At 70.7% G+C, this 56,249-nt stretch carries 51 protein-coding genes and 2 tRNA genes (2 of these 53 running past the window's edge); 41 read left to right on the top strand and 12 right to left on the bottom strand.

Features of this window, described 5'->3' with window-relative positions:
- The 3 genes in view from KYK13_RS21295 to KYK13_RS21285 are tightly spaced (at most 3 nt apart) and all read left to right on the top strand, a layout consistent with a single transcriptional unit that may run on beyond the window.
- Window positions 1-56, top strand: partial view of a pitrilysin family protein gene (locus KYK13_RS21295; RefSeq protein ID WP_223632175.1) — the 3' portion only. Its footprint begins 1,285 nt before the window's first position; only the last 56 of its 1,341 coding nucleotides appear in the window; the start codon falls outside the window, past its left edge; it ends in the stop codon at window positions 54-56.
- Between the two features lie 3 nt (window positions 57-59).
- Window positions 60-1,553: a pitrilysin family protein gene (locus KYK13_RS21290; protein ID WP_223632168.1), complete on the top strand. Its 1,494-nt coding sequence runs from the start codon at window positions 60-62 to the stop codon at window positions 1,551-1,553.
- Window positions 1,550-2,251, top strand: a complete 702-nt coding sequence (locus KYK13_RS21285) for an RluA family pseudouridine synthase (protein ID WP_223632166.1) — start codon at window positions 1,550-1,552, stop codon at window positions 2,249-2,251. Before KYK13_RS21290 ends, KYK13_RS21285 begins: the two co-directional genes overlap by 4 nt.
- Before the next feature lie 7 nt (window positions 2,252-2,258).
- Here the strand turns inward: KYK13_RS21285 and KYK13_RS21280 are convergent, their stop codons facing one another.
- The 3 genes from KYK13_RS21280 to KYK13_RS21270 are packed head-to-tail and all read right to left on the bottom strand — an operon-like array spanning window position 2,259 to window position 5,125.
- Entirely contained in the window at window positions 2,259-3,098 is an 840-nt protein-coding gene (locus tag KYK13_RS21280; protein ID WP_223632165.1) for a hypothetical protein, read from the bottom strand.
- Window positions 3,095-4,498 (bottom strand): hypothetical protein, encoded by a 1,404-nt coding sequence (locus tag KYK13_RS21275; RefSeq protein ID WP_223632163.1) that lies wholly within the window; start codon window positions 4,496-4,498, stop codon window positions 3,095-3,097. The genes KYK13_RS21280 and KYK13_RS21275 overlap by 4 nt, the downstream gene beginning before the upstream one ends.
- 45 nt (window positions 4,499-4,543) lie before the next feature.
- Window positions 4,544-5,125: a hypothetical protein gene (locus KYK13_RS21270; protein WP_223632161.1), complete on the bottom strand. Its 582-nt coding sequence runs from the start codon at window positions 5,123-5,125 to the stop codon at window positions 4,544-4,546.
- A 235-nt stretch (window positions 5,126-5,360) separates the two neighbouring features.
- Between KYK13_RS21270 and KYK13_RS21265 the strand changes: the two genes are divergently transcribed.
- The 17 genes from KYK13_RS21265 (at window position 5,361) to KYK13_RS21185 (ending at window position 21,115) form a co-directional block, all read left to right on the top strand.
- Window positions 5,361-6,176 carry an ABC transporter permease gene (locus KYK13_RS21265; protein WP_223632159.1) on the top strand — a complete coding sequence of 272 codons (816 nt, stop codon included), beginning with the start codon at window positions 5,361-5,363 and terminating at the stop codon, window positions 6,174-6,176.
- 50 nt (window positions 6,177-6,226) lie between these two features.
- The gene (locus KYK13_RS21260; protein ID WP_223646692.1) at window positions 6,227-6,964 is read left to right on the top strand and encodes an ABC transporter ATP-binding protein; all 738 of its coding nucleotides are present in this window, start codon (window positions 6,227-6,229) and stop codon (window positions 6,962-6,964) included.
- 119 nt (window positions 6,965-7,083) lie between these two features.
- Window positions 7,084-8,613, top strand: coding sequence for an MlaD family protein (locus KYK13_RS21255; protein WP_223632157.1), 1,530 nt, complete (start codon window positions 7,084-7,086; stop codon window positions 8,611-8,613).
- 124 nt (window positions 8,614-8,737) lie between these two features.
- Window positions 8,738-9,667: a PfkB family carbohydrate kinase gene (locus tag KYK13_RS21250; RefSeq protein WP_223632155.1), complete on the top strand. Its 930-nt coding sequence runs from the start codon at window positions 8,738-8,740 to the stop codon at window positions 9,665-9,667.
- 159 nt (window positions 9,668-9,826) lie between these two features.
- Window positions 9,827-10,168, top strand: coding sequence for a TIGR02266 family protein (locus tag KYK13_RS21245; protein ID WP_223632153.1), 342 nt, complete (start codon window positions 9,827-9,829; stop codon window positions 10,166-10,168).
- Window positions 10,169-10,175: 7 nt separating this feature from the next.
- On the top strand, window positions 10,176-10,907 hold the full coding sequence (locus tag KYK13_RS21240; protein ID WP_120526312.1) for a metallophosphoesterase: 732 nt from the start codon (window positions 10,176-10,178) through the stop codon (window positions 10,905-10,907).
- A gap of 101 nt (window positions 10,908-11,008) precedes the next feature.
- Window positions 11,009-11,683, top strand: a complete 675-nt coding sequence (locus KYK13_RS21235; protein WP_223632151.1) for a hypothetical protein — start codon at window positions 11,009-11,011, stop codon at window positions 11,681-11,683.
- A 30-nt stretch (window positions 11,684-11,713) separates the two neighbouring features.
- Window positions 11,714-12,556: an archaetidylserine decarboxylase gene (asd, locus tag KYK13_RS21230; protein WP_223632149.1), complete on the top strand. Its 843-nt coding sequence runs from the start codon at window positions 11,714-11,716 to the stop codon at window positions 12,554-12,556.
- 26 nt (window positions 12,557-12,582) lie between these two features.
- Window positions 12,583-13,845: a histidine--tRNA ligase gene (gene hisS / locus KYK13_RS21225; protein ID WP_223646691.1), complete on the top strand. Its 1,263-nt coding sequence runs from the start codon at window positions 12,583-12,585 to the stop codon at window positions 13,843-13,845.
- 172 nt (window positions 13,846-14,017) lie between these two features.
- Window positions 14,018-14,428: a S24/S26 family peptidase gene (locus tag KYK13_RS21220; RefSeq protein ID WP_223632147.1), complete on the top strand. Its 411-nt coding sequence runs from the start codon at window positions 14,018-14,020 to the stop codon at window positions 14,426-14,428.
- Entirely contained in the window at window positions 14,425-14,739 is a 315-nt protein-coding gene (locus KYK13_RS21215) for a PqqD family protein (RefSeq protein WP_223632145.1), read from the top strand. The genes KYK13_RS21220 and KYK13_RS21215 overlap by 4 nt, the downstream gene beginning before the upstream one ends.
- Window positions 14,736-15,344 (top strand): hypothetical protein, encoded by a 609-nt coding sequence (locus KYK13_RS21210; RefSeq protein WP_223632143.1) that lies wholly within the window; start codon window positions 14,736-14,738, stop codon window positions 15,342-15,344. The genes KYK13_RS21215 and KYK13_RS21210 overlap by 4 nt, the downstream gene beginning before the upstream one ends.
- Before the next feature lie 13 nt (window positions 15,345-15,357).
- Window positions 15,358-18,384 (top strand): PQQ-binding-like beta-propeller repeat protein, encoded by a 3,027-nt coding sequence (locus KYK13_RS21205; protein WP_223632141.1) that lies wholly within the window; start codon window positions 15,358-15,360, stop codon window positions 18,382-18,384.
- A 12-nt stretch (window positions 18,385-18,396) separates the two neighbouring features.
- Window positions 18,397-18,552 carry a hypothetical protein gene (locus KYK13_RS21200; RefSeq protein ID WP_223632139.1) on the top strand — a complete coding sequence of 52 codons (156 nt, stop codon included), beginning with the start codon at window positions 18,397-18,399 and terminating at the stop codon, window positions 18,550-18,552.
- Window positions 18,552-19,403 (top strand): hypothetical protein, encoded by an 852-nt coding sequence (locus tag KYK13_RS21195; protein WP_223646690.1) that lies wholly within the window; start codon window positions 18,552-18,554, stop codon window positions 19,401-19,403. The genes KYK13_RS21200 and KYK13_RS21195 overlap by 1 nt, the downstream gene beginning before the upstream one ends.
- Window positions 19,404-19,465: 62 nt before the next feature.
- On the top strand, window positions 19,466-20,356 hold the full coding sequence (gene miaA, locus KYK13_RS21190) for a tRNA (adenosine(37)-N6)-dimethylallyltransferase MiaA (RefSeq protein ID WP_223646689.1): 891 nt from the start codon (window positions 19,466-19,468) through the stop codon (window positions 20,354-20,356).
- A gap of 168 nt (window positions 20,357-20,524) precedes the next feature.
- Entirely contained in the window at window positions 20,525-21,115 is a 591-nt protein-coding gene (locus KYK13_RS21185; RefSeq protein ID WP_223632137.1) for an HdeD family acid-resistance protein, read from the top strand.
- Window positions 21,116-21,319: 204 nt separating this feature from the next.
- Here the strand turns inward: KYK13_RS21185 and KYK13_RS21180 are convergent, their stop codons facing one another.
- The 3 genes from KYK13_RS21180 to KYK13_RS21170 form a co-directional block, all read right to left on the bottom strand.
- Window positions 21,320-23,044 carry a two-component system response regulator gene (locus KYK13_RS21180; RefSeq protein ID WP_223632134.1) on the bottom strand — a complete coding sequence of 575 codons (1,725 nt, stop codon included), beginning with the start codon at window positions 23,042-23,044 and terminating at the stop codon, window positions 21,320-21,322.
- A gap of 26 nt (window positions 23,045-23,070) precedes the next feature.
- The gene (locus KYK13_RS21175) at window positions 23,071-24,027 is read right to left on the bottom strand and encodes a diguanylate cyclase (protein ID WP_223632132.1); all 957 of its coding nucleotides are present in this window, start codon (window positions 24,025-24,027) and stop codon (window positions 23,071-23,073) included.
- A gap of 563 nt (window positions 24,028-24,590) precedes the next feature.
- Entirely contained in the window at window positions 24,591-25,337 is a 747-nt protein-coding gene (locus tag KYK13_RS21170) for a lipopolysaccharide assembly protein LapB (protein ID WP_223632130.1), read from the bottom strand.
- Window positions 25,338-25,436: 99 nt separating this feature from the next.
- Here KYK13_RS21170 and KYK13_RS21165 point away from each other — a divergent pair.
- The 5 genes from KYK13_RS21165 to KYK13_RS21145 all read left to right on the top strand — a co-directional run bounded on the left by KYK13_RS21165 (window position 25,437) and on the right by KYK13_RS21145 (window position 28,271).
- Window positions 25,437-25,522 (top strand) — tRNA-Leu (locus tag KYK13_RS21165).
- Window positions 25,523-25,614: 92 nt separating this feature from the next.
- Window positions 25,615-26,280: a response regulator gene (locus KYK13_RS21160; protein WP_223632128.1), complete on the top strand. Its 666-nt coding sequence runs from the start codon at window positions 25,615-25,617 to the stop codon at window positions 26,278-26,280.
- 15 nt (window positions 26,281-26,295) lie between these two features.
- On the top strand, window positions 26,296-27,675 hold the full coding sequence (locus KYK13_RS21155) for an RsmB/NOP family class I SAM-dependent RNA methyltransferase (RefSeq protein WP_223632126.1): 1,380 nt from the start codon (window positions 26,296-26,298) through the stop codon (window positions 27,673-27,675).
- A 60-nt stretch (window positions 27,676-27,735) separates the two neighbouring features.
- The gene (locus KYK13_RS21150; protein ID WP_223632124.1) at window positions 27,736-28,134 is read left to right on the top strand and encodes a hypothetical protein; all 399 of its coding nucleotides are present in this window, start codon (window positions 27,736-27,738) and stop codon (window positions 28,132-28,134) included.
- 64 nt (window positions 28,135-28,198) lie between these two features.
- Window positions 28,199-28,271 (top strand) — tRNA-Ala (locus KYK13_RS21145).
- 95 nt (window positions 28,272-28,366) lie between these two features.
- Here the strand turns inward: KYK13_RS21145 and KYK13_RS21140 are convergent.
- The gene (locus KYK13_RS21140; RefSeq protein ID WP_223632116.1) at window positions 28,367-32,161 is read right to left on the bottom strand and encodes an ATP-binding protein; all 3,795 of its coding nucleotides are present in this window, start codon (window positions 32,159-32,161) and stop codon (window positions 28,367-28,369) included.
- Between the two features lie 169 nt (window positions 32,162-32,330).
- Window positions 32,331-33,251, bottom strand: a complete 921-nt coding sequence (locus KYK13_RS21135; RefSeq protein WP_223632114.1) for a class I fructose-bisphosphate aldolase — start codon at window positions 33,249-33,251, stop codon at window positions 32,331-32,333.
- A 232-nt stretch (window positions 33,252-33,483) separates the two neighbouring features.
- Between KYK13_RS21135 and KYK13_RS21130 the strand changes: the two genes are divergently transcribed.
- Complete coding sequence (locus tag KYK13_RS21130; RefSeq protein WP_223632112.1) at window positions 33,484-35,283, top strand: TolC family protein; 1,800 nt, start codon at window positions 33,484-33,486, stop codon at window positions 35,281-35,283.
- Window positions 35,284-35,349: 66 nt separating this feature from the next.
- Window positions 35,350-35,985 (top strand): phospholipid-binding protein MlaC, encoded by a 636-nt coding sequence (locus KYK13_RS21125; RefSeq protein ID WP_223632110.1) that lies wholly within the window; start codon window positions 35,350-35,352, stop codon window positions 35,983-35,985.
- A gap of 94 nt (window positions 35,986-36,079) precedes the next feature.
- Here KYK13_RS21125 and KYK13_RS21120 read toward each other — a convergent pair whose 3' ends face one another.
- Both KYK13_RS21120 and KYK13_RS21115 read right to left on the bottom strand, forming a co-directional pair.
- Window positions 36,080-37,258, bottom strand: a complete 1,179-nt coding sequence (locus KYK13_RS21120; protein ID WP_223632108.1) for an N-acetyltransferase — start codon at window positions 37,256-37,258, stop codon at window positions 36,080-36,082.
- Between the two features lie 9 nt (window positions 37,259-37,267).
- Window positions 37,268-38,827, bottom strand: coding sequence for an aminotransferase class I/II-fold pyridoxal phosphate-dependent enzyme (locus KYK13_RS21115; RefSeq protein ID WP_223632106.1), 1,560 nt, complete (start codon window positions 38,825-38,827; stop codon window positions 37,268-37,270).
- A 431-nt stretch (window positions 38,828-39,258) separates the two neighbouring features.
- On the opposite strand from KYK13_RS21115, the gene KYK13_RS21110 reads away from it, so the two are divergent.
- From KYK13_RS21110 to KYK13_RS21090, 5 genes are all read left to right on the top strand, one after another.
- Complete coding sequence (locus KYK13_RS21110) at window positions 39,259-41,730, top strand: RND family transporter (protein WP_223646687.1); 2,472 nt, start codon at window positions 39,259-39,261, stop codon at window positions 41,728-41,730.
- Window positions 41,727-42,704, top strand: a complete 978-nt coding sequence (locus KYK13_RS21105; protein ID WP_223632104.1) for a phosphatase PAP2 family protein — start codon at window positions 41,727-41,729, stop codon at window positions 42,702-42,704. The genes KYK13_RS21110 and KYK13_RS21105 overlap by 4 nt, the downstream gene beginning before the upstream one ends.
- Window positions 42,705-42,765: 61 nt before the next feature.
- Window positions 42,766-43,965 carry an aminotransferase class I/II-fold pyridoxal phosphate-dependent enzyme gene (locus KYK13_RS21100; RefSeq protein ID WP_223632102.1) on the top strand — a complete coding sequence of 400 codons (1,200 nt, stop codon included), beginning with the start codon at window positions 42,766-42,768 and terminating at the stop codon, window positions 43,963-43,965.
- Window positions 43,966-43,978: 13 nt separating this feature from the next.
- Window positions 43,979-44,698: a methyltransferase domain-containing protein gene (locus tag KYK13_RS21095; RefSeq protein WP_223632100.1), complete on the top strand. Its 720-nt coding sequence runs from the start codon at window positions 43,979-43,981 to the stop codon at window positions 44,696-44,698.
- A 20-nt stretch (window positions 44,699-44,718) separates the two neighbouring features.
- A complete protein-coding gene (locus tag KYK13_RS21090; RefSeq protein WP_223632091.1) occupies window positions 44,719-45,693 on the top strand; it encodes a hydroxymethylglutaryl-CoA lyase in 975 nt (324 codons plus the stop codon).
- A gap of 27 nt (window positions 45,694-45,720) precedes the next feature.
- Here the strand turns inward: KYK13_RS21090 and KYK13_RS21085 are convergent, their stop codons facing one another.
- Entirely contained in the window at window positions 45,721-47,703 is a 1,983-nt protein-coding gene (locus KYK13_RS21085) for a TIM44-like domain-containing protein (protein WP_223632089.1), read from the bottom strand.
- Window positions 47,704-47,807: 104 nt separating this feature from the next.
- Here KYK13_RS21085 and KYK13_RS21080 point away from each other — a divergent pair, with 104 nt between their 5' ends.
- Window positions 47,808-48,584: an enoyl-CoA hydratase-related protein gene (locus KYK13_RS21080; RefSeq protein ID WP_223632082.1), complete on the top strand. Its 777-nt coding sequence runs from the start codon at window positions 47,808-47,810 to the stop codon at window positions 48,582-48,584.
- 82 nt (window positions 48,585-48,666) lie between these two features.
- Here KYK13_RS21080 and KYK13_RS21075 read toward each other — a convergent pair whose 3' ends face one another.
- Window positions 48,667-49,047 (bottom strand): YtxH domain-containing protein, encoded by a 381-nt coding sequence (locus KYK13_RS21075; RefSeq protein WP_223632080.1) that lies wholly within the window; start codon window positions 49,045-49,047, stop codon window positions 48,667-48,669.
- A 217-nt stretch (window positions 49,048-49,264) separates the two neighbouring features.
- On the opposite strand from KYK13_RS21075, the gene KYK13_RS21070 reads away from it, so the two are divergent.
- The 8 genes from KYK13_RS21070 to der all read left to right on the top strand — a co-directional run.
- Window positions 49,265-50,794: an acyl-CoA carboxylase subunit beta gene (locus KYK13_RS21070; RefSeq protein WP_223632078.1), complete on the top strand. Its 1,530-nt coding sequence runs from the start codon at window positions 49,265-49,267 to the stop codon at window positions 50,792-50,794.
- A gap of 43 nt (window positions 50,795-50,837) precedes the next feature.
- Window positions 50,838-51,983, top strand: coding sequence for an acyl-CoA dehydrogenase family protein (locus KYK13_RS21065; RefSeq protein ID WP_223632076.1), 1,146 nt, complete (start codon window positions 50,838-50,840; stop codon window positions 51,981-51,983).
- A complete protein-coding gene (locus tag KYK13_RS21060; protein WP_223632074.1) occupies window positions 51,983-52,846 on the top strand; it encodes a hypothetical protein in 864 nt (287 codons plus the stop codon). The genes KYK13_RS21065 and KYK13_RS21060 overlap by 1 nt, the downstream gene beginning before the upstream one ends.
- A 14-nt stretch (window positions 52,847-52,860) precedes the next feature.
- Complete coding sequence (gene rnc / locus KYK13_RS21055; RefSeq protein ID WP_223646686.1) at window positions 52,861-53,634, top strand: ribonuclease III; 774 nt, start codon at window positions 52,861-52,863, stop codon at window positions 53,632-53,634.
- A gap of 68 nt (window positions 53,635-53,702) precedes the next feature.
- Window positions 53,703-54,380: a peptidylprolyl isomerase gene (locus KYK13_RS21050; protein ID WP_223632072.1), complete on the top strand. Its 678-nt coding sequence runs from the start codon at window positions 53,703-53,705 to the stop codon at window positions 54,378-54,380.
- The gene (locus tag KYK13_RS21045) at window positions 54,377-54,934 is read left to right on the top strand and encodes a peptidylprolyl isomerase (protein ID WP_223632070.1); all 558 of its coding nucleotides are present in this window, start codon (window positions 54,377-54,379) and stop codon (window positions 54,932-54,934) included. The genes KYK13_RS21050 and KYK13_RS21045 overlap by 4 nt, the downstream gene beginning before the upstream one ends.
- 83 nt (window positions 54,935-55,017) lie before the next feature.
- On the top strand, window positions 55,018-55,971 hold the full coding sequence (era, locus tag KYK13_RS21040; RefSeq protein WP_223632068.1) for a GTPase Era: 954 nt from the start codon (window positions 55,018-55,020) through the stop codon (window positions 55,969-55,971).
- A gap of 70 nt (window positions 55,972-56,041) precedes the next feature.
- Window positions 56,042-56,249: the 5' end (the start) of a ribosome biogenesis GTPase Der gene (gene der / locus KYK13_RS21035; RefSeq protein ID WP_223632066.1), read on the top strand. 1,205 nt of this gene lie beyond the right edge of the window; only the first 208 of its 1,413 coding nucleotides appear in the window; the start codon lies at window positions 56,042-56,044; the stop codon falls past the right edge of the window.

Below are 56,249 nucleotides of genomic sequence, written 5' to 3'. Positions count from 1 at the left end.
CCCTCCACCCCGAAGCCGGCGCCGTCGAGACCGGTGACGAAACGGCGGAAGCGTAAGCCATGGCCTCCCGAAAGATCGCCTCCGTGAAGAGCACCGTCCGCAACGCCGCCAAGGTCGTGCGCAAGCAGGCCACCACCATCGCGCGCAAGAAGGTCGCGCAGGCGAAGAAGGCCGTGCCGGCCCGCGTGAAGAAGCTGACGTCCGTGGTGGAGCCGAAGTCCGTCGCCACCGGCGAACTGAAGATGCCCCCGCTGCATGAGAGCACCACGTCCACGGGCCTGAAGGTCATCGCCGCGGAGCGCGGGCCGCTGCCGCTCGTGTCCGTGCGCCTGGTGATGCGCGCGGGCGGCGTGTTCGACCCGGCGGGCAAGGACGGCCTGGCGGACTTCACCGCGCGCCTGCTGCGCCGGGGCACGAAGCGCATGAACGCGGATGGCATCAGCGAAGCCATCGAGTTCGTGGGCGCCAGCCTCTACGCGGGCGTCAACGAGGACGTGCTGTCCGTCTACCTCACCACGCCCGCGGAGCACTTCTCCGAGATGCTCGACGTGCTGGGGCAGGTGGTGCGCGATCCCACGTTCCCGGAGCAGGAGGTCGTGGACGCCCGCGAGCGCGCGCTGGCGCAGTTCGCAAACGACCTGGATGACCCCTCCGCCATCGCGGACCGCGCCTTCACGCGCGCCGTGTGGGGCGACCATCCGTACGGACGCGACGTGGGCGGCAACAAGCGCACGGTGGCCACCTTCACCCGCGACGACGTGGTCCGCTTCCACGCCGAGTGCATGGGCCCCCGGGTGTCCCTGCTCACGGTGGTGGGCGCCATCGCCCCGGAGACCGTGGCCGCGGAGGCCGAGCGCGCCTTCGCCGGCTGGACGGGCGGACCGGACGTCCAGCCGATGCTGCCGCGCAAGCAGGAGCCGCTGGCGAATGCCGGCACGGTGCTGCTGGTGGACAAGCCGGACCAGACGCAGTCCCAGGTGCGCCTGGGCGGCCCGGGCTTCTGGCTGGGCCACGAGGACTACTTCCCGGCCACGGCGATGAACATCGCGCTGGGGGGCGGCTTCACGTCGCGCCTGATGAACGAGATCCGCGTCAACCGCGGCCTCACCTACGGCGTCAGCTCCTACTTCGACACGATGAGCGCGGGCGGCATCTTCGCGCTGTCCACGTTCACGAAGACCGCGTCCACGCGGGAGATCATCGACGTGGCGCTGAAGGAGATCCACGGCGTGCGCGACGCGGGCCTCAAGCCCCGCGAGCTGAAGGACGCGCAGAGCTACCTGGCCGGCCTGTATCCGATGCGCACGGAGACCAACGAGTCCGTGGCCTCCGTCATCGCGGACATGCGCATGCACGCCCTGGGGGATGACTGGGTGGAGAAGTTCCGCGACCGGCTGCGCGCGGTGACGCCCAAGGACGTGGCCGCCGTGGCGAAGAAGTACGCTTTCGCGGACCGGCCCGTCATCGTGGTGCTGGGCAAGGCGTCCGAGGTGAAGCCGCTCCTGGCGGGGCTGGGCCCCATCACCGTCGTGCCGGCGTCGGACTACGAATGAGCGGTGACGTTCCCCGCGTCCTCTTCGAGGGCGCGGGCCTGATGGTGGTGGACAAGCCGGCCGGGGTGGTCGTCATCCCCGGCCGCGAGGGCGGCCCGTCCCTGCGCGACACGCTGGAGGCCCGGCTGGGGCGCAAGGTCTACGTCGTGCACCGGTTGGACCGGGACACGTCCGGCGCGCTGGTGTTCGCGCTGGACGCGGCCGTGCACCGCGCGCTGTCCCAGGCCTTCGAGACCGGCAAGGTGCGCAAGCGCTACCGCGCCCTGGTGGAGGGCCGGCTGGAGGCGCCCCAGATGGTGGACGCGCCCCTGGTGGCCGCTCGCAAGGGGCGCATGCGCGTGGCGAAGCCCGGGGAGCCGGACGCGAAGCCGTCTCGCACGCGGGTGCGCCCGGTGGAGACCTTCTCCCGCGCGTCGCTGGTGGAGGCGGAGCCGCTCACGGGCCGCACGCACCAGATCCGCGTGCACCTGCTGTCGCTGGGACATCCGCTGCTCGTGGATCACCAGTACGGCCGCGAGGCCCCGCTCACCGAAGGTGACCTGGGAGGGCAGGGGACACAGGAGGTCCTTGGCCGGACGCCGCTGCATGCGGCGCGCGTGGAGTGGCCCGCGCTGCCCGGCCTGCCCGCGCGCGGGGTGGACGCGCCGCTGCCCGCGGACATGCAGCGCACGCTGGAGCTGCTGCGCGCGGCGGGGTGAGGCCCCGCTACTTGTACGGCTCCAGGCGGAACGTGTTGGACTCGCCGATCACGCCGAAGCTGTCCACGACGGACAGGCGCACGTTGCCCGCGGGCGCGTCCATGACGATGTTCGCGGTGCACACGCCGGTGTCGCACGGGCCAATCTTGCTGGGGGTCACCGAGCCGCGCGACGCATACAGCTCCACCGAGCCCCGGAAGTGACCGGCCCGGGGGCCCTGCGCGTGCACCGTGATGGCGAAGGCCGTCCGGCTCACGCGCGTGCCTTCGATGGTGTCGAAGGTGAATCCCGTGATGTCGCCCTCGCGCATGGGCGCATCCGGACCAGGCCCTGCGTCCACGACCCTGCCGCCATCCGAGGTGTCGACCCCTCCGTCGAAGTCCGACTCGAGCGGCCCCGCGTCGGTCAGGATGAGCACGCCTCCGTCCTCGAGGATGGGGGGATCGGTGACCTCCTGTCCTGGGGGACGCAGGGTGAGGGCCCCTTCGGCCACGGCCTCGCGACCGTCGTCCAGCCGCAGCCGCACCGCGTGCGCGCCCGCTCCCAGGCCCCGGGGCACCGTCGCGATGGCGACGCCCGCCGGGTCGAAGCGCGTCACCGTTGCTTCCTTCTCATCCACCCAGACGCGGCCTGAACCCATGCGCACATCCACCGTCTCCGCGCCGTAGTCCACGGCCACGCTGTAGCGCGCGGTGAAGCGCACGGTGAGGTCCTCGTCCTTCGCGTTCACCGGCAGCGTCGAGGGCTCCACTCCCACAATGCTGGGCGGAGGCAGCGCCCCAGGGTCGCCCGTGCAGGCCCACGCCAGCACCGCCATCCCCACGACGCCCGGGCCCACGCGCATCATGGAACGAACCTCAGCCCCGCGGACGCGGACACGCCACCCAACTGGGCCCGCAGCGCGGGGGTCTCCACGGGTGCCAATGCCGCGCGCACCTCCGTGAGGAGGCTCCAACGGCCCAGCTGATAGGCGCCCTGCGCGGCCAGGAATCCCATGCCGCGCACTCTGCGCTCATCCACGGCGTCAGGAAAGACGGCCCCCGTCTCGGCCGCCTCTGTCGTCAGCTGATGGTTCAATGCCAGCACTCCGCCGCCTGCACGGCCGTCCAGCTGGAAGGAACCCCGGTGGAAAAGTGTGACCCGCGCGGACAGGAGCAGGGGCATCCCCCACACGCGCGAGTGCACCTTCGTGCCACCCTGCCGACCATCCAGGCGCGCGTGACGAAGGCCCACCTCCGCCTCCGCCGCAACCCGGTCGTGCCACACCGGCAGCGGGACGGTGACACCCAACCCCAGCAGCGGCCCCCCATTGGCGCCGCTCGCGAACGCGGCGCCGCCCAGGAGGAACACCGACTTGAAGCTCGATATCGGGGCCTGGACCCCGTGCGCCGGGAAGGGGTTGGCGGTGTCGATGAGCACCGACTCCGTGGGCCGTGCGGCGGCGGGCTTCACCGAGGACTGGATCCGCACCGCGTCCTCGACGGGCGCGTCACTCCACCGCGCGGTGACGGACACCGTCGTCGCTTCCGCCTGCGGCCGCACCGTGTAGCGCGCGGACTCCGAAGCCAGCGGCTGCACGGTGGCGCCCTCAGCGACCACGGACAGCTCCGAGGCGGAGACGCGCTCCCCGGCGCCCGCGAGGATCAACCAGCCACCGCCCTCCACGGGCAGCGGCTCCGGCGTGAGGGCGGCGACGAGCGGGCGCGCGGCGGGCACCTCCAGCGGCGCGCGGCGATCCGTGGTGAGCGTCCCGCGGGTCGCGAGCACGCGCGCCTCCGTCGCGTCCGGAGGCACCTCCACGGGCACCTGTGCCCGGCCGCGTCCGTTCGCCTTCACCGGACCGAAGCGCGCGTCGCCCACCGCGACCACCACCTCCGCGCCCGGCGCGGTGGCCACATCCAGCGTGGTGCGCCCGAGGAGCGCCAGCCGCACGGTGGTGACCTCTGGCGCGCGGCCGTCCTCCACCCAGAACGCGAGCACCGCCCACAGCGGATGGCGCACCGGCGGGGGCTTCCAATGGAAGACGCGCTCGGTGCCGCCCTCCATCCGCGCTTCAGCCCAGGTGCCGGAAGAAGCCGCCGCGCGCACGGGGCCGGCGCCCTTGGGCACCCGCACCCGCACCTCCACGGCCGTGTCCTGCCCGAGCACCACGCGCCCGGGCGTCGCCTCCACCTCTGGCGGCTCCGCCCGAGCCATGGCGGCACCCAGCAGCAGCAGGCAGAGAGCGAGGCGGAGCGGCGGACGCATACGGGACACCTGGCGTCCCAGTTGACCGCCGCTCCAGCCTCCGGGTCAATCCCCGGAAGGCAGGGAAGTCTCAGCGCCCGCGTCCGCGTCGACATCCCCCTCGGGGGCCGTGTCGGCCATGGGCTTGTCCGCGGGGCCGGTGTGCTTGTTCGTGGGCGGGCTGAAGACGGGCTTCTCCGCCGCAGGGCCTCCCCGGCCGTGCACCAGCGTCTTGGTGTCCGAGCGGAAGGTGAGGTCCACCTTGTCACCGCGCACCGCCGTCACCAGGCCGACACCGAACGTCGGGTGGTGGATCACCTGGTCGACCTTGTAGGTGTCCTTCGGGCTGTACTTGGGCGCGCTCGCGATGTCCTTGCCCGCGAGCTGCTCGTCGAAGGAGATGATCACCTTCTCCGCGCGAGGCGTGCTGCTGCTGGACGTGGCCGCGCGGGGCGCGCGGGTCGTCGATGCCTTCGTGGGGCGATCCGTGACGCCCGCCGCGCCTCGGAACGCGTGGTCCCCGCCGCAGGTGTTGCAGCGGACGCGCACGATCTTGGGACCGACCATCGCGAGGATGGTGTGCGCCAGATTCATCTTGCAGCGGGTGCACTGGGCATCCACCTCGCCGCCGACCTTCGGAGTAGCCATGCTGTCGTGTCGCTCTGGCCCGGCAACTCCCTGAAGGGGCGCGCCGGGCGTGGAAGTAAAGAGGGCCGCGGAACATAACGGCCGACCCCAGGCGGAGGAAGTCCCATCGCATCCCACCCTCGCGCCGCGTGGGAGCCCCCCGGCCAGCCAGCCGATGGAGGTGGGGGTGGGATGGGCCCGCGCTCTGTTCCCTTGTGCCGCCGTCCGGAGCACGTAGAGTCGCCCGCCTGAGCGCATGACCACCGAGACCCCCAGCAGACCCAACCGGTTCACCGCCGCCTTCGTCCAGTCGGTGGAGGGCCTCGGCAAGGGCATCATCGACATCGTCAGCAGCCTGGGCGGCGTCGTCGCCCTGGGGCTGGACGTCTTCCGCTGGAGCGTGCGGCGCCCGTTCCGGCTCCAGAACCTCTTCACCCAGCTCGACTTCGTGGGCGTGGGCTCCATCTTCATCGTGGGGCTCACCGGCACCTTCACCGGCATGGTGTTCGCGCTCCAGACGTCCACCGCGTTCGCCCTGTTCGACGCGGAGAGCCTGGTGGGCCCCACCGTCGCGCTGACCCTCACCCGCGAGCTGGCCTCCGTGTTCGCCGCGCTGATGGTCACCATGCGCGCCGGCTCCGCCATGTGCACGGAGCTGGGCACCATGCGCGTCACCGAGCAGGTGGACGCGCTGGAGACCATGGCCGTCAACCCGGTGCAGTACCTGCTGGTCCCCCGGGTGCTCGCGGGCCTGGTCATGGTCCCCGCGCTCACCATGCTCTTCAACACCACGGGCATGACGGGCGCCTACGTGGTCGCCGTCTTCGGCCTGGGCATCTCCCCCGGAACGTTCCTCTCACGCACGCAGCAGTGGATGGCCCCCTCCGACGTCTACGAGGGACTCCTCAAGGGCGCCATCTTCGGCCTCACCGTGGCCCTCATCTGCTGCTACAAGGGCTACAACGCGTCCGGCGGCGCCAAGGGCGTGGGCCAGGCGACGACCGAGGCCATGGTCTCCAGCGCGCTGTCCATCTTCATCCTCGACTTCCTCGTCGGCATGTTGATGCACTGATGGCCCCGCCGACTCCGACACCGCCCGACGCCCCCGGCTCCCAGCGGGCCATGATCGACATCGTCGACCTGCACAAGACGTTCTCGGGGAACAAGGTCCTCACCGGCATCAACCTCACCGTGCCCGCGGGCAGCACCTGCGTCATCCTGGGCGGCTCCGGCTCCGGCAAGACGGTGCTGATGAAGCACATGATCGGCCTTCTCAAGCCGGACAGCGGCCAGGTCATCATCGACGGGCAGGACATCGTCCCCATGAGCGTGGAGGGGCTGCAGCAGGTGCGCCGCAGCTTCGGCATGGTGTTCCAGGCCGCCGCGCTCTTCGACTCCATGACGGTGTTCGAGAACGTCGCCTTCCCGCTGCGCCAGCACACCCACCTGTCCGAGGACGCCATCCGGGAGCAGGTGAGGAAGCGCCTGGACCTCATGGGGCTCAAGCGCACGGTGGAGGACCGCTTCCCCGCGGACCTGTCCGGCGGCATGAGGAAGCGCGTGGGCCTGGCGCGCGCCGTGGTGCTCGACCCCAAGGTCGTCCTCTACGACGAGCCCACCACCGGCCTGGACCCCATCACCACGGACTCCGTGGATGACATGATCCTCACCGCGCAGAAGGAGCTGGGCGTCACCAGCGTGGTCATCAGCCACGACATCGCGTCCGCCTTCAACGTGGCCAACCAGATCGCCTTCCTGTCCAAGGGCGTCATCGTGGAGCACGGCCCGCCGGAGCAGCTGCGCGCATCGACGCATCCGGCCGTCCAGGTCTTCCTCCAGACGTGGTTCGGCAAGAATTAGGACCGGAGGGGAGGGAATCCGCCCCCGTATGGATTCCAGCCGTGCATGAAAAGCTGGCACCCGGCATGCAAATCGTTAGAGTCGCGCGCGGCCGGTGGTAGCGCTCGGAGTCACATCAGGTGAAGAAGCTCGTCACGCCTTTCCGTGTTGGCCTGCTGGTCCTCGCCGCCGGAGCATTCCTCATCACGTTCGTCCTGTTCGCCAAGAAGGGCGGGCTGAGTGACCGTGACTCCACCCAGGTGTGGGCCTACTTCCGGGATGCGTCCGGCCTGGCGGTGCGCGGCCGGGTGCAGATCGCCGGCATCCCCGTCGGAGAGATCAGCGACATCAGCCTGGAGGGCACCCGCGCGAAGGTCTGGCTGAAGATCCGCAAGGGCGTGGACCTGCGTCAGGACGCCGCGGTCACCAAGCGCTCGGAGTCGCTGCTGGGCGACTACCTGCTGGACCTGAACCCCGGCACGGAGCAGGCGCCCGAGCTGGAGAACGGCGGGCAGATCCGCCGCGTCGTCGACACGCAGGGCGTGGAGGCCGTCTTCGAGTCCCTGTCGCAGATCACCTCCGACATCCAGCAGGTGACGGGCGCGCTGCGCGAGGTGCTGGGCGGTGAGAAGGGCGCCGGCAGCCTGGAGCGCATCGTGGAGAACCTGGTCCGGCTGTCGGACTCGGTGGACGCGACGGTGCGCCGCAACACGGACCGCCTGGACACCATCATGGCGAACGTGGAGGGCGTGTCCTCCGACGTGCGCGCCATCACCCAGGGCAACGGCGCGGAGGTGACGCGCATCGTCACCAACGTGGAGCGCATCACCCAGGACGTCCGCGAGGTGCTGGGCACCGTCAAGAACATCGTGGGCAGCGGGGAAGGGGAGTTCAAGGAGAGCGTCTCCAGCCTCAAGCAGACGTTGGGGCGGCTGGACAGCACGCTTGCCAACCTGGAGGAGATCACCACCAAGGTGAAGAACGGCGAGGGCGCCGCGGGCGCGCTGCTCACCGACGAGCAGCTGGGCCAGCGCTTGACCGAGGCCGTCACCGACGTGAGCGAGTACGCCACCCGCCTGAGCACCCTCCAGACGGAGGTGACCCTGTTCAGCAGCTACCTGGTGGCGCAGGGCGCGGCGAAGAACGGCCTGTCGCTGAAGCTCATCCCCAAGCCGGACAAGTACTACCTGCTGGAGCTCATCGACGACCCCCGCGGCTCCGTCAGCACGCAGGTGGTGCAGACCAACCCGCCGTCCGAAGGGGACCCGGTCATCCAGACGCAGAAGGTGACCAAGGACTCCTTCAAGCTCAGCCTCCAGTTCGCCAAGCGCTACTACTTCACCACCCTGCGCGTGGGCCTCATCGAGTCCACGGGCGGCGTGGGCGCGGACCTGCACTTCTTCAATGACGCGCTCATGCTGAAGCTGGACGCGTTCAACTTCACCGCGGACGAGCTGCGCTACCCCCGCTTGCGCGCCACCCTGCGGGCCAATGCGTTCGACCACCTGTTCGTCATGGCGGGCATGGACGACATCCTCAACGCCCGGCAGCGTGACGCGACCACCCGGCGCCTCCTCGCCGGCCGCGACTACTTCTTCGGCGCGGGCTTCTTCTTCACCGACGACGACCTGAAGGCGCTCATCTCCACCACGGGCATCCCGAGCCTCTAGACCGTTGTCCCCTTGACGTTGCCGGGAAGGTGTCGTACCCGGCACGGGCACGGGGTTTCCCCTGGAATGCGCCGTGCCCTGACGCCTGCCGTTGGCGCCGGGTCACCCCCAGGAAGAAGCCTCCATGTCTCTTCTCGTCGTCGGTTCAATCGCGCTGGACTCGCTGGAAACGCCCTTCGGCAAGAAGGAGGACGTGCTGGGTGGCTCGGCCACCTACTTCTCCACCTCCGCGTCCTTCTTCAGCCCCGTGCAGTTGGTGGCGGTGATTGGCGAGGATTTCCCGGAGGCGCACCTGCAGTTCCTGCGCGGGCGCGGCATCGACCTGGAGGGGCTCACTCGTGAGGCCGGCCGCACCTTCCGCTGGAAGGGCAAGTACGGCTGGGAGCTCAACGAGGCGCAGACGCTGGACACCCAGCTCAACGTCTTCGAGTCCTTTTCGCCCAACCTGCCCGCCGCCTACCGCGAGACGCCCTACGTCTTCCTGGGCAACATCCACCCGGAACTCCAGTCGCGCGTGCTGGACCAGGTGAAGGCGCCCAAGCTGGTGGCCGCGGACACGATGAACTTCTGGATCCAGGGCAGCCGCCCCGCGCTGCTCAAGACGCTCCAGCGCGTGAACCTGCTCTTCATCAACGACGCGGAGGCGCGCCAGCTGTCCGGCGAGCACAACGTCGTGAAGGCCGCCCGCGCCATCCTGGCCATGGGCCCCACCCGCGTGGTCATCAAGCGCGGCGAGCACGGCGCGCTCCTCTTCGACCAGGACCACATCTTCGCCTGCCCGGCCTTCCCCCTCTCCGAGGTGTTCGATCCCACCGGCGCGGGTGACACCTTCGCCGGCGGCTTCATGGGCACCCTGGCCAGCTCCGGCGGCGGCAAGGTGGATCAGCAGGTGCTGCGCAAGGCCATGGTCATGGGCAGCGTGATGGCCTCCTTCACCGTGGAGAAGTTCAGCCTGGAGCGCCTGCGCGAGGTGCAGCGCCCGGAGATCCACGCCCGCTTCGCCGAGTTCAAGAAGCTCACCCACTTCGACGACCTGGGCCCGCTGGGCGGGTAGGGGAGCGTAGCCAGGGGACGGAGGCCCGGTGTGGAACTTGACGGGCCTCGCCCACCCTCCCTAGGCTCGCGCGGACGCAGTGGATGAATAAATCCGGTGCGGACGTCCTTTTTCAGCGCCGGCGTGGATGAGCAGAGACCACGTCGGGAGGTCCCCGGGTTGAGCGAAAATCGAAAGCACGCGCGGGTCGGCACCCACCTGCGCTGCTGGTGCGAGGGTGAGAACGTGACCCTGTATGCACGCATCGCCAACCTGAGCGAGGGGGGCCTCTTCGTCAGGACGAGCACCCCGCTGGCGGCGGGGACGCGGACGCAGGTGCGGCTCACCCAGCAGGCGACGGACACGCAGTTGCAGGCACAGGCCACGGTCGTCTGGTTGCGGCAGGATGAGCAGCCCGCGGGCCGCCCCCCGGGCATGGGCCTGAGATTCGAAGCGTTGGACGCGGACGCACTGACGAGTCTGCGGCGCATCATCTCCCAGCAGCAGCTGCTCCCCCTATAGGGCTCCCATGCGCATCGCCGTCATCTCCGACATCCACTCCAACATCGAGGCCCTCACGGAGGTGCTGAGGGTGGCGGAGCACCAGAAGGTGGACCGCTTCGTGTCGCTGGGGGACATCGTCGGGTACGGGGCGTCTCCCAACCCTTGCTGCGACCTGGTGCGCTCGGTGGCGGAGATCACGCTGCTGGGCAACCACGACGCCGCGGTGGCGGGGCGGATGGACTACTCGTACTACTACGACGCCGCCCGGCACGCGCTCGACTGGAGCGCCAACGTCATCTCCGATGAGAACCTGGCCTGGCTGCGCAGCCTCCCGTACACGTACCGCATCGGCGAGGTGGGCTTCTGCCACGGGTCTCCCATCGACCCGAAGGCGTACGAGTACATCTTCGCGCTGGAGCAGGCGCGGGAGCTGACGCCTTACGTGGCGGAGCTTCCGGAGGTCACGTTCATTGGCCACAGCCACCTGTGCCGCGCGTTCGCCATTGGCAACGGCGAGGTGAACGACGTGGTGGCCCAGAAGTTCGTGCTGCGCAAGGGCTACAAGTACATCGTGTCCGTGGGGAGCGTGGGGCAGCCGCGCGACTACGACAACCGGGCCTGCTTCGTCATCTGCGACACGGACGCGCGCACGGTGGAGTACCTGCGCGTGGAGTACGACATCGAGACCTCCGCGCAGAAGATCTTCGACGCGGACCTGGCGCTCAACTTCGGCAAGCGGCTGTTCCTGGGCGTGTAGTCGCAAGGGCGCGCCCGGTGCGGAAAAAGGGCGCGTCCGGACGGAAGGTGGCATAAACCGGGGCCGTGCGCCCCCAGGTCCTCCGTCCGAAGCGGCCCTTCATGGGCCTTGGTCTCGCAGCCCTGCTCTTCGTCGCCGGGTGCAGCCGCTCCCCCGCGCCGCCCTCGCCCGAGTTCGAGCAGGCCAGCCGCCGGTGGACGGCGCTGTACGCCCAGAAGCTGGATGAGGCGTACCTGGACCCCTCCATCGGGGAGATTGAAGCGCAGCTGCAGCGCGTGCCCGCGGACAGCGTGGACGCCGCCGCGTCCCAGTCGCTGCTCCAGCGCATCCAGGAGGGCCGCACGCGCATGCAGGCGGCGCGGGAGGAGCAGCGCCGCGCGGTGGCCAGCGCCCGCACGCTGCCCACCATGGACCCCTCGCAGACGAACATTCCCCGCCCGCCGGAGCCCGAGGCGGCGGAGCCGGCGGACGCCGGGCTGGGGGATGCCGGGGTGGTTGCCGGGCCCCAGATGGGCACCCCGGCCTCCGAGCTGGTGGCGGGCTTCGAGGGTTGCTTCACCCGCTCCACGCCGGTCACGGTGGAGGGGCGGGGGATGCGGGACACCTGGCAGCTGAGCGACCGGGCGTCCTGCCAGCTGGGATATCCCAGCCACCGGGACAGCGTCCTGGTGATTGAAGACGGCCGTGTGCTGGCGCTGTTACCCAAGAGCGCCATGCGGACCGTGCGCCGTTATGAGGACGGCGGCACGGTGCCCGCGGACGATGGCGGGCGTTGAACCTCTCTCTTTACGAGCTGACGACCTTCGATGAACGAACAGACCTTCATGAAGTTGATGCGCGTGCTGCCCAAGTCGGCGGTGTCCTCCGCGGTGGGCCTGGCCACGCGCCTGCCCGCGCCCGCGCCGGTGCACCACTGGGCCATGCGCGCCTTCGCCAAGGCGTACAACGTGGACATGGAGGAGGCGGAGCACTCCTTCGAGAAGTACCCGACCTTCGCCCAGTTCTTCACCCGCGGCCTGAAGCCGGGCCTGCGCCCGGTGGACGCGGGTGAGAAGGTCGTCGTGTCCCCGGTGGACGGCCGGGTGTCCCAGGTGGGCTACGCGGACAACGGGCGCTGCCTGCAGGCGAAGGGCATCGAGTACACGGTGGACGAGCTGCTGGGGGACTCCCAGGCGGCGAAGCCCTTCCACGGCGGCGCCTGGACGACGCTGTACCTGTCGCCGCGCGACTACCACCGCATCCACGCGCCGCTGGGCGGCACCATCACCGGGTACGCGTACATCCCGGGTGAGTTCTGGCCGGTGAACCCCGCGTCGGTGAAGAACAAGCAGTCGCTGTTCTGCGTGAACGAGCGGCTGGTGACGTACCTGGACACCGCGGCCGGCAAGGTGGCGGTGGTGAAGGTGGGCGCCACCTGCGTGTCGCGCATCAAGGCGTCGTACGAGGACATCACCACGCACCTCGGCCAGCCCGGCAAGGTGCACCAGTACGGCACGGCCATCCCGGTGGAGAAGGGCGGCGAGCTGGGCCGCTTCGAGATGGGCTCCACGGTCATCCTCTGCTTCGAGCCCGGCCGCGTGCGCTGGGACGACAGCCTCCAGGCGGAAGCGGTGGTGCGCATGGGCACGCGTATCGGAGTCATCACGTGAGCCAGAAGATCAACGGCGTGAAGGGGATGAACGACCTTCTGCCGGGCGACATCGAGGTCTGGCAGTTCGTCGAGTCGACCGCGCGCACGCTGTTCGGCCGCTTCGGCTACGGCGAGGTGCGCACGCCGATGGTGGAGGACACCGCCCTCTTCGTGCGCAGCGTGGGCGAGGAGACGGACATCGTCGGCAAGGAAATGTACACCTTCGAGGACAAGGGCGGCCGCAGCCTGTCCCTGCGTCCGGAGGGCACCGCGCCCGCGGCGCGCGCGTACATCGAGCACTCGGTGAACAACCAGGAGCCGGTGACGCGCTGGTTCTACACGGGGCCCATGTTCCGCTACGAGCGGATGAAGACGGGCCGCTACCGTCAGTTCTACCAGATTGGCGCGGAGGCCTACGGCGCGAAGGAGGCCGCGCAGGATGTGGAGCTGATGGACATGGTGGTGCAGTTCCTGGAAGCCCTGGGCCTCCAGGACGTCACCCTGAACATCAACTCGCTGGGCGACGACAACTGCCGGCCCGCCTACCACGCGAAGCTGGTGGAGTACCTCAAGGCGCACCGAGACGAGCTGTGCGCGGACTGTCAGCAGCGACTGGAGCGCAACCCGCTGCGCGTGCTCGACTGCAAGAACGAGAAGTGCCAGGCGGTGGCCGCGGCGGGACCCAACGTGCAGGAGTTCCTGTGCGAGCCGTGCCGCGCGCACTTCAGCGACCTGCAGCGCAAGCTGGGCGTGCTAGGCATCCGCTACGCGGTGAACCACCGGCTGGTGCGCGGCCTGGACTACTACACGCGGACCGTCTTCGAGTTCATCGCCGCGGACCCCGCGCTGGGCACCGCCAGCACCGTGTGCGGCGGCGGGCGCTACGACAAGATGATGAAGGGCCTGGGCGGCCCGGACGTGCCCGCGGTGGGCTTCGCCATGGGGCTGGACCGGCTGGTGCTGCTGCTCAAGTCCGCCGGCAAGTCCTTCACCCAACGGCCGGACCTGTTCATCGCCGTGGCCGACGAGGGCTCTCAGGACGAGGGGCTCAAGCTGGCCAGCCGCCTGCGCCGCGAGGGCCTGAAGGTGGACTTCGACACGCGCGGCGGCAGCCTCAAGAGCCAGATGAAGCGCGCGGACAAGTCCGGCGCCCGCTTCACGCTGGTGCTGGGCGAACAGGAGCGCACCACCGGCCAGGCGAAGCTCAAGCCCATGGCCGGCGGCGAACCCATCCCGGTGGCCCTGGACAGCGTCACCGCCACCGTGCGGGCCCAGCCGGAGGCTCCGGCCGCCGCGCCCACGGCTTGATCCCATCCTCCCCTCCGGCATGACGCGCCCGGCCGGAGGGGCGGGGGGCGGCCTGTCTTCCCTGAAAATCCCGGAGTAAAGGTGTTAAGTGCCGTAAGTCCTGGCAATTGCTGGGGGATTGAGTCTTCAGGGATTCGCAGAGCCTGAGAGTGTAGGGTACATTGCATGCTCCATGGCGAGCGCTCCCCAACCCGGCTCCGTGATCGAAGGCCTCCGCTGGATCCCCGTGGCCGGGGACAGCATGTGGCCGTCGTTGCGCGCGGGGGACGTGGCGGAGGTGGAGCCGCTGATGGAGCCGCCGCGCCCGGGCGAGGTGGTGCTGGCGCGCTTCGACTCCTCGCTGGTGCTGCACCGGGTGCGTTGGTGTGACGGGCAGGTCTGCGCGCTGCGTGGGGACAACGGCGGCGCCGAAGATCCGCCGCTGCCGCTCGTTCGTATCCTGGGGCGTGCGCGGCGTGTGCGCCGGGGCGGGGCGCTGCTGGAGATGGACTGCTGGGACGTGGGGCCGCGGAGGCTGGGCCGCTGGCGCGCGACGCTGAAGCGCCAGGTGGCCGCGTGGCTGGGGAGGGCGGGCCGCGCATGAGCTTTCCGGCGGACAGCGTGCCCAGGCGGCGTGTGGGGACCTCGGGGGAGGGCTTCGGCGCGGACTTCCTGGTGCTGGACGCGGAGGGGCGCACGCTGCGCGGGCTCAACCCGACGGCGGCGCGCATCTGGGCGCTGTGCGACGGACGGCGCTCGGCCCGGGCGGTGGCGGAGCAGGTGGCTTCCGAGTTTTCGACCGACGTCGGTCCGGTGCTGACCGACACGCTGCGCTTCCTGGGGGAGCTTCAGCGGAAGGGTCTGTTGGACGAAGTGCGCGCGCCGGCCGGTGCCGCGCCGCTGGAGGACTCATGATGCGGGCGCTCGTGGCCGTGATGGCGGGTGCGATGGTGCTGTCGGCGTGCTCGGAAGGGGTGTCCCCCCTGCCGCCGCCGACCCTGAAGCCAGGGCCGGGGACGGGCTCCGTCCCCCCCGTGGAGCCGACGGACGTGCTGGCCGGCGGCGGGAGCGTGGCCCGGCCGCCGCCCCCGGCGCCCGTGGTGGAGCAGCCGCCTCCGCAGGAGCCACCGCCGGAAGAGCCGCCTCCCGAAGAGCCGCCGCCGGAGGAGGAGCCGCCACCGGTGGCGCTGCCGCCCCCTGCTGGGAGCGCGGCGGTGGTGGGCGCGGGTTCGGAGCCCGCGCCGCTGTCCGAGGTGCTGCAGGTGGACGTGGACTTCGTGGTGAGCGGCGTGCGGAACAAGGGCCTGGTGGACGTGGAGTTCATCGCGCCGGGCGGGAGCCCGTACGAGAAGCGGAGCGCGACGGTGGAGGCGCCGCCGGAGGAGACGCGCACGCTGCGCTATTCGCTGCCGGTGGCGGGCACGTCCGTGTCCATGTCACGCATGACGGGCACCTGGCAGGTGCGCTTCTTCCTGGACGGGGCCCAGCTGGCCACCACGTCCTTCACCCTGGAGCCGTGACGTGAGGCCCGCCATGAACGTCCGCATCCTCGCGCTCCTCGCGGCGCTGCTGCCCGCGGTGGGCTTCTCCCAGACCTGGACCGTGCGCCCCGTCCCCGCCGCCGGAGACACCGTCGCGCGCGTGGTGATGGACGACGCGTCCGAGCTCGTCGTGGAGGTGACGAACACGACCGCGGCCACGAACAACGCCCGCCTCTCGGAGGTGTCCTTCGTCCTGCCGACGGGCTACCAATTGCTGGGCGGCCTGCCGGCGGACGAGAACCCGAACTGGAAGATCGAGTACATCGACTCCAACGAGCGGCGCATCACCTTCCAGTCCACGAAAGGCTGCGTGGACAACGGGCGCGGGCTGGCTCGCAATGAGTCCGCGCGCTTCGTGCTGAACGTGGTGGCCCCGGCGAACCGCTCCACCGACAACACCACCGAGCGCCTCGTGGCGGGCACGTACGCCCGAGACCAGTGTGACGGCACGAGCTACAACTACAACATCAACAACATGACCGCGTGGACGCGGGCCATCCTGGCCACGAACGTGACGCTGGCGCCGCGCGTGCTGGCGGTCAACGACACCACCGCGGTGCGCGTGGTGGTGGAGAACCGCGGCACGGGCACGGCCTCCGTGACCGTGGACAATCCCACCTCGACGAGCGGTGCGCCGCTCACCACCGTGAGCAAGGTCCCCTCGACCAACGTGTCCGTGGCGGCCCGGGCCGCGGGCGTCGTCGCGGTCAATCTGCGGGCCACCGCCGCCGGCGCCGGGGCCGCTCGCGTCCGGGCGCGCGCGACGAGCGCGAACGCTCCGCTGGCGGACTCGCCCATGGCGGACGTGGGCACCCTGGTGGCTGCGGCGGACATGGACATCGTGGATGCGTTCGCTGGCGATCAGGTGACGCTGCGCCTCACCGTGTTCAACACCTCCAGCACGAACACGTACACCCAGGTGCGTCCGCGCGCGCCGGTGCTGCTGGGCCGGGCAACGGCGACGCTCGTGTCCGGGCCGTCGCCGGACAGCGTGGCGCAGCTGGCGCCAGGGGCCTCCGCGCAGTTCACCTGGCGCTATCAGGTGTCGGGCACGCCCGGCGCCAGCTACCAGTTCCAGGCGCAGGTGGATGGGACGCTCAATGGTTCGGCGGTGGCGGGGGATGCCGTCACGGCGCGCAAGGGCCGCATCGTGGAGCACCGTGTGCGGCTGAGCCAGGAGTCGGTGTCCACGGCGGCCACGGGCGTGACGGTGGCGTACACGGTGCAGAACCGCGGCGCGCTGCCCATCTACATGGTGACGCTGTTCAAGCCCGCGGTGAACTACTTCGCCGTGGCGGCGTCGGGGCCGCAGGCGTTCGGGGACTGGGTCGTCTCCACGGACGCGGCCGGCTACACCTGGGAGTCGGACTCCGGCATCCCGGTGGGCGGCGAGGCCACCTTCCGCATCACCTATTCAGGCTTCTCCGCCGTCACCGCGGACACGCCGTTCCGTCACCGGCTGGAGCTGAACCAGGGCTGGAACGACCCGCGCATTCGCGTGGAAGCGACCATGACGCTGCTCGCGGTGACCACGTCCCCGGACGTGGCGCGCCTCACCGGCGTGGCCCGCGACGGCAGCGTGACGCTCACGTGGGACAACCCCTTCAACCACGGCGGCACCCTGGTGCTGCGCTCCGTGGGGGCGACGCCCACCATCGCGCCCACCAGCGGCATGCGCTACGCGGTGGGAGACGTGCTGGGCAACGCGACGGTGGTCTCCGTGGACGAGTTCAGCTCCGCGTCGTCCATGACCGACACGGCGGTGACGAACGGCACGACGTACTACTACCGCGTGTTCAACGCGGACGACGAGCTGCGGTACGGGCCGGGCAACCAGCCCACGTCGGTGGGCCTGGTGGTCACGCCCCGGGCGCGCGTGGCGGGCAACCCGCTGTGGTGCTACTCGGTGGGGTTGGAGGCGGCGCAGCAGCCCGTCACCGAGCTGGGCGTTGGCATCTTCGGCTCGTTCAACGACTCGTTGGTGGGGGTGCTCACGAACAGCGTGAACCCCTCCGCGGACGGCGCCGAGCGCTTCCGGCCGGTGAAGCTGTCGGCGAAGATCGGCACCCGCTTCCCGGTGGTGCCTCTGCTGGGCCGGCCCGGGCAGCAGTGGATCGTCGTGGGTGATCAGGCCGGCGTGCCGGCGGTGATCAACGCGGCCACGGGCGACCTCCTGTGGAAGAACACCACGCTGGGGCTGGGGAACATCAGCTCGTTCCCCGTGACGCAGCTGCTCGACTACGCGAACCCGGAGTACCGGACGAAGTACTCCAACGTGGACCTGGCCATCTTCGCCACGCGCAACGCGTCCGCGCAGAACCAGGTGGTCGCGCTGAACGCGGCCACGGGCGCGCTCATCTGGCGCTACCGGCCCGGGGACCTGGGCATGGTGAGCGGCGGCATGCTGGTGGACTACACGACGAACCGGCTCTACGTGCCGACGACGGCGGGGACGAGCACGGCCACGCTGCGCGTGCTCAACAGCCTCACGGGCGCGGAGGTGGCGCGGCTGTCGCTGGGCGACCTGGAGTTTGGCGTGGTCCGCAATGCCACGAGCAACCAGATCCTGGTCACCGCCAACGACGGCAAGGTGTACGGCTTGAATCCGTCCACCTACGCGATTGCGTGGACCGTCCAGGTGGCGGGCGCCTCGCAGCGGACCTTCGCCTTCTTTGCGCGGCCCCAGGGGCGCGGCTTCGTGGTGAGCCGTACGAACAACACCGTGGAGCACTATGAGTTCAAGGAGGGGGGCACCCGGCCGGAGCTCGTCTGGACGGCGAACATCGTGAAGCCGTCCGGCCCCTTCACCCTCAACGTGAACGGTGTGCCGCGCGTCTATGTCGGCAGCGCGGATGGGAAGATCCACCAGTTGGAGCTGCTGAACAACGGCCTGGAGACCGGGCAGGTGACCGTGGGACCGGCGCAGATCATGGGCGTGCCCACCGTCGATCACACCGTTGGCCGGTTGCATGTTGGTACCGCGGATGGTCGAATCTGTGCCTTCCCGGTGCCCTTCTAGGTGGGCCTTCACGTGAGCCAACGACCTTCACAGCCTCCCGCGGGTCCCACCGTGCCGAAGCCGCCTGCCGTGTACGTGCCTCCCGCCATCCTGTGGGAGCAGCCGTTCGTCGCGCTGGCGCAGCTGTCCATCTGCAACATCCCCGGCGAATCGGAGTGCGTGCCGTGATGGAGGGGGACCCCTCGCCGGGTCCCCGTGGCGGTGCGCTCCGGATCACCCTGGCCGGGTGGACCGTGGCGCTCGAAGTGGAGGACGCGGCGCTCGCCGGTCCGCTCCAGCGCGTGTTCGGCGCGTACCTCGCGCCCGATGCCGTGGCTCCCGATGCCCGGCTGGTGATGCGCAGCCCTCCCGGCCCGCGCGCTCCGCCCACCCTGCAGGAGCTGCCGCGGCTGGAACCCGGTGACTCCGGGACGCTGCGCGTGGACGGCGGCGCGGAGTACTCCGCGGTGCTCTCGCCAGACCGGAGCCGGGCGGACGTCATCGGGTCCGGGCGCTACCCGGTGGAGAACGTGATCAAGGTGATGCTCGCGTCCGCGCTGGCGAAGCGCGGTGGGTTGCTCGTCCACGGGGTGGGGCTGGTGCACGAGGGCCGGGCCGCGCTGTTCGTGGGGCACTCCGGCGCGGGCAAGAGCACCCTGGGCGGGCTGTGGCGCGAGGCGGGTGGGGCGGTGCTCGCGGATGAGCTGGTGGCGGTGTGGCCCGGGGAGGGTGGCGGATGGCGGGCGGCGGGGACGCCCTGGAACGTGCCGGCCCGGGCGGACGACGCGGCGCTCGTCGCGGTGGGGACACTGGGCTGGGCCGGGGCCTCGCGGTGGGAGGCGCAGGGCGCGGGGGAGGTGGCCCGGGTGCTCTTGTTGAACGCCCTGCTGCCCGAGCCCACGCCCGCGGGCCGGGGCACGCTGGTGGCCTCGGCCGGGCGCGTGCTGTCGCACGTGGAGACCGCGCGGCTCGTGTTCGCGCGCGATGCCAGCGCCGCGGACGTGGTGCGGGCGCGGCTGTCCGAAGCGGCGCGGCTCTAGCGAGGGGCTCGCGTCTGCGTTACAGCGGGCGTGGGAGGCGGATGCTGGTGGCTGAGACGCGCGTGCCGTTGACGGTGATCGCTGGACCCACGGCGTCCGGGAAGACGGCGCTGGCCATTGGGTGGGCTCGCGCCGCGGGCGGCGAGATCGTCAGCGCGGACTCGCAGCAGGTGTACCGCGGCTTCGACATCGGCACCGCGAAGCCCTCCGCCGAGGAGCTGGCGGCCGTGCCGCACCACCTGGTCTCCTGCGTGGATCCGCTCGAGCCCTTCTCCGCCGCCGAGTACCAACGCCGCGCGGACGCCGCCATCGCGGACATCGCGTCCCGGGGCCGGCCGGTGTTCGTCGTCGGTGGCACCGGCCTGTACCTGCGCGTCCTGCTGCACGGCGTGGTGGACGCACCCGGCGCCCTCCCTTCGCTGCGTGCGGCGCTGGAAGCGCTCGCGGCGGAGCAGGGGAGGGAGGCCGTGCACCGCCGTCTGTCCGAGGTGGATCCGGAGACCGCGGCGAAGCTGCCCGCCCAGGACCTGGTGCGCGTCGTCCGCGCCCTGGAGATCCACGCGCAGACAGGCGTGACCGCGTCCGAGTTCCGCCGCGCCCATGCCTTCACGCCGGACCGCTATCCCTTCCAGCTCTACGTGCTCGACCCGCCGCGCGAGGCTCTCTACGCCGCCATCAACGCGCGCACGGAGACGCTCTTCTCACGGGGCATCGTGGAAGAGACGCGGGCCCTGCTGGAACAGGGCTACGCGGACGCGGCCCCCATGCGCAGCGTCGGGTACGTGCAGGCTCGCGCGGTGGTGGAGGGGCGGATGACTCGCGACGAAGCCATCGCCGACACCGCGCAGGAGACCCGGCGGTACGCCAAGCGGCAGCTCACGTGGTTCCGCAAGGAGCCCGGCGCGGTGTTCCTGGCACCGCCCTACAACCGCCCCGCCCCATTGGCGCCGTAGGCCACGCAGGCCCCTGCTCGCCGTGCCGCCTCAATTCGTCCCGCGGCGCAGATTGTTCGCGTCCGGCAGCGCTCCCATCTTCCACGGGAAACGCTACCCCCACGTCCACTCCCGGACCACCAGGCGGCCGAGGGCCCGAGGCGGGCAGCCATCACCGTGGAGAACGCCATGGATACGAACGTTGAGCGCGTGCCGGAGACCCGTCCGGACCGTCCCCCCCGACAGGCCTCCGCCATGTGGGGGGCCCCCTTCATCCTGGGCCTGCTGACGGCGATCGCCGGCATCGTGCTGCTGGGCGGCACGTTCTTCACCGGCATGGTCACCATCTTCTTCGTGGGCATCATGCTGTTGATTGGCGGTGTCCTGGAGCTCGTCGCGGCCGTCCGCTCGCGCGGCGAACGCGGTGTCTTCTGGTCCCTCATGCTCGGCGGCGTCCTCACCTCCGTGGTCGGCCTCCTCGCCATCATCTTCCCTGCCGCGGGGCTCGCCTCCATCACGCTGCTCATCGCTGGCTACCTCTTCGCCAGCGGCCTGTTCCACGCCATCACCTCCGTCATGGACCGCTACTTCCAGTGGGGATGGGACCTGGCCTATGGCATCATCTCCATCGTCCTGGGGCTCGGTGTGATGTCCCGGTGGCCCGGGTCCTCCATGTGGCTCGTAGGCACGCTGGTGGGGCTCGCCGTCTTCTTCCGAGGCATCTCGATGATGTCGGGCTCGCTCTCCCTGCGGCGGGGCCTGCGGCACGTGCGGGCTTGAGCGCCAGGTGCATCCTGGCGCCCACTCACTCTGAGTGAACAAGGGATATCGGCGGGTGAAGTGTGGGTGGCCACCCTGTGCATCGGGTGGATACCCCGCGCCCCCGGCGAGACTCCATGACGGACGCGGCTCCTGCTCGTGCGTGTGCGCGTCGTCGAACAGGTCGGCGAACTGATCGCACGACACGCGCTTCAGCCGACGGTGTCAGGACGCAAAGCGGTCTTCGCCAAAGGTCTCGACGACCGCGGGCCGGATGACGGCGAGCGGGTCCGGCACGCGGCCGGTGAGCTGGCAGAGGAGGCGGTCCGGGTTCACCGGCTTGGGCAGGAAGGCCTCCGCGCCCGCGTCGAGCGCGCGCTGACGCACGTGTGGACGGTTGAGGCCGCTCATCACCAGCACGCGCGTGTCGCGGGTGAGCGGGTGCTGCTTGAGGCCTTCACACAGCCGCAGGCCGTCCACCCAGTGCAGCACGACGTCCAGGAGGATGGCGGTGGGCGGACGGCGCGCCACCGCGCAGAACAGCGCCAGCTCGTCCGCGAAGGACACCACGCGCGCGCCGGTGCTCTCCAGGAGCAGCGTGAGCGCCTCGCGCGTGTCCGCGTCGTCGTCCACCACGTAGTACAGATCCGGCTCCACCTCCGGCACCAGCGTGGGCACGGGCTCGATGGGCGTGCGCAGCCATGAACCCACGACCTCGCGCACGCCGGACCAGCGCGCCGCGGACAGCAGGCCGAGCGGAGTGGGACCGCTCAGGCCCAGCACGCCGCCGCCGTACACCCCCCCCACTGAGTGCTTCGCCCGCGCCGCGACGAACGCCGCCGGGGCCCGCTTGCCCGCGCGGCGCAGCCAGGCGATGGAGCGCGCTCCCGCCGCCGCGTCCTCCATCAGCTCGCCCAGCCCGTCGCGCACGTAGCGCCGCTCCAGCGAGGCCGCGTCCAGCCCGCCATCCAGCAGCGCGACCGCGGCGCGGCTGCACGACGCCAGCGTCTCCGACAGGCCCACCTGCAGCGGGTGGCCGAAGGCCGCGGGCCCCACCACCAACTGCCCGGGCGCCACCAGCGTGCGGCCGGGGCCGAAGGGCAGGCGCGTCGTCTCCAGCGCCGTCACCTCGAAGCCCTCCTCGAGCATGCCGTCGCGCGCGGCCATCATCAGCACCTGGCACAGGTCCGCGGGCGTCACCGCCGCGCCGAAAGCCAGCGCGTACACGGACGACGCGCCCGGAATCAGGAACAGCGCATCCACCGAAGGCAACGGCGCCACCCACAGCCGCGCCACCGGCGCCAGGTCCCGGCCGGGCATCACGCCCCGCAGCCGCGCCTGCACCGCCGGCATGGACGGCGCCGGCTTGCAGCCCTTGAAGAACGCGTCCCCCAGGAGCGGCCCCGCGCCGGACGCCAGCGCCACCGCGTGGAAGCGCTCGCCGCTGCCCTGCGCGCGGACGACCAGGGGGCCCTGGTTGCGCACCGCCGCGGGGGCGTCCGGAGCCGGCGCCTGCCGCTCCACGCGCTCCACGTGGCGGTTCACGAACCGGGCGCCCTGCGCGCTGGCCGCCGTGGACAGCACGTGGCGCACCAGGTCCAGGCCCCCTTCGCCCTTGGGCCAGCCGTCCACCACCCAGAGGCCGCCCGCCGCGCAGGGCAGCAGCTCCCGCTCGCCCTGGGAGATGATCTCCACGCCGCGCAGCTCATGCGCGCGCCACTCCGGAGGAATGCGGCAGCCCAGCGCCGCCAGACGTGAACGGCACTCCGGGGTGAGCAGGGCAGGGGGCACGATGCGCTCCTCGGTGCCGCCCGCGTAGACGCGCACGTCCAGGGCCACGCCCCGCGCGCGGCCGTTGAAGAGAAGGGAGGCCGCGAGCCCCGCCCCGGCGATGCCCCCGCCGACGATCGCCACCCTCGAACCACTCGTCAGCTTGCTGATCCCGCTCATCGCGCGCCCTCGTTCCCTTCCCGCCGTCAGTGCCGCTGTGCCGCGGGGGCGTGGAGCGACCGGCCGTACACCACCACCCGGTCGCGCCCCTCCCGCTTGGCCTCGTAGAGCGCGGCGTCAGCCGCCTTCAGCAAGGCCTCCGTGCTCTCGCGCGGGGCGTCGGCCGTGTGGTCCGCGACGCCCACGCTGATGCTCAACCCGAAGGGCGCCGGGCGCCCGTCATCGCGCTGCACGTTCACGCCGCGCAGCTCCGAGCGCAGGCGCTCCGCGAACACCGCGGCCTCCATCGACGTCTGGTGCGGCAGGAGCACGACGAACTCGTCGCCGCCGAAGCGCGCCGCGAAGTCGGACTCGCGCAGGTTGCCCTGCATCAGCGTGGCGAGGGCCAGGATGGCGCGGTTGCCCACGTCGTGGCCCATGCCGTCGTTGATGGCCTTCAGGTGGTCCAGGTCGATGACCACCACGCTCAGCGCGTAGCCGTAGCGCTGGGCGCGCTTGAACTCGTCCTCCAGCCGCACCGACAGCGCCCGGAAGTTCGCCAGCCCCGTGAGCGCGTCCGTCTGCGCCAGCACCTGGAGCTTGCGCTGCTGCTCGCTCTGGCGCACCGCGCGGTCGATGCGGGCGAGCAGCTCGCGCGAGCTCGCCGGCTTGTGGATGAAGTCCACGGCGCCCATCTCCAGGCATCGCTCCAGGGTCGCCTCGTCCGCGTCCCCCGTGAGGAAGATGACCGGCACCGTCTCCGTGCGCACGTCACCCTGGAGCGTCTCCAGGACCGCCAGCCCATCCCCCGAGGGCAGGAAGCGATCCAGCAGCACCAGGTCCGGGCGGTGCTCGCGCGCCAGCTCCACGCCGGCGTCCGCGTCCGAAGCGGCGAGCACGTCGAAGCGCGGAGCGAGCAGGTCCATCAGGCCTTCGCGCACGCCGATGTCGTCCTCGATGATGAGCAGGAGCGCGCGCTCACTGCTGCGGCCGTGCCGTTCCATGAACTGGTTTGCTCCGCTCGCTTGTCTCGAAATGGCAGGCCGAAAGTCTCGGGCGCCACGCCCTTCGAGGTGCTCTCCACGCCCTTGCGCCCCACGCGCACCCGCCGTCGCCCGGTCCTGCAAGCACCCACCCACCCATCCAACCTTCACCCGAGACCTCCGGCTGCCAAGCCCGTCCGCCTCCGCGGGGGCTTTGGGAGTCTTCGGCCCCGGTCGCCCGCGTGTCCCTGCCCGGGAGCAAGCGCTGTGCCCCGCGCTTCACACGCGAGACGGCCTCTTTTCAGGGGGTTGCATGGGGGCTGGCGAAACAGCCAACAAGGCGGCCGGAAGACGTTGCAGCGTGGGCGCAGCACGCACGGTAGGAATTGCCGGGCGCACGCCGCTCCGGGAGCCTGCGTCCGGAGCAGGTGGGGGCCGCTGATCCGTTGGAAACTCCCCGGAAGCGCGCGCTCGAGGCGGCGCCATCAACGGGGTTCGGAGCGCCGCGAAAGCGTCCGCGGCGGGCGGGGAAGGGGGACGCGGGCGCCGTTGCGGTGGCGCCAGGCCGTCAGTCCCCCGGGACTTCAGCGCCGGTGGGTGAACTGCACGCGACGGCCGCCACCCATGGGCGGCATCACCGGCGGCGCCTCCAGACCGAACTGCCACCAGAGCGGCTCGTAGGGCTTCATCTTCAGGCGCTTGTCGTTCTGCAGCTGGGCGAGGCTGCCCTTGAGCTTCTCGTCGGAGGGGTTCTGCTCCACGCCGCGCGCGAGCACGCGCTGGGCCCCGTCCTTGTCCTTCAGCTGCAAGAGGCACCACGCGTACGCGGCCCAGACGATGGATTCCTTCTTGCCGCTCTTCGCCGCGGCCTCGAAGGAGGCCTTCATGGCGGGCACGTCGTTGCGGCGGAAGTGCAGGGCGCCTTCCATGGCCTTGGCCATGTAGTTGCGGCCGCTGGCCTTCTCCAGGTGGGGCTTCGCGCCGTCCAGGTCCTTCACCATGTACTTCAGCATCCCGATCTGCGCGTGGATCTCCGGCCCGATGAGGAACTGCCACTTGTCCCAGACGAGCCCCTGCTCCAGCGTCTTGACCGCCCGGTCCACGCGCCCCTGGGCCTCCTTCTGGTTGGCGGGCTGGCCCTGGAGATCATTCTGCACCGTCGTCATCAGCGCCTGGACCCGGGTGGAGACCCGGCGGGCGAGCAGGATGTAGGCAGCGAAGAAGACGATGGTGCCGGGGACGATGCCGGCCCACCAGGAGAAGCCGCCGGCGAGCTTCACCAGCACGCCGACCGCCAGCCCGACGGCCAGGGAGATGAGGAGGTTGTACATGGGCTGCCCCTTTAGCGGTGTGCGTGGACCACCGCAATCTTCGGATGCACACGGACCGAAGGCGCGATATACGTTCGGCCGCCTCGTTCACACCCAAGGGGCCCTCTGTCGAAATTGGTAGACGAGGCGGACTCAAAATCCGCTGCGGCTGACCCCGCGTCCCGGTTCGAGTCCGGGGAGGGCCATCTTCGAAACGCAGACCCGGTGCCCGCGATGCCGTCTGTCCGGGCCGCCCGAACGTGAAAGCGCTCCCCTGTCCCCCGCGCTGGAAGACGCGATGAAGGTCCTGCTCGTCGAGGATGACCCAAGCCTCCGGGAGGGGATGAGCGAGCTGGTCGCCGAGCTGGCGGATGTGCAGGCGGTGGGCACCCTCGACGAAGCGCTGCGCGTCCTGGCGGTGGAGCGCTTCGAGCTGGTGATGACCGACATGCGCATCGCCGGAGGGCACGCGGACGGCCGGGGCGTCCTGGAGGCCGCGCGCCGTCGCCGGCTCCCGGTGGCCATCGTCAGCGCCTCCGGTCCGGACGAGGTCGCCCAGGTCCTGCACCCCTCGGAGCCGGACGCGCTGCTGATCAAGCCGTTCCAGGTCGAAGACATCATGGAGCTGACGGAGCGCTTCCTCGCCCTCAAGCGCCAGGGGGTCGCCGCGGCCGGGGAGCCCCTGGCCGAGGATTCCCCGGAGTGGACTGAACAATCACCCGGCGTGAGGTGCGCGGGTGTGGCTCCGGACAGCGCCCGGACGTGGGTGCGCCTGGAGCCCGCCGCGGTCTTCCCCTGGAACCGTTCCCAGTGCGGCCATGGCGTCCTCCTGATGGAGGGGGACCTGGAACTGGACGGCGAGCGCTATGCCGCGCCGTGCTACCTCTTCTTGTCCCAGGGGGCATCGCCCCAGGTGACGACGCGGGCCGGCGCGCTGGCCGTGTGCGTGCCGCTGCGCGGCTAGGCGACGAGGTCATCCGTGGACATTCCCCTCTGGCCCACGCCGCATGAGCCGTCACGTCTGGGCCGTCCGTCCCGGCGCGCGGCCACCGCGGCGCTGGAGACGCACGTCGCCGTCCTCAAGGGCGAGCCGCTGAAGGCCGCGCTCGCCACCGCGCTGCGGGAGGCGGAAGGGCTGGGCGGACAGGAGCGGCGCTTCGCGGCGCTGGCGGCGCGCGAGCTGTCCCGGCACCAGCGGTTGTTGGACCTGGCGGCGCGGCAGCTGGGGCACTCGCCCGGGAAGCACACGCTCTCCGAGGACCAGGCGCTGGTGCGCTACACGCTCTGGCGGCGCCTGTTCTGCGGCGAGGGCTGGGGGCGCATCGGGCCGGAGGTGAAGCTGCCCGGCCCCGTGCGGCCCCGCACGCTGCATGACGCGGTGCTGGAGGGGCTGGTGACGAAGCCCCTCGCGGAAGGAGCTCCGGTGGAGGGCGCGGAGGCCGTCGTCGAGCGGCTGGCCACCCGGTACTCGTTCCCGGGCTGGCTGTCGCAGCGGCTGGCGCAGGTGTATCCGGAAGGAACGCTCGCGGGGCTGATGGCGTCCTTGGATGAAGAGCCCGCGCTGCACTTCCGCGCGCGGCCTCCGGGGACGCGCGACGCGGTGCTCGCGGCGCTGGGGGAGGAGGGCGTGGCGGCGGAGGCGGTGGCGTGCGCGCCGGACGCGCTGCGCGTCGCGGACTCCAGCCACCGCATCTTCGAGTCGCGGACGATGAAGGCCCGGCGGCTCCAGGTGCAGGACGTGGGCAGCCAGCTCATCGTCCTCGCGTGCCTGCCGCCCGGGGCGACCCTGGACGGGCTCACCGTGGCGGACGTGTGCGCGGGGGCTGGCGGCAAGACGCTGGGGCTCGCGGACCTGGTGGGCGCGAAGGGGAAGGTGCTCGCGGGGGACCGCTCCAAGCGGCGGCTCGCGGACGCGCGCGACCGGGTGCGCGAGTTCGGCCTGAGGCAGGTGGCGTTCCCGCATCCGGTGCCGCTGGGAGCGGTGGACGTCGTGCTGGTGGACGCGCCGTGCAGCGGCACGGGCTCCCTGGCGCGCGAGCCGGATCAGAAGTGGAAGCTCTCCGCGAAGGCCATCTCCGAGTTCCAGGCCACGCAGTCCGCGCTGCTCGCGGAGGTGGCCGCGCAGGTGAAGCCCGGGGCGCGCATCATCTACGCCACGTGCTCCGTGCTGCCGGAGGAGAACGACGCGGTGGTGGAGGGCTTCCTCAAGAAGCACCCGGGCTTCGCGCTGGAGCCGGTGGGGGAGGGGTGGCCCGCGGAGCTCCAGGCGGCGGTGGAGGGGCCCTACCTGCGCGCCCTCCCGCCTCGGGTCCCCGGCGGGGGCTTCTTCGCCGCCCGGCTGGTCCGCAAGGCGGGTTGACAGTCGCCGAGCCGCCACGTTACGCACGAACGACCTTCTCCCGTCCCGAGGGTGACAGCCGTGGCTGCAGATCCGAAGCAGACCGAAGTGATGCGGCAGATCAACGAGGCCTTCCAGGCGGCCGAGGCCAAGCTGGCCAAGCTGCGCGAGGCCGTCGAACGCAACACGGAGCTGGCGCGGGCCAACGGCAAGGCGGCCTTCCTCAAGGACAAGAAGGAGCAGACCCACCGCGAGCTGGGCGAGGCCGTCTGGCAGGCCGTCCAGGCGGGCCGCCTGGAGCTGCCTCCCAACTTCGGCCGGTTGCTCCAGAACATCGCGGCGGCGGAGAAGGCGGCGGCGGACCATGCCGCGTCCCTCACCGACCTGCTCCGGGAAGGAGAAGAGGTGGCGGACCGTTTGAAGGTAAAAACCGTCGCGAAGCCGCAAAAAGTTGTGGCGTCCGGGACGAAGAAGCCGTAGAAGTCGCGCCGCCTCACGGCACGGACCGCTCCCCACGGCGGGCCGGGCAGCACGCAGCAGAGAAGGGGCTATAGCTCAGCTGGGAGAGCGCTTGAATGGCATTCAAGAGGTCACCGGTTCGATCCCGGTTAGCTCCACACTGAATTGAGAGAGGCCCGCGGGAGAAATCCCGCGGGCCTTTCGCTTTTCCGGCCCCCGCCAGGTGCCGCCTCCGGGCGCGGTGCTCCACCCGCTACGGGAGCGCCGGGGCGCCGCGAGGCAGCCGCACGGTGAAGGTGGTCCCCGCCTCCTCGGTGGACTCCACGGCGATGGTGCCCCCGTGGGCCGCCACCAGCTGCTTCACGATGTAGAGCCCCAGGCCGATGCTCCGGCTGCTGGTGTCCACCTCGCCGCTGGCGCGCTGCAGGGGCTGGAAGAGGCGGCCCATCCGCTCCGGGGGGATGGGGGTGCCCGCGTTGTGGATGGACAGCGTCACGGCGTCGTCCTCGCCGTGGGTCTCCACGAGGACGGCGGTCTCCCGGGGGCTGTACCTCAGCGCGTTGGTCACCAGGTTCTGGGCCAGCTGCCCCAGCCGGTCCGGATCCCAGTCGCCCAGGCCGCTGCCACTGCGGCGCCGGTGGATCTCCCGGTCCGGGTGCGTGGCTTCAATCTCCTCCAGCACGCCGTCCACGACTTCGTGCACGTCCGACGCGCGGCGCTGGATGCGCAGCCCGCCGCCCAGGCGCGCCTGGGTGAAGTCCAGCAGGTCGCGGATCATCCGGTGGGCCCGCTCCGCGGCGGACTGGATGCGGCTGACGGCCTTGGTGCTGCGCTCGTCCAGCTCCTCGCGGCGCATCAGGCTGGCGGCGCCCAGGAGGATGGCGCTCACGGGGTTGCGCAGGTCGTGGCTCACGATGCCGATGAGCTGCTGCTCGAAGTCCGCGCGCTGCTGCTGCTGGGCCTGGGCCTGACGCAGCTCGTGGACGTCCATGGACGTGCCCACCCACTTGAGCACCCGGCCCTCCGCGTCCTTGACGGACAGGGCGCGCACCAGGTGCCAGCGGTACAGGCCGTCCCGGTAGCGCACCCGGTGCTCGGCCTGGAGGCGCTCGCCGCCGGCCAGCGCCTCCGCCCATGCCTTGGCGCTGGCGGGCAGGTCGTCGGGGTGGATGACGTGCCGGTAGCCCCGTCCCAGCAGGGCCTCCGCGCTCACGCCGGTCTGCTCCGTCAGCACGCCGTTCACGTAGGTCACCGCGCCGTCCGGTGCGGTGACGAAGACGGCCTCCGGCAGCGCCTCCGCGAGCGTTCGGAACTCCTCCTCGCTGCGCCGCAGGAGGGCCTCTGCTTCCTTGCGCTGGGTGACGTCCTGCATGGCGCCCACCATGCGCAGCGCCGTGCCGGAGGCATCACGCACCACCCAGCCCCGATCCTCGACCAGGGCGTAGGTGCCGTCGTGCCTGCGGAAGCGGTACTCGGCGCGCCAGTCGCTGCCGCCGGGCGTCTCGGCGATGGCGTGGAGGCTGTCCACCGCCCGCGCGCGGTCCTCCGGGTGGACGGCGTCCGTCCACCACTCCAGCCCGGGGGGCACCGTGCCGACCGGGTAGCCGAAGAGGGTGTGGATGCCCTCGCTCCAGGTCAGTTGCTGGGTGCGCAGGTCCAGGTCCCAGACGGCGTCCTTCGTCGCGCGGGTGGCCAGCCGGTAGCGCGTCTCCGACAGCTTCAGGGCCTGGAGCAGCTCCTCGCGCTGGGCGCGGGCCCGCGCGGAGTTCACCGTCCCCTCCAGGCGGGCCACCAGCTCGCGCACGCCGAAGGGCTTCACCAGGTAGTCGTCCGCGCCGGCGGCGAGCCCCTCCACCTTCGCCTCCTCACCGGCGCGCGCGGACAGGAGGATGACGGGGACGTGGGCCGTGCGCGGATCCGCCTTCAGCTCGCGCAGGAGTCCAAAGCCGTCCAGGCACGGCATCATCACGTCCGTCAGCACCACGTCCGGTGGAGTGTTCCGTGCCGCCTCCAGCGCGGCGAGGCCGTCCGCCACCGCCGTCACCGCGAAGCGGCCCTCCAGCGACCGCCGCACGTAGTCGCGCATGTCCGCGTTGTCGTCCGCCAGCAGCACGTGCCCCCGCACGATGCCCGGGGGCGCCTCCGGGACGGGCACCGGCGCGGGCGCGGCGTACACCCCGTCCCCCAGCCACTGCGCCGCCTCCTGGACGAAGACCTCCGGGTTCGGGGCATGGACTGCGTCGCGCGAGGGGGGCCTCAGCTGATCCGGTGGCAGGTGCGCCGTTCCCGTGGGCAGCGAGACCGTGAAGGTGCTGCCCTGATCCACGACGCTCTCCACGGAGACGCGGCCCCCGTGCAGCTCCACCAGCTCCCGAACGAGCGCCAGCCCCACGCCGCTGCCCTCATGGCTGCGCCCGCGCGCGCCCTCCACCCGGTGGAAGCGATCGAAGACGCGGGGCAGCTCGTGGGCGGGGATGCCGGTGCCCGTGTCGCTGACGGACAGCTCGGCCCGGTCCGTGCGCTCGCGCAGGCGGACGGTGAGGGTGCCGCGGAAGGTGAACTTGAAGGCGTTGGACAGGAGGTTGAGGACGATCTTCTCCCAGAGATCGCGGTCCACCCACACGGGGGTGGGCAGGGGAGGGCAGTCCACGTGGAGCCGCAGCCCCGCCTTCGTCGCCAGCGAGTCGAACGCGCTCGCGAGCCCCGCGGTGAGCGGCCCCAGGTCGGTGGGCTCGAAGATGGCGCGCATGCGGCCCGCCTCCAGCCGGCTGAAGTCGAGCAGGCTGTTCACCAGCTTGAGCAGCCGCTGGCTGTTGCGCTGCACGAGCAGCAGCCGCTCTCGGTGCCCGGGATCCAGCGGGTGCTGCGGATCCGCGAGCACGTCGCCCAGCGGCCCCAGCATCAGCGTCAGCGGCGTGCGGAACTCGTGGCTGACGTTGGAGAAGAACGCCGTCTTCGCCCGGTCCAGCTCCGCCAGGGCGTCCGCGCGCCGCTGGGCCTCCTCGTACGCGCGGGCCCCGGCGATGGCGGCCCCCAGCCCGCCCGCGACCAGCTCCAGGAACGACCGGTACGAGGCGTCGATTGGCAGCCGGGGCGACATGCCCAGCACCAGCATCCCCGGCGGCGTCGCCCCGCCCGCGGCTGTCATCGACAGGACGAGCGCGGAAGCAGGCTGCGGCACGCCGTCGCGTAAGGGGAGCGGGCCGAAGCGGCCCCCGGGCCCATGGAGCAGCTCCGCGCGGCCGGAGCGGGCCACCTGCGCCAGGGGCCAGGGCGAGGCCACGTCGGAGCCCAGGTCCACCCGCGCGGGGCAGAAGGCGCAGTCCCCCTCCAGCCCCATGCGCCCCTCCAACCGGGCCTCCGTGCCGTCCGCATTGAGGCGGTAGAGCAGCGCGAACGGGATGTCCGCGGGGTTGCTGGCGAGCGCCTCCATGGCGCGGGTGCAGGCGTCGTCGACGCGGAGGCTCCCACCCGCGAGGGACGCCACCTCGTGCAGCGTCCGGAGGCGGCGCGCGTCCAGCACCTGGCTGGTGGTCTCCACCACCGTGTCGAGCACGCCGTTGACCGCCCCGGACTCGTCGCGGATGGGGCTGTAGGAGAAGGTGAAGTAGGTCTCCTCCAGGAAGCCGTTGCGCTCGACGAAGAGGCGCTGGTTCTCCGCCATGATGGCGCGGCCCTCGCGGCGGACCTGCTCCACCCACGGGCCGATCTCGTCCCAGACCTCCGCCCAGACCACGTGCCCGGGCCTCCCCAGGGCAGCGGGGTGCTTGCCGCCCAGGATGTTCCGATAGGCGTCGTTGTAGAGCTTCACCGCCTGCGGGCCCCAGAACACCATCATGGGAAAGCCCGACGTGAGGCACACGCTGGCGATGGTGCGCAGGGACTGCGGCCAGGCGGACACCGGGCCGAGCGGCGTCTTCGACCAGTCCAAGGCCCGCATCCGCGTGCCCATCTCGCCGCCCCCGGCGAGCACCTCGCGGGCCACGCGGTCGGCGTCATCCCCCGCGTTCGCGTCGCCTCCGCCGGGCGTCCTGGAGCCTTCAATCATCCCCGTTGCGTAACCGAGGCACGGCACCCGGACCAGCGAGGGGGAGGGGGCTGGCGGCCGGTCCGGGGGCTGGCTGGCCGCCCGCGTCCAGCCGGAAACGGACGCGGCGTGACGCGCTCCCGAAAAAGCCGGGCAGGGCGCCACGCCGCGAGTGACGACGCTGCGGACGCTACTTGCCCGCGAAGATGTTCATCACGTCCTTGAGCAGCTTGAGGGACTCGCCGTGCGGACGCTGGAACGCGTTGCGGCCCATGATGGAGCCGAAGCCGCCACCCTGGTGGATCTGCTTGATGTCCTCGAGGAGGGCGGACGTCTCCTTCGCCTCGCCGCCGGAGAAGATGACGATGCGCTTGCCGTTGAACGCGGAGCGCACCACCTCGCGCACGCGGTCCGCGAGCGTCTTGGTGGGGATGTTCGCCTTCTCGAAGGCCTTCTTCGCCTCCGCCTGCTCCAGGTGGTCCGTGGGCGGCTTCACCTTGATGATGTGCGCGCCCAGCTGCGCGCTGATCTGCGCCGCGTACGCCACCACGTCGATGGCCGTCTCACCTTCCTTGGACAGCGCGCCGCGCGGGTAGGCCCACAGCACCGTGGGCAGGCCGTAGGACTTGGCCTCCGCGATGATGTCGCGCAGGTCCTCGTACTGCTCGTTGCGCGCCGCGGAGCCCGGGTAGATGGTGTAGCCCACCGCCGCGCAGCCCAGGCGCACCGCGTCCTTCACGGACGACGTCACCGCGGACATGGGCGCGGCCGTCTTCGCCAGCGTGTCGGAGTTGTTCACCTTCAAGATGAGGGGAATCTCACCCGCGAGCTTGCCCGCGACGGCCTCCAGGAAGCCCAGCGGCGCCGCGTACGCGTTGCAGCCGGACTCGATGGCCAGCTGCGCGTGGTAGTCCGGATCATACCCGGCGGGGTTCGGACCGAAGGAGCGCGCGGGGCCGTGCTCGAAGCCCTGATCCACCGGGAGGATGACCAGCTTGCCCGTGCCGGCGAGCGTGCCGTGGTTCAAGAGGCGCGCCAGGTTCGTCAGCGTGCCGGGGTTGTCGGAGGGGTACCAGGAGAGGATCTGCTTGACGCGGTCGGTGTAGGCCATGGGTTTTCCTTGGAGAAAGGCGTCGAAACCGGCGCGGGATTCTGCGGTCCCTGCCCGCGCCTACCAAGCTTTGTCTGAACGGAATGTCGGCGACTGTCACGCCCCCTACGCGCCCTCCCGCGCAAGGCGACTGGACGGAAGCGGACACCTGGAACGGCGGGAATCCGCACAGAAATGCTGCACCGTCGCGGGCTTCCGGATATGCCCGGCCGCACACGAGGCGGACCACAGCATGGGCAGAGAAGTCGGCAGGGTCATCGCAGTGGCAATGGTGCTCACCGCGGGCGTGTCAGGCGCGCAGATCGCGCCCACGCCGGCTCCCTCGAACGCTCCGGGAACAGGGGCGCCGGGGACCGCGGCTCCTTCGCCCGGGAACCTATCCCCGGGCACCGTGCCCACTCCCTCGCCGGGCACCACACCCGCCCCGGGCCCCGCGGGCACCGGGTCGTCCGCGGCCAATCCCACCCCGGGGACCCGGCCGCCCCTGCCCAATCCGGCCGCCGTGAACCCCGCGCCTGCCTCCGAGCCGGGCAACGCCGCCCAGGGCGCCACGACCAGCGCGCCCAGGCCTCCGGCCGCCACCCCGGGCGCGAAGGAGCTGGGCACGTCGTCCATCTCCCCCGGCTCGGGCGACGGCGCGCGGGGCGACGTCACCCCCGGCATCCCCCGGGGCGCCCCGGAGGAGGCCCGTGCCCCGGGCATCGCCGAGGGCGCGAAGGCCCCGCGCGGGCCCATCACCCTGGCCCAGCTGGTGACCCGGGCGCGCACCCAGGACGCGCGCGTGGCGGAGGCCACCGCGGAGCTGCGCAAGTTCCAGGCCCTCTATGATCAGGCCCGCTGGGCCTGGTTCCCCAAGTTCGAGATCACCCTGGGCGGCGGCGGCCCCGTCCCCGAGGCGCGCAACAACGGCCTGGGCGGACCGCCCACCACGAAGGCGTCGCTGGAGGGCGACTGGAACTTCGGCCACGTGGGCGTGACGGTGTTCTCCACGGGCAACGCGGTGCTGCCGCTGTACACCTTCGGCAAGCTCTCCGCGTTGGAGAAGGCCGGCGAGCAGGGCCCCAAGGTGGGTGCGGCGCTGCGCGAGCGGGCGCGCGCGGAGGTCGGCTTCCAGGCCGCCCAGGCGTACTACGGCTACCAGCTGGCCCGGTCGGGCCTGAAGCAGATGGAGGACGTGTCCAAGCGCCTCAAGGACGCGGGCGACAAGATCGACGCGCTGCTCAAGCAGGACTCGGATCAGGTCTCCAAGCTGGACACGTACAAGCTGGCCTACTTCCGCCAGCTGGTGGAGTCCCAGCGCGCCACCGCCCTGCAGGGCGAGCAGTTCGCGCTCACCGCCATCCAGCTCCTCGCCGGCGCGGATCCGAACGAGCCGGTGGAGGTGGTGGAGGAGGACCTGCCGCTCCAGGACGAGCTGAAGGTCCCCGACCTGGAGACCGCGCTGCGGCAGGCCAACGAGCGCCGCCCGGAGCTGAAGGCCATCGCCGCGGGCATCATCGCGCGCGAGCAGGAGGTCATCATCCGCGAGCGCAGCTACTACCCGGACCTGGCGCTCGCGGGCTATTACGACTACCGCTGGACGAGCAGCGCCACGCGCCAGCGCAGCCCGTTCGCCTACGATCCCTACAATGACCGCACCGCGGGGCTGGGCCTGGTGGTGCGCGGCACCTTCGACATCCCCATCAAGGACGCGCAGCTGGAGCAGGCCCGCGCGGAGCTGGACAAGCTGCATGCGCAGGAGGTGACGCTCAAGGCCGGCATCCGGCTGGAGGTCACCCAGGTGCAGGGCCAGCTCGCCGCGGCCTACGCGCGCGCCCAGTCCTTCACGGAGGCGGAGAAGAACGCGAAGCGCTGGGCCACCGCGGCCTACGCCGCCTTCGACCTGGGCACCGGCGACACGCGTGAGCTGGTGGACGCCTTCACCGCGCTGGCCCAGGCCTCCGCGGAGCGGAGCCGGAGCTGGCACGACGTGCGTGTAGGACTTGCGTCACTCGCCCGCGTCACCGGTGCCGTCCCCGGGGCGGATGAATAACCCTTCCAGGCTGCCAGTCCTCACAGGTGTCGTCACACCTGAACTTCAACCCGGAGCTTCATCACTATGATTGCTTCCCTGCTTGCCGCCACGCTGCTCGCCGCCGCTCCCGTGAGTCCGCTCAACGTGGTGAAGAACGGCAACGCCGCCGTGCAGAAGGCGGCCAATGCCCCCGGCGCCACCGTGCAGTCCCTGGCCACCGTCGTGGAGTCCTTCGTGGACTTCGAGGAGCTCGCCAAGCGCGCCCTGGGTGAGAAGGCCTGGGCGGGCCTCACCGCGGCCCAGCGCAAGGAGTTCACCGAGACCATGACGGGCCTCTTGCGCGCCTCGTACGCCCAGAAGGCCATTGGCCAGGCGAAGGCGGACGTGCAGTACGGCAAGGAGAGCATCCAGGGGAACGAGGCCACGGTCGACACGAAGCTCACCGTGAAGAAGGACCAGGTCCCCGTGGACTACAAGCTCTTCAAGTCGCCGGCCAAGGGCGAGTGGCGCATCTACGACGTCGTCACGGACGAGGTCTCGCTCGTGGACACGTACAGCGGCCAGTTCAAGAAGATCCTCTCCACCAAGGGCTTTGACGGCCTGCTGTCCACGCTCAAGGCCAAGCGCGCCCAGCTGGAGAAGGAGAACGCCAACACCAGCGCGGCCTCCGTGAACGAGTCCGCCGCCGGCTCCACGGGCGCCGCGCCGCAGGCGAAGTAGGGGAGCGCCGGGCAGGGCGCCCTCCGACAGCTTCACGCCGTTGCTTCTTTCCGCCCGGGGCCAGCACGCGCCCGGGCGGAGGCGTATCAGGACCTCAGACGGGCCGCTGGTACACGCGGTACGTCTTGGAGCGCTGGCCGCCCATGGACTCGATGGCGCGGTTGACCAGGTGGTTGTCCTCCAGCGTCCAGGAGATCTCCCCGCCCGAGTACCCCAGCTCCTTCGCGGTGCGCAGGGTGTCCAGGTAGAGGACGGCGTCCAGGCCGCGGCGCCGGTAGCCCTCCTTGATGCCCAGGGTGATCAGGCGCAGCCGCTTGAGCTTGCGCGACGCCAGCACCAGCTTCACCAGGCCAATGGGCAGGCCGAAGGTGGTGAGCCGCCCGTTGGCCGCCTTGAAGGCCTCGTTGGCGTCCGGCAGCGTCATGGAGAAGGCCACGGGCTCGCCCTTCACCTCCGCGATGAGCAGCAGCTCCGGACGCACGATGGCCTTCATCTCCTTGGCCATGTGGTCGAACTCGCGGTCCGTGAAGGGGATGAAGCCCCAGTTCTTCTCCCAGGCCGCGTTGTAGATCTCCTTGATGCGCGCGACCTCGGCGGGGAAGTCCTTCAGGTTCACCGCGCGCACGGTGATGCCCTCGCGGTGCCGGATCTTCTCCGCGATGCGCGCCACCTTCTCCGGCGGCGGCGCGGACGAGGACAGCTCCCAGGCCCACAGGTCCTTCGCCTTGGTGAACCCGCAGGTCTGCAGCAGGTCCGCGTAGTACGCCGGGTTGTACGGCATCATCAGCGCGGGCGGGCTGTCGTAGCCCTCCACCAGCAGGCCCCAGTCCTGGTTGGAGGAGAAGTTGGCCGGCCCCAGCACGGTGTCGATGCCGCGCGCCTTCAGCCACGCGCTGGCCGCGTCCAACAGGCCCCGCGCCACGCCCGCGTCGTTCACGCACTCGAAGAGGCCGAAGAAGCCCTCCTTGGTGCCGTGGAACTCCATGTGGCGCGGGTTCTTGATGGCCGCCACCCGGCCCACCACGTCCTGCCCGCGGCGCGCGAGGAACAGCTCCACCTCCGCGTAGTCGAAGAAGGGGTTCTTCTTCGGGTCCAGGAAGTCGCGGCGCTCCATCTCCAGCGGCGGCACCCAGTTCGGGTCGTCACGGTAGAGCGTGTACGGCAGCCGGATGAACGCCGTCCGGTCCGCCGCGCCGCGCACAGGGGTCACCTGCACGTCGGAGGGCATGGAGGAGGTCGGTGAGGATGCTTCGTGCTGGGCGGGGTGGGCCATGGGTGGGGCTCAGTTCCTTTCGGCCTGGTTGCCGTCGGAACCGGAACCGTCGCTGCCGTTGCGCATGAAGAGCTGGGCGCCCTTCTCCAGGAGCACGCCGCCCAGCTCGCTGCGCTTCTCCCACAGCTTGCGGGGCGCTCCGCCCAGCCGCCGCAGGTCCTCCGGCTGCAGGTTCGCCGCGCGCCAGGTGAGCTGCTCCACCGCGTCGAAGAACTTCCCGGCCATCTCGCGCGAGGACATCCGCGACAGCTGCTCCAGGGAGAAGCCCTTGTCCGCGAGCAGGCCGGCGCTGCCCGCCGCCCACGTCTCGCTCGCCCTGTTGCTGCGCACCGCGCTGCCCGGCCGGGCGATCTTCACCGGCTCGTACACCGTGGGGCGCGTCTCCGGGATGACGTTGAGCTTGCGGCCGATCTTCTCGAAGGTGTCCAGCACCTGGTCCAGCTGCGCGTCCGTGTGCGTGGCCATGTAGCTGGTGCGGATCAGCGCGTGGCCCGCCTCCACCGCCGGCGGAATCACGGGGTTGGCGAACACGCCCGCCTCGTGCAGCGCGCGCCAGAAGCGGAAGCACTTCACCTGGTCGCCGATGTGCACCGGCACCACCGGCGTCACCGACACGCCCGTGTCGAAGCCCATGGCGCGGAAGCCGTTGTGCATCTTCTCCGCGATGTCCAGCAGGCGCGCACGGCGCTGCGGCTCCGCCTCGATGATCTCCGTCGCCTTCAGCGCCGCCGCGATGGACGCGGGCGTCATGGACGCGGAGAAGATGACCGAGCGCGCCTTGTGCCGGATGTAGTTGATGACCTCGAAGGGGCCCGCGAGCACGCCGCCCAGCGACGCGAAGCTCTTGGAGAACGTGCCCATCACCAGGTCCACGTCCTTCTCCAGGCCGAAGTACTCGGAGGTGCCCCGGCCCAGCTCGCCCAGGACGCCCATGGCGTGGGCGTCATCCGTCATCACGCGGGCGTTGTACTGCTTCGCCAGCTCCACGATGCGGGGCAGGTTGCAGATGTCGCCCTCCATGGAGAACACGCCGTCCGTGACGATGATCTTCCCGGCGCCCGGCTCCGCCGCGGCCAGCAGCTGCTCCAGGTGCTCCATGTCGTTGTGGCGGAACTTGCGCTCCGTCGCGAAGGACAGGCGCACGCCGTCCACCAGCGAGGCGTGGTTCGCGCGGTCGCTGAAGACGATGTCGTGACGGCCCAGGATGGACGCCAGCGCCAGGTTCGTCTGGAACCCGGTGGAGATGACGATGGCCGCCTCGCGGTTGAGGAACTTCGCCAGCCGCGCCTCCAGCTCTTCATGGAGCGCCAGCGTGCCGTTGAGCAGGCGCGACCCGGAGCACGTGGTGCCAAAGCGCTCGGTGGCCTTGATGGCCGCTTCCTTCACCCGCGGATCCGCAGACAGGCCCAGGTAGTTGTTCGAGCCCACCATGATGACCCGCCGCCCCTCGATCTCCACCTCGGTGGCGCCGTGCGACGCCTCGATGGCCCGGAAGTACGGGTACAGGCCCGTGGCCTTGGCGATGCGGTAGTCCTTCCAGGTACGGCACTTGTCGAACACGTCGCTCATGGTGGTCTTTCTTACGCGTCGGAGGGTGTGATCCGAGCCGCTATTCCATGTGCAGGGCGCGTTCCAGGTTCGGATTGCCCGGCCGCGTGAACACCCAGGGGGACGACGCGTGGGGGTCAATAAAGAGGGAAATCCACACTGTCAAGGCGGGGACGGTTCCATCGCAGGCCGTGTGGGGCATCCGTGTCATGGCGCGCCTTGACACGGATGGTGCATCGGTGGCACGCCGCGCCACCGAGCCTGCGTTCGCCAGTGGATGCTCCTGCATCCTGCGCACACATGGGTTCACATGGGGAATGGGTCGCGAGGGGCCGTCTGTTTCGGGGGCCTGGATCATGGCCGGCTTATTGCTTCGCCGGCCGGCATCAGAGGAGCAGACGGTGTCCCAAACACGACGGCAGCGGTGGTTCGAGGGCTTCATCCAGGCAGCAATGTCGCGCCCCTGGCAGGTGTTGCTCGCCATCGCCCTTTTGACGGCCGTCGCGGGTGTGTTCGCGTCCCGTCTGGAGTTCCGCGGCTCGTTCGTGGAGCTGCTCCCGGAGGGCGCCCCGGAGGTCCGGGATCTGACACGCGTGTCAGAGAAGGCGGGCGGGGACGGCTACCTGGTCATCATGGCCAGGGGAGCGGCGCCGGAGGCCCTCAAGGCCTACGCCCGGGACTTCCAGAAGCGCCTGGAGGCGCTGCCGGAGGTCCGCTACGTCGAACACCACTATGACGTGGCGTTCTTCCGCCGCCACGGCCTGCTCCTGCTGCCCACGGCGGAGGTCGCCTCGCTGCGTCAGGACCTGGAGGCCCGCGTCCGCTACGAGAAGGAGCGCGCGAGCCCCCTCTTCGTGGACCTGGGCGCGGACGTGGCGCCGCCCACCTTCGAGGAGATCGCGAAGAAGCACACCCCGGACACGGCGCTGCCGGAGACGCTGGCGAACAAGGAGGGCACGGAGGTCTACCTGATGATCAAGCCGTCGGGGACGGCGGGGGACCTGGAGTTCGCGCGCCGCTTCGTGGACACGGTGTTCGACACCGGCCGCAAGCTCGCGGCGGAGCAGTACCCGGGCGTGACGCTGGAGGCGACGGGCAACTTCCAGAACCGCATCGAAGAGGACGCGGTGATGCGCACCGACCTGTCCAACGCGGGCCTGTTGTCCGCGCTCATTGCCGTAGGGCTGATCCTCCTGGCCACCCGGCGCATCTCCGCGCTGGCGGTGGTGGGCGTGCCGGTGATGGTGGGCATGGTGCTGACGTTCGCGTTCGCGCAGGGCGCCATCGGGCACCTCAACATCGTGACGGGCTTCCTCGTCGCCATCCTCATCGGCCTGGGCATCGAGTACGGCGTCCACCTGTCCATGCGCTACTGGGAGGAGCGCGAGCACCACGGCGTGAAGGAGTCGCTGACGGCGGCGGTGCGAGGCACCTTCTTCGGGGCGGTCACGTCCGCCTTCACCAACGCGGCGGCGTTCTTCGTGCTGGTGCTGGCGCAGTTCCACGCCTTCCAGCAGTTCGGCCTGCTCGCGGGCGTGGGCGTGCTGATGGCGGTGCTGGCCGCGTACGCGATGGGGCCGTCGCTGCTCGCCATCGCGGAGCGCATCCGCCCGTTCCGCAAGGAGGGCGCACCCGCTGGCCAGGCCTCCGCGCCCGCCGTGGAGGCGGAGCCGGCTCCGCAGAAGGAGTGGCGGCGCTGGCCCACGGGCGCCATCGTCGCGGTGGCGCTGTCGGTGGTGGGCTTCGCGGCGTACTCGGTGGCCATCGCGCCCCGGCTGGGGTTCGAGACCAACCTGCGCAACCTGAAGGGTGACTCGCCGGCGTCGCGGCTGGACGACCACATCACCGAGCAGATCGGCTCGCCGCTCAACCCGGCCATCCTCGCCGTGGACAGCCTGGAGCAGGTCCGCGAGGTGGAGTCCGTCATCGCCCAGGTGAAGGCGAAGAACGGTGCCGACTCCGTGTTCCTGCGCACCGCGTCGCTGAGCGACCTGGTGCCGTCCGACGTGGCGGCCCACCAGGCGGAGATGGCCGGCATCCGGACGCTGCTGGACGGGCTGCCCAGGTCCGCCCAGGAGGATCCGCGGGTGAAGGACCTGCGGGAGATGGTGGACGCGCAGCCCTACGGCCTGGAGCAGCTGCCGGTGGAGGCGCGCCGCCGCTTCGAGGCGCTGGACGGCAAGGGGATGTTCCTCCTGCTGTTCCCGTCCGTGTCCAACTACGACACCCAGGACCTGCACCGCTGGGCGGGGCAGCTGGACGAGGTGGTCGCCGGGGCGAAGGCGAAGGGCATCGACCTGGCGGTCCTGGACAGCAACCGCATCGCGGCGCGCATCTTCTCCCTGGTCCGGGGGGATGGGCCGTTCATCCTCTGGTCCGCGGCGGTGGTGGTGTTCCTGGTCATCCTGGCCAGCCTGCGCAGCCTGAAGCGCGCGCTGCTGGTGGCGGGCCCGCTGTTCCTGGGCATGACGTGCCTGGCGGGCGGGATGTACCTGTTTGACGTCCAGCTCAACTTCATCAACGCGGTGGTGCTGCCCAACCTGCTGGCCATCGCCGTCGACAACTCCGTCCACCTGTACCACCGGTACGAGGAGGAGGGCCCCGGGTCGCTGGGCCGGGTGGTGCGCAGCACCGGCTTCGCGGCGGTGGTGGCGACCCTGTCCAACGCGGCGGGCTACGGAGCGCTCCTCGTGGCGAACCATCAGGGTCTGCGCAGCATCGGACAGATTGCGCTGCTGGGGGTCGTGAGCACCTTCCTGGGAACGACAGTCTTCTTCCCGGCCATGCTGGCGCTGCTGGAGCGGTGGAAGGGGCGGCGGTCCGCGGAGGTGGCGCCGGAGTCGGGCGCGGTGGTGCGGAGCCTCAATCTCGGGGCGGTCGGCGAGCAGCCGGCCGAATCGCCGGGGGAGCGCAAATCGGCGTGAGCATCTGGTCATTCAGCGAGGGCCGTGTGCGGCCGGTGGCGTCGTCGGAGGAAGCGCTCGTCCGCTTCCGGCAGGTGGACCTGGTGCTGATGGTGGGCTGCTCGGTCGCCGCCCTGGTGTGCGTGGGCCCGGCCCGCTGGGCGCCGCACTCCGGGCGCAACGCGCTGTTCTTCCTCTTCTTCGCGCTGGGGCTGCCGGCGGTGCGCATGCTGGAGGCGCGCTTTCCGCGCCAGCATCTGCTCACCATCGCGGGGGACTTCTGGCTGCTGCCGGTGTCCGCGCTGGCCCACGGTTGGCTGGGGCCCATCGTGGACTGGGTGAACCCGCTGGTGAAGGACGCCCAATTGGTCGCGGTGGATCAGCGGCTCTTTGGCTTCCAGACCTCGGTGGTGCTGGCGCACGCGATTCCGCCCTGGGCCAACGACGTCCTGTTGCTCTGCTACTACGGCCACTTCATCTGGCCGCTGCTGCTGGGGGTCTACCTATACGCCCGGGGCAGGGGGGCGACGCCCGCCTTCGATGAGTACCTGCTGGGGTTGGGCCTGCTGCTGGGCTTCAACTACGCGGCGTACTCGCTGGTGCCCGCGGTGGGCCCCCGGTACTTCCTCATTGGCGCGTTCGACGGGCCGGCCACCCACGGGTGGGTCCTCACGCCGCTGCTGGAGTCCATGATGCGCACGCCGGTGTACACCCGGGATTGCTTCCCGTCCGGGCACACCGGGGTGGCGCTGGTGGTGCTCTTCTACGCGTTCCGGTTCGCCCGGCGCTTCTTCTGGGTCATGCTCTTCCCGGGCATGGGGCTCATCTTCGCGACGCTGGCGGGGCGGTTCCATTACGCCATCGACCTGGTGTGCGCGGTGCCCCTGGTGCTGGTGGTGACGGGGTTGGCGCTCGGCCTGTCCCGGGCCGCGCGGCAGCGGGCGGTGGAACAGGGCGCGCGTTCCGTGCCCGTGGACGCTATCGTCCGGCCCTGACCGCCAGCCGGTCGCCCCGGGTGTCGGGGTGGACGTGCGCTGGCCTCCAGAGGCCTGACCCATGTCCCCCCGGCCCGTGCTCGCGCAGCGCGTCTCCCGCTTCGGAACCACCGTCTTCTCCGAGTTCAGCGCGCTGGCGCTGAAGCACCAGGCCGTGAACCTGGGGCAGGGCTTCCCGGACTTCGACGGCCCGGACGCCGTCAAGGAGGCCGCGTGGAAGGCCATCCAGGGCGGCGTCAACCAGTACGCCCCCGGCGTGGGCGCCAAGGACCTGCGCAACGCCATCGCGGAGCACGCGCAGCGCTTCCACGGCCACGCCGTGGATCCGGACACCATGGTCACGGTGACCAGCGGCGCGACGGAGGCCATCCTCGACGTCATCCTGGGGCTGGTGGACCCGGGCGACGAGGTGGTGGCCTTCGAGCCGTTCTACGACTCCTACGACGCGAACATCGCCTTCGTGGGCGCCACGCCGCGCTACGTGCCGCTGCGGCCGCCGGACGCGGAGCACGCCACCTGGTGGTTCGACCGGGACGAGGTGCGCGCCGCCTTCGGACCGAAGACGCGGCTGCTCATCCTCAATTCGCCGCACAACCCCACGGGCAAGGTCTTCACGCGCGAGGAGCTGGAGTTCCTGGGCAACCTCTGCGCCGAGCACGACGTGAAGGTGCTGGCGGATGAAGTGTATGAGCACATCGTCTTCGCCCCCGCGAAGCACATCCGCGCCGCCACGGTGCCGGTGCTCGCGGACCGCACGGTGACGGTGAGCAGCGCGGGCAAGTCCTTCAGCCTGACGGGGTGGAAGATCGGCTGGATCATCGCGCCGCCGCCGCTCAGGGACGCGGTGCAGCGCGCGCACCAGTTCGTCACCTTCGCCACCGCGTCGCCGTTCCAGGCCGCCATGGCCGTGGCGCTGCGGCTGCCGGACAGCTACTTCCAGGGGCTCGCGGCGCTCTACACCTCCAAGCGGGAACGGCTGCTCGCCGGCCTGCGCGAGGCGGGGCTCCAGGCGTTCTCCCCGGAGGGCAGCTACTTCATCCTCGCGGACATCCGCGGCTACGGCTTCGAGGACGACGTCGCGTTCTGCCGGCACCTGGTGACGGAGGTGGGCGTCGCGGGCATCCCGCCCAGCGTCTTCTACGGCCCGGAGCACCGGCGCCTGGGCCAGCGCTTCGCGCGCTTCGCCTTCTGCAAGACGGAGGGCGTGCTGGACGAGGCCGTGCGCCGCCTGCGCGAGAAGCTGCCCGCCCTCAAGCGCTGAAGCCCACCTGGCCGTGGGGGACTTCTTCGGAGAGCTGTACCTGCGCAGCACGCTGCCGTACCTCTCCGAGGCGGTGACGGCCCGGGAAGCGGAGTACCTGTCCCGGGCGTTCGCGAACGTGGAGGGGCCGGTGGTGGACCTGGGCTGTGGCCACGGCCGGCACGCGGCGCGGCTCAACACCGGCGGAGCGCTCGCCGGGCGGGTGGTGGGCCTGGAACTGGATCCGCTCTCCCTGCGCCTGCGCCGCCCCGGCTTCCCCGCGGTGCGGGGCGACCTGCGAGCGCTGCCCTTCCAGGACGCGTCCCTGGGCGGGGCCTATGCCTGGTACTCGACACTCTTCGCCTTCAGCGACGCGGAGCACGTCCACGTGCTGCGCGAGGTGGCGCGGGCGCTGCGGCCCGGTGGACGCCTGGTGTTCCAGACGGTTCCCTACGAGCGCCTGGCGCGAAGTCCGGGCGCGTCGTTCCGCGAGCGGTTACCGGATGGGAGCCTGCTGGAGGAGGAGAGCCAGTTCGACGCGACGCGTGGCCGGGATGTCGGGCAGCGTCAGCTCACCTTGCCGGACGGTCGCGTGCTGCGAGCGGCGTACACGCTTCGTTACTATCCTCTTGCGGAACTGAAAGGGCTGTTGGAAAGCACGGGCTTTTCGGTGGAGTGGGTGCACGGCGGCCTGGAGTCCGGGCCGATGACACCCGAGTCGACCGACCTCATCGTGGGAGCCGGGCGCCGTTGACGGAGCCCGGGACACGTCCAGTGGATCCGAAAGAGACAACGCGAACGCGGGTCGGCCTGCTGGGGCAACTGCCCCGCAAGGTCGACGTGTACGAGGTCGGCCCCCGCGACGGCCTGCAGAACGAGCTCCGCACGCTGCCCACCCGCGACAAGGCGCGCCTCATCAATGCCCTGGTCGCCGCGGGGGAGAGGCGCATCGAGGTGACGTCGTTCGTGTCACCCAAGTGGATCCCCCAGCTGGCGGACGCGGAGGAGGTGCTCAAGCTGGTGGGCCGCCGCCCCGGGGTCGTCTTCTCCGCGCTGGTGCCCAACCTCAAGGGGCTGGAGCGCGCGCAGGCGGCGGGCCTGGAGGAGGCCGCGGTGTTCATCTCCGCGTCGGAGGCCCACTCCAAGAAGAACATCAACAAGACCATCGCGGAGGCGCTGGCCGGCGCGAAGGAGGTCACCTCCGCCGCCCGCAAGGCCGGCATGCGCGTGCGCGGCTACCTGTCCACCGTGTGGGGCTGCCCTTATGAAGGCCACGTCCCGGTGGAGCGCGTGGTGGACATCTGCCGTCAGCTGGTGGACGCGGGCATCTACCAGCTGAGCCTGGGCGACACCATTGGCGTGGGCACGCCCCGGCAGACGGAGGAGATCCTGGCCGCGCTGCTCCAGCACATGCCGGTGGACACGCTGGCGCTGCACCTGCACGACACGCGCGGCACCGCGCTGGCCAACGCGCTGGTGGGCCTGTCCGCGGGCGTCACCACGTTCGACGCGAGCATCGGCGGGCTGGGCGGCTGTCCCTACGCGCCGGGCGCCGCGGGCAACCTGGCCACCGAGGACGCGGTGTTCATGCTGCACGGCATGGGCGTGGACACCGGCATCAACCTGGACAAGCTGGTGGAGGCCGGGGAGATCGCCCAGGAGCTCATCGGCCGGAAGCTCGCGGGCAAGTACCTCCAGGCCGCGCTCGGCGAGCGGGACAAGAAGGCCACCCGCCGCGCGCAGACCTGAGCCGTCCCCACCGGGGGACCCCGTGACTCAGTGGTCCCCCAGCAGCACGGCCAGCCGCTCCTCCAGGCCCAGGTGCTGGGCGGCGATCTCCAGCATGCGGCGCTCCTTGCGGTCGATGCGGCCGTCCACCAGGGCCATCTCCACGATGTGGCGCAGGAACACCTCCGCCTCCGGGCTGCCGCGCGGCACCAGGCGCTCGAAGAGCTGGGGCCCGGCGTTGAGGGCCATCTCCACGTTGGCCCACGACACGCTCCAGCGCTCCGAGCACAGCTTGAGCAGGCGGCGCTCGGCGGCGGACACCTCGCCGTCCGCTGCGGCGATGGCCGCCATCATGTAGAGCAGCCGCTCGCGCTCCTTCACGTCCATCACCACGCGGTCGCCATCACCCGGGCCGCCGCTGGCGTCCCCCGTGGGAGCGGGCGCGACGGTGCCACGCTGGGCCCGGCGGACCTCCTGGTAGCGGACCGCGTTCCGGGCCGAGCTCTGCGCGTGCTGGACGTTCCAGGACTCGAAGGGGAGGGCGGACGCGAGCACCCAGTCGCGCTCGCCGTTGCCCAGGACCGTGCCGCAGAACTCGCAGGTGTTGGCCGCGCTGTTGGTGGTGGGCGCGTTGCACTGCGGGCAGCGGTCCGTGGACATACCGGTGTCCGTGTTCGTCCTGGCGCCGTGGCGGCGCAGCAGCGTGAAGACCCAGCGCTGCGGCACGGTGGGCAGGCTCGGCGGCTTCTCGTTCACCGGGCCCACGCCCATGCGGGCGCTCCAGCGGATTTCAACCTGCGCCGCGTCGAAGGACTCCGGGTGCACCTCCAGCGCGCGCACGTCCACCGCGCCCACGGCGCACTCCAGGAAGACGCGACGGCGGTTCTGCTTCGCCAGCTGGCCCAGCTCCGCGCTCAGCTTCGTGATGGCGTCCGCGTTGGCCACCTTGGACAGGCGCTGCGGCTCGTTGCGGCTCTGCGCGTCGATCCACTTCCAGAACAGCAGTGACGCGCGGTCCTCCAGCATCTCGAGGTTGAGCGCCGGGTCCTCCTCGCGCGCCTGCATCAGGCCGTCCACCTGCTTGTGGTGGCGCACGTACTCCACGCCCTGCGTGATTTCAGAGAGCGTCCAGTCGTAGTTGCCGGAGTTCACCACCGCGTTGCAGAACTCGCAGGTGTTGGATGCGCCGCCCTTGTAGGGCGCGCCGCAGTTGGGGCACTTGCCCTGGAACAGATCCTCGCCGATGCGCGTCTGCGCGCCGGGCTTGCGCACGAAGGTCCACACCTCCGTGAACGTCTCCGGGGCCACGCGGCTGGCGGCGGCCATGGCCTGCGCGTCCGTCTGGTCCGCGGGCACGTCCGTGTCCCGGATGCTGGCGCGCACCCGCACGTGGATGCTGTCGTACCACTCGGTCTGGTGCAGGCCGATGAGCTGCACGTCCAGCACCTTCATGTCCGCGAGCGCGTCGCGCACGCCCTGCGCCTGCATCAGCGCCAGCTGCACGTTGAAGCGCTGCCACGTCGCGTCCGACAGGAAGGGGCGCACCGGCGTCATGTCCCGGCGGAACCACGCCTTCTGCAGCTCGAGGAAGAGCCAGCGCACCTTCTGCAGCGTGGGCTCCAATTCGAAGGACGGGTCCTTGAGCTTCAGCGCGTTCACCCAGCCCTGCACGTCGCGGCCGGACACCTCCGTGCGCACCTCCGCCTCGCGCTGATCCAACGCGCGCCGGGTGGTCGCGTCCGGGTGCAGGTTGCGCTTGTAGAGCCAGTAGGCGCCTCCGCCGATGACGAGCAGCGGGACGGTCACCTTCGGGTAGAGGAAGATGAGGCGGATGAGGTCGAAGATCAGCCAGAGGGGCAGGCCGTCGCCGCTCCCTCCGCCGCCACCGCGGTCGCGGCCGGACGTGTAGTGCTCGCCGCCACCGCCGCGCGCCAGGGCCACGAGCGGCAGGGCGGCCACGAGCAGGGCGGAGACGGTGAGCAGCCCCGGCAGCCACCGCCACGGGCGTTTCGTCGTTGAGCACGAAGGCATGGGCGAAATCCTATCCGTTTACGGCTTGCCAGACTGGGGAACAGGTTTCAGGCTGCGCGGCATTCACGCGGGCCGCCCACGGCGGTCCGTCACGGGGAGCGAAGATGCCGGAGTTCAAGGTCGAGGCCCGAGGGGCCATCGAGATCTGGACCATCGACGGGGAGAGCCGCCGCAACGCCATCAGCCGCGCGATGCACCAGGAGCTGGACGCGCTCGTCTCCCGCGTGTCCTCCAGCCGCGCCGTGCGCGCCGTCATCATCACCGGCGCGGGCGACAAGGCCTTCTGCGCGGGCGCGGACCTGAAGGAGCGCACCACCATGTCGGAGGACGAGGTGCGCGCCTTCCTCAACGGCCTGCGCGTCACCCTGCGCTCCATCGAGCGGAGCGACTGCGTCTTCATCGCCGCCATCAACGGCGCGGCCTTCGGCGGTGGCACGGAGCTGGCCCTGGCGTGCGACCTGCGCGTCGCCTCGCCCGCCACGGAGATGGGCCTCACGGAGGTGAAGCTGGGCATCATCCCCGGCGGTGGCGGCACGCAGCGGCTGGCCCGGCTGATTGGCCCCGGGCGCGCCAAGGACCTCATCCTCACCGCCCGGCGCGTCAACGCGGCGGAGGCCTTCACCATCGGCCTGGTGAACCGGCTGGCTCCGGAAGGGCACCTGCTGGAGGTCGCCTTCCAGCTCGCGGAGGCCGTGGTGGAGAACGCCCCCGTGGCCGTGGCCACCGCCAAGCACGCCATCGACGAGGGCACCGGCCTGGAACTGGACGACGCGCTGGCGCTGGAGCTCAAGAAGTACGAGGAGGTGCTCAAGACGGAGGACCGGCTGGAAGGGCTCCGCGCCTTCGCGGAGAAGCGTCCCCCTGTCTATAAAGGCCGCTAGGGCGCTCGAAAGCGACAGGGGCGGCAGGCCCGCGGTTGCCCGCGGACCGTGCTGCCCCCGCCTGCTTCGCTCCGCTCGGACGTCAGGCGCTCGCGGTCTTCTCACCGCCGACGTTCACGCCCTGCTTGTTGATGTAGCCCATCGCCTTGTCCTTGACGGTGGAGCGCAGCTCCGTGCCGCGGCTCGGGGCCAGGAGCAGGGCCACCACGCTGCCCGCCGCGGCGCCCAGCAGGAACGCCCCCAGGCCTCCGAAACCCGTGCGCGCCGGCTTGTACGTCGTCAATCCCACATAGCGCAGCGCGTCGTCCGGGTCGAACCTGTCCCAGGACTTCCGGGCCACCTTGCCGGCCTTGTCGGCGTACTCGGGGAGCTGGTCGAGCAGCTGATGCGCCAGGAACCGACGGTACAGCTTGCTCTTGGCCAATGCCTTTGCCTGCCACGTCGCCTTCTTCGCTCTGAACATGGGTTCCTCCAGGGCCGGATGCGGTTCAACGGGGCGAGCGTGGCCCGCCTGGGTGCACACCCCCCGTGCGACATGAAGGTAGGCAGGGTGCCTCCCGGAGACATCCCCCGGCGCGCGCCTCCGTGGCCCCATCCGTCGTCCTTTGGACGGCACGGCTGGCGGCTGGATTGGCAAGAAGGCAGCCAGGCCTGGGGTTCTTTGGTATGGGACGACGGCCATGTCCTCAGACCAGAAACTGCTCGAGAAGATCGCCCAGGTGGAGAAGGGCGGCGCGCCCAAGTACCACGCGAAGAACGCGGAGACGGGCAAGCTCTTCGCGCGCGAGCGCATCCGGCTGCTCGTGGACGCGGACTCCTTCGTGGAGGACGGCAAGCTCGCCAACAACCTGGACCCGGAGCTGCCGTCCGACGGCGTCGTCACCGGCGTCGCGCGCATTGACGGCAGAGCGGTGGCCATCATGGCCAACGACTCCACGGTGAAGGCGGGCAGCTGGGGCGCGCGCACGGTGGAGAAGATCCTCCGCATCCAGGAGACGGCGAAGGCGCTGCGCTGCCCGCTGCTCTATCTGGTGGACAGCGCGGGTGCGCGCATCACGGACCAGGTGGAGATGTTCCCCGGCCGCCGGGGCGCGGGCCGCATCTTCTACAACGAGGTCCACCTGTCGGGCTTCGTCCCTCAAATCTGCCTGCTCTTCGGCCCGTCCGCCGCGGGCGGCGCGTACATCCCCGCGTTCTGCGACCTGGTCATCATGGTGGAGGGCAACGCCTCCATGTACCTGGGCAGCCCGCGCATGGCGGAGATGGTCATTGGAGAGAAGGTCACCCTGGAGGAGATGGGCGGCGCGAAGATGCACTGCTCCGTGTCCGGCGTGGGCGACGTGCTGGTGAAGACGGAGCAGGAGGCCATCGCCGCCGCGAAGCAGTACCTGGCCTTCTTCCCGGAGAACTTCTCCAAGGCCCCGCCCACCGTGGAGCTGAAGGCCCCCAGGCACAGCGGCAAGCGCGTGGACGAGATCGTCCCGCCGGATCAGAACAAGCCCTTCGACATGCACGCGCTCATCGCGGAGCTCATCGACGAGGGCAGCTGGTTCGAGGTGAAGAAGCTCTTCGCGCAGGAGCTCATCACGGGCCTGGCGCGCATTGGCGGCCGTCCGGTGGGCATCGTCGCGAACCAGCCCAAGTACAAGGGCGGGGTGCTCTTCGTGGACAGCGCGGACAAGGCGGCCCGGTTCATCTGGCTGTGTGACGCGTTCAACATCCCGCTGCTCTACCTGGCGGACGTGCCGGGCTTCATGATCGGCACCAAGGTGGAGCGCGCGGGCATCATCCGCGCGGGCGCGAAGATGATCTCCGCGGTGTCGGAGGCGAGCGTGCCGCGCATCTGCGTGGTGGTCCGCAAGGCGTATGGTGCAGGCCTCTACGCCATGAGCGGCCCCGGCTTCGCGCCGGAGGCCACGCTCGCGCTGCCCCAGGCGATGATCGCCGTGATGGGCCCGGAGGCAGCGGTGAACGCCGTCTACTTCAACAAGATCCAGGAGCTGCCGGAGGCCGAGCGGCCGGCCTTCGTCCAGAAGCTCCGCGACGAGTACAAGCAGGACGTGGACATCTTCAAGCTGGCCAGCGAGCTCATCATCGACGCGGTGGTCCCCGGCGACTCCCTGCGCGGGGAATTGATGCAGCGTTATTCGCTTTATGCGGGCCAGTTCCAGCCCCGTGCGGAGAAGAAGCACGGCGTCCACCCCGTCTGAAGTTCCCCACCCGCCATCCACGCTCTAGATTCCGCACCCGACCATGGACCTCGAACTTCCTGAAAGCCACCGCGCCCTCCAGGCCTCCCTCCGTGAATTCTGCGAACGCCGCGTGAAGCCGTACGCGCGCGAGTGGGACAAGGACGAGAAGTTCCCCATGGAGGTGGTGAAGGAGCTGGGGCAGCTGGGCGTGCTGGGCATGCTCGTCGCCGAGGAGTACGGCGGCGCGGCCATGGACTCGCTCGCCGTGGCGGTGGCGGTGGAGGAGATCGCCCGCTACGACGGCTCGCTCGCTCTCACGGTGGCCAGCCACAACGGCCTGGGGACGAGCCACGTGCGCGTCTTCGGCAACAAGGCGCAGCACCAGCGCTACCTGCCCAAGCTCGCCTCCGGTGAGTGGCTGGGCGCGTGGGGCCTCACCGAGCCGGGCTCCGGTTCGGACGCGTCCGGCATGCGCACCACCGCCGTGAAGAAGGGCAACAAGTGGGTGCTCAACGGCGCGAAGATGTTCATCACCCAGGGCACCGTGGGGGACGTGTTCGTGGTGCTGGCGCTCACCTCGCCGGAGAAGCGCCAGAAGGGCATCACCGCCTTCGTGCTGGAGAAGGGCATCCCCGGCTTCAGCCAGCGCTCCATCCACGGGAAGCTGGGGATGCGCTCGTCGGACACGGCCGAGCTCATCCTGGAGAACGTGGAGGTCGGTGACGACGCCATCGTGGGCGAGGTCGACCGCGGCTTCATCGACACGCTCAAGATCCTCGACAAGGGCCGCATCACCATCGGAGCCCTGTCGGTGGGCCTCCTGCGCGGGGCGCTGGAGGAGTCCGTGGCGTACTCCAAGGACCGCACCGCGTTCGGCCAGCCCATTGGTGAGTTCCAGGGCCTGCGCTGGATGATGGCGGACATGAAGACGGAGCTGGAGGCGGCGCGGCTCCTGGTGCACCGCGCGGCGCGGCTCGCGGACGCGGGGCAGCCGTACTCGCAGGCGGCGTCCATGGCGAAGCTCTTCGCGTCGGAGGCGGCCATGCGCGGGTGCAGCAAGGCCGTGCAGATCCACGGCGGCTACGGCTACACGCGCGAGTTCCCCGTGGAGCGCTACCTGCGCGACGCCAAGCTCTGTGAGATTGGCGAGGGCACGAGCGAGATCCAGCGGACCATCATCGCCCGCGAGACCTTCAAAGGCGCCTGATGGATACCGCTCGGCTGCGTGAGCTGGGGCTCCTGGTCCGTGAGGAGCCGTCCGGCGTCGAAGTGGTGCTGGACCTGGAGGCCGCGTCCCTGGTGAACCCCATCACCAAGGACTTCATCACCGAGGTCACCTTCCAGGTGATGGGGGACCGGCTCATCCCCATCGCGCCGCCGGCGGTAGTGGGGATGTCGCCCGTCCTCCTGTCCGCCATCGACGCGGCCGAGGAGATGCAGGCGCTCCTGCTGGACACCTTCAGCGACCACGTCTTCCACCTGCAGCGCCGCTCGGAGGAGCTGCAGCTGTTGGGCCTGCCCGCGGACGTGGATCCGCAGTCGCTGGAGCTGTCCACGAACGTGCGGGAGGGCCAGCTCGCGGTGAAGCTGGTGGCGGACCGGCAGGGCAACTTCCGGATCGCGCAGGCCATCCGCGGCCGCGAGGAGCTGGCCACCGCCGCGGGGCACGTCATCGAGCTGTCCGAGTTCCGCGAGAAGGCCGCGCTGACCGGCTACCTGTCCGCGCTGCTCGGGGAGCCCCTGTCGCGCGCGCCGCAGGTGGCGCAGGGCGCGGAGCCGGTGCGCTTCGTGGAGATCGTGGAGAAGTTCGGCCAGGAGGCGCTGGTGCCGCCGCGCAGCAGCCTGGAGCTCCTGGCGCAGCTCCAGGTCGAGGGCCGTGCCTACCGCTTCGCCGCCGCGCGCATCGCCGGACGCACCTTCCGGGGCCTCCTGGCGGGCACGCAGGGCAAGGTGTGGGCGGGCCGCTTCGAGCTGGATGAGTTCCCCGGCGTGGTGCGGTTGGTGGCGGACCTGTTGAAGGTGGCTCCCGAGGCGGTGCGGCTCGTGGGCCCGGACGCGCCCCAGGAGTGAGCCGCGTGGAGAAGATGACCCTCGTCGAGCGGGTGCAGGCCCTGGAGACACGCCTGGGCGTGCAGTTCTCCAAGCGCGACCTGGCCTTGGAAGCGCTGACGCACAAGACGTACGTCAACGAGAACCGCGACCAGAACCTCAAGGACAACCAGCGCCTGGAGTTCCTGGGCGACGCCGTGGTGGACCTGGCCGTGAGCCACCGGCTGATGGACCGCTGCCCCGGCGTCCCCGAGGGCGAGCTCACCAAGATGCGCGCCCGCATCGTCCACGAGGAGGGCCTGGCCCGCGTGGCCCGTGGCCTGCGCCTGGGCGAGCTGATCCTCCTGGGGCGGGGTGAGTCCCAGTCCGGCGGCCGCGACAAGAACTCCATCCTCGCCGACGCGCTGGAGGCGGTGCTGGGCGCGGTGTACCTGAGCGGTGGCCTGGAGCCGGCGCTGGCGCTGGTGGACCGCTGCTTCACGGAGCTCTTGGAGGAGGTGGCCTCCGGTGCCGGCCGCCTGGACTACAAGACGCTCCTCCAGGAGCTCTCCCACGAGAAGCTCAAGCTGTCGCCGCGCTACCGCGTGGTGTCGGAGACGGGGCCGGAGCACTCCAAGGTGTTCGAGGTGGAGGTGTGCATCGGGGAGGCCGTGTACGCCCGCGCCAGCGGCCGGAACAAGAAGGAGGCCGAGCAGGCGGCCGCCCGCAGCACGCTGGAGCGCCTGAAGGCCGAGCCGGCATCCCCGGCATCCCTGGCTGTCGCGGCCCCCGTCGCGGGAGGTCCTTCACCGGACGACCCTCCGGCGTGAAAGCCCTTGGAGGGGCAGGGGGGTGGGGGGTAGGGTCCGCGCCTTCCAGCCTCTGGAGTCTGTCCCGCATGCACCGTCTTCTCGGAATCACCGTGGCGCTGGCCGCCGTCGTAGCCCTGGCCGCCGAGCCCGCCGCGGGCCCCTGGACGAAGAAGGTCCAGGCCGGCAAGGACGTCTACGCGACCCTGAAGACGAGCCAGGGCGTCATCACCGTGAAGCTCTTCTCCAAGGACGCGCCCAACACGGTGGCGAACTTCGTGGGCCTGGCCACCGGCGAGAAGGCCTGGACGGACCCGAAGACGGGCGAGCAGGTGAAGGGCAAGCCCCTCTACAAAGGCACCGTCTTCCACCGCGTCATCCCGGGCTTCATGATCCAGGGCGGCGACCCCACCGGCACCGGCATGGGCGACCCGGGCTATCGCTTCGCGGACGAGTTCCAGAGCGGCCGCGGCTTCGACAAGCCGGGCCTCCTGGCCATGGCGAACGCGGGCCCCAACACCAACGGCAGCCAGTTCTTCATCACCACCTCCACGCCCGCGCACCTCACCGGCCGCCACACCATCTTCGGCGAGGTCGTCACCGGCTACGACGTGGTGGAGAAGATCGGCAACGTGCCGCGCAGCGCGCAGGACCGCCCGCAGACGCCCGTGGTCCTGGAAACGATTACGCTCAGTGACAAGGCGCCCAAGGGTGCCCCCGCTCCGGCGGCCAAGAAGGCCCCCGCCTCCAAGAGCACCCCGCAATGAGCTTCATGGCGAAGGCCCGCGAGGGCACGGAGCTGTTCGGCACCTTCCAGACCACGGAGGGGCGCATCGTCGTGCGCCTGTTCTCCAAGGAGTCGCCGCGGACGGTGGAGAACTTCGTGGGGCTGGCCACCGGGGAGAAGACCTGGACGGACCCCATCACGTTCCAGCCCCAGCACGGCCGCCCGCTCTACGACGGGACGCTCTTCTTCCGCTGCATCAAGGACTTCATGATCCAGGGCGGGGACCCGACCAGCCGGGGCAACAACGGCCCGGGCTTCCGTTTCGAGGATGAGTTCCAGGGTGGCCGGCGTTTCGACAAGAAGGGCGTGCTGGCCATGGGCAACACGGGGCCCAACACGAATGGCAGCCAGTTCTTCATCACCGCGGCGCCGCAGCCCCACCTGGACAACCGCTACACCATCTTCGGCGAGGTGGTGGAGGGGCAGGAGGTGGTGGACCGCATCGCCAATGAGCTTCCCAAGGATTCAAACGACCGTCCCCGCCGGGACGTGCGCATCCAGACGTTGACCATCTCCACGGCGCGGCCGTCGTAAAGGCCGTCCGCCGTACCCTGGCAGTTCTCCCGGGGCCTTCCCGTCGCACGAAGTCGGAAGGCCCACTGATCATCTCCGGAAGTATGGCCTCCCAGTCCCAGAAGAAGACCCCTCGCGCTGGCTTCGCCGCGCTCATCGGCCGGCCCAACGTGGGCAAGAGCACGCTGCTCAACGCGCTCACGGGCGAGAAGATCGCCATCGTCTCGCCCAAGCCGCAGACCACCCGCAACCGCATCCTGGGCGTGGTGACGCGCCCGGAAGGGCAGGTGGCGTTCCTCGACACCCCGGGCATCCACCAGGCCAAGGGAGAGCTCAACCGCTACATGGTGGAGGCCGCCCTCTCCGCGGCCGAGGAGGTGGACCTGGTCCTCTTCCTCATCGAGCCGCCCCAGGGCGAGACGCTGGACGTGACGCCGGGCAACCGCGCCATCCTCGAGCGGCTCCAGAAGGTGGGCAAGCCCACCTTCCTGGTCATCAACAAGATCGACTCCATCCCCAAGTCGAAGCTGCTGCCGCTCATCGCCCTGTACAACCAGGAGTTCCCCTTCGCGGAGGTGGTGCCCATCTCCGCGCGGGAGAAGGACGGCGTGGAGCACCTGTTCCAGGTCGTGCTGGGCCACCTGCCGGAGGGCGAGCCCCTCTTCGCGGAGGACATGCTCACGGATCAGCAGGAGCGCGTCCTGGTGGCCGAGTACATCCGCGAGCAGGTGCTGCGGCACTGCCGCCAGGAGATCCCGTACTCCACCGCGGTGCTGGTGGACGTGTTCGACGAGTCCGAGCGCGAGCCGCGCCCCGGCACGCCCCCGGGCCAGCTGGGCGGCCTCATCCGCATCGCGGCGTCCATCTACGTCGAGCGCGACAGCCAGAAGGCCATCCTGATTGGCAAGCAGGGGCAGATGCTGAAGCTCATTGGCACGGACGCTCGCAAGTCCGTGCAGCGCCTGTTGGGCGCGCACGTCTACCTGGACCTGCGCGTGCGCGTGGAGGCCCGCTGGAGCGAGCGCGCCGCGGGCCTGAAGAAGCTGGGTTACGAGTGACGTCGCCGCTGAGGTCCGTGCCGCTGACGTCGTTGTCGTCGAAGTCGTCGTCGCTGTCGAAAGAGATGCCATGAAGCCGCTGGTCGCCATCGTCGGTCGCCCCAACGTGGGCAAGAGCACGCTGTTCAACCGCCTGGTGGGCCGGCGCATCGCGCTCGTCGAGGACCAGCCCGGCGTCACCCGCGACCGCCACTACGCCGACGCGGAGTGGGAGGGCCGCGCCTTCACCCTCATCGACACGGGCGGCTTCGTCCCCGGTGAGAAGGACACGCTGCTCC

The sequence above is a fragment of the Corallococcus sp. EGB genome (genome assembly GCF_019968905.1).
In the GTDB taxonomy this organism is placed as follows: domain Bacteria; phylum Myxococcota; class Myxococcia; order Myxococcales; family Myxococcaceae; genus Corallococcus.
This window is presented reverse-complemented; position numbering and strand designations above follow the sequence as displayed.

Excerpts from the sequence above, each read along its gene's own strand:
- KYK13_RS21260 (WP_223646692.1), top strand. The coding sequence starts at position 6,227 with ATGATCGACATCGTCGACCTGCACAAGACGTTCTCGGGGAACAAGGTC.
- KYK13_RS21115 (WP_223632106.1), bottom strand. The coding sequence starts at position 38,827 with ATGAGCGACGTGTTCGACAAGTGCCGTACCTGGAAGGACTACCGCATC.
- KYK13_RS21065 (WP_223632076.1), top strand. The coding sequence starts at position 50,838 with ATGGACCTCGAACTTCCTGAAAGCCACCGCGCCCTCCAGGCCTCCCTC.
- KYK13_RS21050 (WP_223632072.1), top strand. The coding sequence starts at position 53,703 with ATGCACCGTCTTCTCGGAATCACCGTGGCGCTGGCCGCCGTCGTAGCC.
- KYK13_RS21070 (WP_223632078.1), top strand. The coding sequence starts at position 49,265 with ATGTCCTCAGACCAGAAACTGCTCGAGAAGATCGCCCAGGTGGAGAAG.
- KYK13_RS21085 (WP_223632089.1), bottom strand. The coding sequence starts at position 47,703 with ATGCCTTCGTGCTCAACGACGAAACGCCCGTGGCGGTGGCTGCCGGGG.
- KYK13_RS21285 (WP_223632166.1), top strand. The coding sequence starts at position 1,550 with ATGAGCGGTGACGTTCCCCGCGTCCTCTTCGAGGGCGCGGGCCTGATG.
- KYK13_RS21270 (WP_223632161.1), bottom strand. The coding sequence starts at position 5,125 with ATGGCTACTCCGAAGGTCGGCGGCGAGGTGGATGCCCAGTGCACCCGC.
- KYK13_RS21175 (WP_223632132.1), bottom strand. The coding sequence starts at position 24,027 with ATGGAACGGCACGGCCGCAGCAGTGAGCGCGCGCTCCTGCTCATCATC.
- KYK13_RS21290 (WP_223632168.1), top strand. The coding sequence starts at position 60 with ATGGCCTCCCGAAAGATCGCCTCCGTGAAGAGCACCGTCCGCAACGCC.
- KYK13_RS21140 (WP_223632116.1), bottom strand. The coding sequence starts at position 32,161 with ATGATTGAAGGCTCCAGGACGCCCGGCGGAGGCGACGCGAACGCGGGG.
- hisS (WP_223646691.1), top strand. The coding sequence starts at position 12,583 with ATGAACGACCTTCTGCCGGGCGACATCGAGGTCTGGCAGTTCGTCGAG.
- KYK13_RS21045 (WP_223632070.1), top strand. The coding sequence starts at position 54,377 with ATGAGCTTCATGGCGAAGGCCCGCGAGGGCACGGAGCTGTTCGGCACC.
- KYK13_RS21120 (WP_223632108.1), bottom strand. The coding sequence starts at position 37,258 with ATGGCCCACCCCGCCCAGCACGAAGCATCCTCACCGACCTCCTCCATG.
- KYK13_RS21215 (WP_223632145.1), top strand. The coding sequence starts at position 14,425 with ATGAGCTTTCCGGCGGACAGCGTGCCCAGGCGGCGTGTGGGGACCTCG.
- era (WP_223632068.1), top strand. The coding sequence starts at position 55,018 with ATGGCCTCCCAGTCCCAGAAGAAGACCCCTCGCGCTGGCTTCGCCGCG.
- KYK13_RS21240 (WP_120526312.1), top strand. The coding sequence starts at position 10,176 with ATGCGCATCGCCGTCATCTCCGACATCCACTCCAACATCGAGGCCCTC.
- KYK13_RS21170 (WP_223632130.1), bottom strand. The coding sequence starts at position 25,337 with ATGTACAACCTCCTCATCTCCCTGGCCGTCGGGCTGGCGGTCGGCGTG.
- KYK13_RS21275 (WP_223632163.1), bottom strand. The coding sequence starts at position 4,498 with ATGCGTCCGCCGCTCCGCCTCGCTCTCTGCCTGCTGCTGCTGGGTGCC.
- KYK13_RS21280 (WP_223632165.1), bottom strand. The coding sequence starts at position 3,098 with ATGATGCGCGTGGGCCCGGGCGTCGTGGGGATGGCGGTGCTGGCGTGG.
- KYK13_RS21235 (WP_223632151.1), top strand. The coding sequence starts at position 11,009 with ATGGGCCTTGGTCTCGCAGCCCTGCTCTTCGTCGCCGGGTGCAGCCGC.
- KYK13_RS21180 (WP_223632134.1), bottom strand. The coding sequence starts at position 23,044 with ATGAGCGGGATCAGCAAGCTGACGAGTGGTTCGAGGGTGGCGATCGTC.
- KYK13_RS21125 (WP_223632110.1), top strand. The coding sequence starts at position 35,350 with ATGATTGCTTCCCTGCTTGCCGCCACGCTGCTCGCCGCCGCTCCCGTG.
- KYK13_RS21205 (WP_223632141.1), top strand. The coding sequence starts at position 15,358 with ATGAACGTCCGCATCCTCGCGCTCCTCGCGGCGCTGCTGCCCGCGGTG.
- KYK13_RS21250 (WP_223632155.1), top strand. The coding sequence starts at position 8,738 with ATGTCTCTTCTCGTCGTCGGTTCAATCGCGCTGGACTCGCTGGAAACG.
- KYK13_RS21130 (WP_223632112.1), top strand. The coding sequence starts at position 33,484 with ATGGGCAGAGAAGTCGGCAGGGTCATCGCAGTGGCAATGGTGCTCACC.
- KYK13_RS21110 (WP_223646687.1), top strand. The coding sequence starts at position 39,259 with ATGTCGCGCCCCTGGCAGGTGTTGCTCGCCATCGCCCTTTTGACGGCC.
- KYK13_RS21135 (WP_223632114.1), bottom strand. The coding sequence starts at position 33,251 with ATGGCCTACACCGACCGCGTCAAGCAGATCCTCTCCTGGTACCCCTCC.
- KYK13_RS21075 (WP_223632080.1), bottom strand. The coding sequence starts at position 49,047 with ATGTTCAGAGCGAAGAAGGCGACGTGGCAGGCAAAGGCATTGGCCAAG.
- KYK13_RS21265 (WP_223632159.1), top strand. The coding sequence starts at position 5,361 with ATGACCACCGAGACCCCCAGCAGACCCAACCGGTTCACCGCCGCCTTC.
- KYK13_RS21210 (WP_223632143.1), top strand. The coding sequence starts at position 14,736 with ATGATGCGGGCGCTCGTGGCCGTGATGGCGGGTGCGATGGTGCTGTCG.
- KYK13_RS21220 (WP_223632147.1), top strand. The coding sequence starts at position 14,018 with ATGGCGAGCGCTCCCCAACCCGGCTCCGTGATCGAAGGCCTCCGCTGG.
- KYK13_RS21185 (WP_223632137.1), top strand. The coding sequence starts at position 20,525 with ATGGATACGAACGTTGAGCGCGTGCCGGAGACCCGTCCGGACCGTCCC.
- KYK13_RS21195 (WP_223646690.1), top strand. The coding sequence starts at position 18,552 with ATGGAGGGGGACCCCTCGCCGGGTCCCCGTGGCGGTGCGCTCCGGATC.
- KYK13_RS21080 (WP_223632082.1), top strand. The coding sequence starts at position 47,808 with ATGCCGGAGTTCAAGGTCGAGGCCCGAGGGGCCATCGAGATCTGGACC.
- KYK13_RS21100 (WP_223632102.1), top strand. The coding sequence starts at position 42,766 with ATGTCCCCCCGGCCCGTGCTCGCGCAGCGCGTCTCCCGCTTCGGAACC.
- KYK13_RS21060 (WP_223632074.1), top strand. The coding sequence starts at position 51,983 with ATGGATACCGCTCGGCTGCGTGAGCTGGGGCTCCTGGTCCGTGAGGAG.
- asd (WP_223632149.1), top strand. The coding sequence starts at position 11,714 with ATGAACGAACAGACCTTCATGAAGTTGATGCGCGTGCTGCCCAAGTCG.
- KYK13_RS21160 (WP_223632128.1), top strand. The coding sequence starts at position 25,615 with ATGAAGGTCCTGCTCGTCGAGGATGACCCAAGCCTCCGGGAGGGGATG.
- rnc (WP_223646686.1), top strand. The coding sequence starts at position 52,861 with ATGACCCTCGTCGAGCGGGTGCAGGCCCTGGAGACACGCCTGGGCGTG.